This is a genomic window from Glutamicibacter sp. NPDC087831 (genome assembly GCF_044742845.1).
GTDB lineage: Bacteria > Actinomycetota > Actinomycetes > Actinomycetales > Micrococcaceae > Glutamicibacter.
On the sequence record NZ_JBIUVH010000002.1, the window covers coordinates 1 to 55,263 of the forward strand.

The 55,263-nt window shown below is 62.8% G+C and carries 57 protein-coding genes, 1 tRNA gene and 1 riboswitch (1 of these 59 only partly in view); of the genes, 24 read left to right on the top strand and 34 right to left on the bottom strand.

Annotated elements, in window-relative coordinates:
- Positions 1-353: 353 nt before the first annotated feature.
- Complete coding sequence (locus ACIOJF_RS06435; protein ID WP_105662165.1) at positions 354-1,307, top strand: nitronate monooxygenase family protein; 954 nt, start codon at positions 354-356, stop codon at positions 1,305-1,307.
- Here the strand turns inward: ACIOJF_RS06435 and panC are convergent.
- The 13 genes from panC to dacB all read right to left on the bottom strand — a co-directional run bounded on the left by panC (position 1,304) and on the right by dacB (position 13,562).
- Positions 1,304-2,170, bottom strand: a complete 867-nt coding sequence (gene panC / locus ACIOJF_RS06440; protein ID WP_402696970.1) for a pantoate--beta-alanine ligase — start codon at positions 2,168-2,170, stop codon at positions 1,304-1,306. The genes ACIOJF_RS06435 and panC overlap by 4 nt on opposite strands.
- 4 nt (positions 2,171-2,174) lie before the next feature.
- Positions 2,175-3,041: a DUF2520 domain-containing protein gene (locus ACIOJF_RS06445; RefSeq protein ID WP_332595340.1), complete on the bottom strand. Its 867-nt coding sequence runs from the start codon at positions 3,039-3,041 to the stop codon at positions 2,175-2,177.
- Between the two features lie 2 nt (positions 3,042-3,043).
- Positions 3,044-4,441 (bottom strand): PH domain-containing protein, encoded by a 1,398-nt coding sequence (locus ACIOJF_RS06450; RefSeq protein ID WP_402741380.1) that lies wholly within the window; start codon positions 4,439-4,441, stop codon positions 3,044-3,046.
- Positions 4,438-4,935, bottom strand: coding sequence for a PH domain-containing protein (locus tag ACIOJF_RS06455; RefSeq protein WP_105658624.1), 498 nt, complete (start codon positions 4,933-4,935; stop codon positions 4,438-4,440). Before ACIOJF_RS06455 ends, ACIOJF_RS06450 begins: the two co-directional genes overlap by 4 nt.
- On the bottom strand, positions 4,904-5,365 hold the full coding sequence (locus tag ACIOJF_RS06460; protein WP_105658625.1) for a DUF3180 domain-containing protein: 462 nt from the start codon (positions 5,363-5,365) through the stop codon (positions 4,904-4,906). Before ACIOJF_RS06460 ends, ACIOJF_RS06455 begins: the two co-directional genes overlap by 32 nt.
- A complete protein-coding gene (gene folK, locus ACIOJF_RS06465) occupies positions 5,353-6,195 on the bottom strand; it encodes a 2-amino-4-hydroxy-6-hydroxymethyldihydropteridine diphosphokinase (RefSeq protein WP_402741381.1) in 843 nt (280 codons plus the stop codon). The genes ACIOJF_RS06460 and folK overlap by 13 nt, the downstream gene beginning before the upstream one ends.
- Entirely contained in the window at positions 6,182-7,084 is a 903-nt protein-coding gene (folP, locus tag ACIOJF_RS06470) for a dihydropteroate synthase (RefSeq protein WP_105662168.1), read from the bottom strand. Before folP ends, folK begins: the two co-directional genes overlap by 14 nt.
- An 8-nt stretch (positions 7,085-7,092) precedes the next feature.
- Complete coding sequence (folE, locus tag ACIOJF_RS06475) at positions 7,093-7,671, bottom strand: GTP cyclohydrolase I FolE (RefSeq protein ID WP_286134348.1); 579 nt, start codon at positions 7,669-7,671, stop codon at positions 7,093-7,095.
- A 9-nt stretch (positions 7,672-7,680) separates the two neighbouring features.
- Positions 7,681-9,606 (bottom strand): ATP-dependent zinc metalloprotease FtsH, encoded by a 1,926-nt coding sequence (gene ftsH / locus ACIOJF_RS06480; RefSeq protein ID WP_105658628.1) that lies wholly within the window; start codon positions 9,604-9,606, stop codon positions 7,681-7,683.
- A 107-nt stretch (positions 9,607-9,713) separates the two neighbouring features.
- Entirely contained in the window at positions 9,714-10,265 is a 552-nt protein-coding gene (gene hpt / locus ACIOJF_RS06485; protein WP_105658629.1) for a hypoxanthine phosphoribosyltransferase, read from the bottom strand.
- A 64-nt stretch (positions 10,266-10,329) separates the two neighbouring features.
- Positions 10,330-11,256, bottom strand: a complete 927-nt coding sequence (gene tilS, locus ACIOJF_RS06490; protein WP_402741382.1) for a tRNA lysidine(34) synthetase TilS — start codon at positions 11,254-11,256, stop codon at positions 10,330-10,332.
- Entirely contained in the window at positions 11,253-12,179 is a 927-nt protein-coding gene (locus ACIOJF_RS06495; protein ID WP_105658630.1) for a zinc-dependent metalloprotease, read from the bottom strand. Before ACIOJF_RS06495 ends, tilS begins: the two co-directional genes overlap by 4 nt.
- An 18-nt stretch (positions 12,180-12,197) precedes the next feature.
- The gene (gene dacB / locus ACIOJF_RS06500; RefSeq protein WP_332498966.1) at positions 12,198-13,562 is read right to left on the bottom strand and encodes a D-alanyl-D-alanine carboxypeptidase/D-alanyl-D-alanine-endopeptidase; all 1,365 of its coding nucleotides are present in this window, start codon (positions 13,560-13,562) and stop codon (positions 12,198-12,200) included.
- 97 nt (positions 13,563-13,659) lie between these two features.
- Here dacB and ACIOJF_RS06505 point away from each other — a divergent pair, with 97 nt between their 5' ends.
- On the top strand, positions 13,660-14,139 hold the full coding sequence (locus ACIOJF_RS06505; protein WP_105658632.1) for an inorganic diphosphatase: 480 nt from the start codon (positions 13,660-13,662) through the stop codon (positions 14,137-14,139).
- A gap of 101 nt (positions 14,140-14,240) precedes the next feature.
- On the opposite strand, the gene ACIOJF_RS06510 is transcribed toward ACIOJF_RS06505, so the two are convergent.
- Positions 14,241-15,449 carry a DNA recombination protein RmuC gene (locus tag ACIOJF_RS06510; protein WP_402741383.1) on the bottom strand — a complete coding sequence of 403 codons (1,209 nt, stop codon included), beginning with the start codon at positions 15,447-15,449 and terminating at the stop codon, positions 14,241-14,243.
- Positions 15,450-15,532: 83 nt separating this feature from the next.
- Here ACIOJF_RS06510 and ACIOJF_RS06515 point away from each other — a divergent pair, with 83 nt between their 5' ends.
- From ACIOJF_RS06515 to ACIOJF_RS06530, 4 genes are all read left to right on the top strand, one after another.
- Positions 15,533-16,156, top strand: a complete 624-nt coding sequence (locus ACIOJF_RS06515) for a pyroglutamyl-peptidase I (protein ID WP_402741384.1) — start codon at positions 15,533-15,535, stop codon at positions 16,154-16,156.
- Positions 16,157-16,165: 9 nt separating this feature from the next.
- Positions 16,166-16,387 (top strand): hypothetical protein, encoded by a 222-nt coding sequence (locus ACIOJF_RS06520; RefSeq protein ID WP_133833724.1) that lies wholly within the window; start codon positions 16,166-16,168, stop codon positions 16,385-16,387.
- Positions 16,388-16,566: 179 nt separating this feature from the next.
- On the top strand, positions 16,567-17,226 hold the full coding sequence (locus ACIOJF_RS06525) for a YitT family protein (protein ID WP_105658636.1): 660 nt from the start codon (positions 16,567-16,569) through the stop codon (positions 17,224-17,226).
- 112 nt (positions 17,227-17,338) lie between these two features.
- Entirely contained in the window at positions 17,339-17,941 is a 603-nt protein-coding gene (locus tag ACIOJF_RS06530; protein WP_105658637.1) for a hypothetical protein, read from the top strand.
- 9 nt (positions 17,942-17,950) lie between these two features.
- Here the strand turns inward: ACIOJF_RS06530 and ACIOJF_RS06535 are convergent, their stop codons facing one another.
- Both ACIOJF_RS06535 and serS read right to left on the bottom strand, forming a co-directional pair.
- The gene (locus tag ACIOJF_RS06535; protein ID WP_105662175.1) at positions 17,951-18,781 is read right to left on the bottom strand and encodes an HAD family hydrolase; all 831 of its coding nucleotides are present in this window, start codon (positions 18,779-18,781) and stop codon (positions 17,951-17,953) included.
- A 124-nt stretch (positions 18,782-18,905) separates the two neighbouring features.
- A complete protein-coding gene (gene serS, locus ACIOJF_RS06540) occupies positions 18,906-20,183 on the bottom strand; it encodes a serine--tRNA ligase (protein ID WP_105658639.1) in 1,278 nt (425 codons plus the stop codon).
- 38 nt (positions 20,184-20,221) lie between these two features.
- Between serS and ACIOJF_RS06545 the strand changes: the two genes are divergently transcribed.
- Complete coding sequence (locus ACIOJF_RS06545; protein WP_105658640.1) at positions 20,222-21,268, top strand: diacylglycerol kinase family protein; 1,047 nt, start codon at positions 20,222-20,224, stop codon at positions 21,266-21,268.
- 65 nt (positions 21,269-21,333) lie between these two features.
- Here ACIOJF_RS06545 and pheA read toward each other — a convergent pair whose 3' ends face one another.
- On the bottom strand, positions 21,334-22,257 hold the full coding sequence (gene pheA / locus ACIOJF_RS06550) for a prephenate dehydratase (protein WP_133833728.1): 924 nt from the start codon (positions 22,255-22,257) through the stop codon (positions 21,334-21,336).
- Positions 22,254-22,580: a rhodanese-like domain-containing protein gene (locus ACIOJF_RS06555; RefSeq protein ID WP_105658642.1), complete on the bottom strand. Its 327-nt coding sequence runs from the start codon at positions 22,578-22,580 to the stop codon at positions 22,254-22,256. Before ACIOJF_RS06555 ends, pheA begins: the two co-directional genes overlap by 4 nt.
- 67 nt (positions 22,581-22,647) lie before the next feature.
- Here ACIOJF_RS06555 and ACIOJF_RS06560 point away from each other — a divergent pair, with 67 nt between their 5' ends.
- Both ACIOJF_RS06560 and ACIOJF_RS06565 read left to right on the top strand, forming a co-directional pair.
- Entirely contained in the window at positions 22,648-23,994 is a 1,347-nt protein-coding gene (locus tag ACIOJF_RS06560; protein WP_105658643.1) for an amidase, read from the top strand.
- A gap of 52 nt (positions 23,995-24,046) precedes the next feature.
- A complete protein-coding gene (locus ACIOJF_RS06565; protein WP_105658644.1) occupies positions 24,047-25,504 on the top strand; it encodes a peptide MFS transporter in 1,458 nt (485 codons plus the stop codon).
- A 63-nt stretch (positions 25,505-25,567) separates the two neighbouring features.
- Here the strand turns inward: ACIOJF_RS06565 and ACIOJF_RS06570 are convergent, their stop codons facing one another.
- Positions 25,568-25,906: a DUF4190 domain-containing protein gene (locus tag ACIOJF_RS06570; RefSeq protein ID WP_105658645.1), complete on the bottom strand. Its 339-nt coding sequence runs from the start codon at positions 25,904-25,906 to the stop codon at positions 25,568-25,570.
- 56 nt (positions 25,907-25,962) lie between these two features.
- On the opposite strand from ACIOJF_RS06570, the gene pgm reads away from it, so the two are divergent.
- Positions 25,963-27,561, top strand: coding sequence for a phosphoglucomutase (alpha-D-glucose-1,6-bisphosphate-dependent) (gene pgm / locus ACIOJF_RS06575; protein WP_400341876.1), 1,599 nt, complete (start codon positions 25,963-25,965; stop codon positions 27,559-27,561).
- Here the strand turns inward: pgm and ACIOJF_RS06580 are convergent.
- From ACIOJF_RS06580 to ACIOJF_RS06590, 3 genes are all read right to left on the bottom strand, one after another.
- Positions 27,558-29,006 carry an amino acid permease gene (locus ACIOJF_RS06580; protein ID WP_332487006.1) on the bottom strand — a complete coding sequence of 483 codons (1,449 nt, stop codon included), beginning with the start codon at positions 29,004-29,006 and terminating at the stop codon, positions 27,558-27,560. The genes pgm and ACIOJF_RS06580 overlap by 4 nt on opposite strands.
- A 79-nt stretch (positions 29,007-29,085) precedes the next feature.
- Positions 29,086-30,519: an aldehyde dehydrogenase family protein gene (locus tag ACIOJF_RS06585; protein ID WP_402741385.1), complete on the bottom strand. Its 1,434-nt coding sequence runs from the start codon at positions 30,517-30,519 to the stop codon at positions 29,086-29,088.
- Positions 30,520-30,583: 64 nt separating this feature from the next.
- On the bottom strand, positions 30,584-30,814 hold the full coding sequence (locus ACIOJF_RS06590; protein ID WP_041648259.1) for a hypothetical protein: 231 nt from the start codon (positions 30,812-30,814) through the stop codon (positions 30,584-30,586).
- Between ACIOJF_RS06590 and ACIOJF_RS06595 the strand changes: the two genes are divergently transcribed.
- The 7 genes from ACIOJF_RS06595 (at position 30,801) to ACIOJF_RS06625 (ending at position 38,404) form a co-directional block, all read left to right on the top strand.
- Complete coding sequence (locus tag ACIOJF_RS06595) at positions 30,801-32,138, top strand: hypothetical protein (protein WP_332486999.1); 1,338 nt, start codon at positions 30,801-30,803, stop codon at positions 32,136-32,138. The two genes, ACIOJF_RS06590 and ACIOJF_RS06595, sit on opposite strands and share 14 nt — an antisense overlap.
- On the top strand, positions 32,135-32,503 hold the full coding sequence (locus ACIOJF_RS06600; RefSeq protein ID WP_402741386.1) for a GntR family transcriptional regulator: 369 nt from the start codon (positions 32,135-32,137) through the stop codon (positions 32,501-32,503). The genes ACIOJF_RS06595 and ACIOJF_RS06600 overlap by 4 nt, the downstream gene beginning before the upstream one ends.
- A 34-nt stretch (positions 32,504-32,537) precedes the next feature.
- Positions 32,538-32,632, top strand: a riboswitch (TPP riboswitch).
- On the top strand, positions 32,622-33,416 hold the full coding sequence (thiM, locus tag ACIOJF_RS06605; protein ID WP_013347455.1) for a hydroxyethylthiazole kinase: 795 nt from the start codon (positions 32,622-32,624) through the stop codon (positions 33,414-33,416). Its footprint overlaps the riboswitch before it by 11 nt.
- Positions 33,409-34,050, top strand: coding sequence for a thiamine phosphate synthase (gene thiE / locus ACIOJF_RS06610; protein ID WP_105662183.1), 642 nt, complete (start codon positions 33,409-33,411; stop codon positions 34,048-34,050). Before thiM ends, thiE begins: the two co-directional genes overlap by 8 nt.
- Positions 34,047-35,471 (top strand): bifunctional hydroxymethylpyrimidine kinase/phosphomethylpyrimidine kinase, encoded by a 1,425-nt coding sequence (gene thiD / locus ACIOJF_RS06615; protein ID WP_105662184.1) that lies wholly within the window; start codon positions 34,047-34,049, stop codon positions 35,469-35,471. Before thiE ends, thiD begins: the two co-directional genes overlap by 4 nt.
- 27 nt (positions 35,472-35,498) lie before the next feature.
- Entirely contained in the window at positions 35,499-36,782 is a 1,284-nt protein-coding gene (locus ACIOJF_RS06620) for a uracil-xanthine permease family protein (protein WP_105658654.1), read from the top strand.
- 215 nt (positions 36,783-36,997) lie between these two features.
- A complete protein-coding gene (locus tag ACIOJF_RS06625) occupies positions 36,998-38,404 on the top strand; it encodes a sugar porter family MFS transporter (RefSeq protein WP_133833735.1) in 1,407 nt (468 codons plus the stop codon).
- 82 nt (positions 38,405-38,486) lie between these two features.
- Here the strand turns inward: ACIOJF_RS06625 and ACIOJF_RS06630 are convergent, their stop codons facing one another.
- Entirely contained in the window at positions 38,487-41,669 is a 3,183-nt protein-coding gene (locus ACIOJF_RS06630; protein WP_105658656.1) for an HAD-IA family hydrolase, read from the bottom strand.
- A gap of 92 nt (positions 41,670-41,761) precedes the next feature.
- On the opposite strand from ACIOJF_RS06630, the gene ACIOJF_RS06635 reads away from it, so the two are divergent.
- Positions 41,762-42,739, top strand: coding sequence for a hypothetical protein (locus ACIOJF_RS06635; RefSeq protein WP_105658657.1), 978 nt, complete (start codon positions 41,762-41,764; stop codon positions 42,737-42,739).
- A gap of 9 nt (positions 42,740-42,748) precedes the next feature.
- Here ACIOJF_RS06635 and ACIOJF_RS06640 read toward each other — a convergent pair whose 3' ends face one another.
- The 9 genes from ACIOJF_RS06640 to ACIOJF_RS06680 form a co-directional block, all read right to left on the bottom strand.
- Positions 42,749-43,468 carry a glycerophosphodiester phosphodiesterase family protein gene (locus tag ACIOJF_RS06640; protein ID WP_105658658.1) on the bottom strand — a complete coding sequence of 240 codons (720 nt, stop codon included), beginning with the start codon at positions 43,466-43,468 and terminating at the stop codon, positions 42,749-42,751.
- Positions 43,465-44,259, bottom strand: coding sequence for an HAD family hydrolase (locus ACIOJF_RS06645; RefSeq protein ID WP_105662188.1), 795 nt, complete (start codon positions 44,257-44,259; stop codon positions 43,465-43,467). The genes ACIOJF_RS06640 and ACIOJF_RS06645 overlap by 4 nt, the downstream gene beginning before the upstream one ends.
- The gene (locus ACIOJF_RS06650) at positions 44,260-45,159 is read right to left on the bottom strand and encodes a PfkB family carbohydrate kinase (protein ID WP_133833739.1); all 900 of its coding nucleotides are present in this window, start codon (positions 45,157-45,159) and stop codon (positions 44,260-44,262) included. It abuts the gene before it with no gap.
- A 9-nt stretch (positions 45,160-45,168) separates the two neighbouring features.
- Complete coding sequence (locus ACIOJF_RS06655) at positions 45,169-45,834, bottom strand: alpha/beta hydrolase (protein WP_332503170.1); 666 nt, start codon at positions 45,832-45,834, stop codon at positions 45,169-45,171.
- A gap of 14 nt (positions 45,835-45,848) precedes the next feature.
- Positions 45,849-46,637, bottom strand: a complete 789-nt coding sequence (locus ACIOJF_RS06660) for an enoyl-CoA hydratase/isomerase family protein (protein ID WP_105662190.1) — start codon at positions 46,635-46,637, stop codon at positions 45,849-45,851.
- 42 nt (positions 46,638-46,679) lie between these two features.
- Positions 46,680-47,396 carry a LysR family transcriptional regulator substrate-binding protein gene (locus ACIOJF_RS06665; RefSeq protein ID WP_359189300.1) on the bottom strand — a complete coding sequence of 239 codons (717 nt, stop codon included), beginning with the start codon at positions 47,394-47,396 and terminating at the stop codon, positions 46,680-46,682.
- Positions 47,397-47,484: 88 nt separating this feature from the next.
- A complete protein-coding gene (locus ACIOJF_RS06670; protein ID WP_038992696.1) occupies positions 47,485-47,916 on the bottom strand; it encodes a universal stress protein in 432 nt (143 codons plus the stop codon).
- Between the two features lie 54 nt (positions 47,917-47,970).
- Positions 47,971-48,669: a dienelactone hydrolase family protein gene (locus ACIOJF_RS06675; protein WP_400341862.1), complete on the bottom strand. Its 699-nt coding sequence runs from the start codon at positions 48,667-48,669 to the stop codon at positions 47,971-47,973.
- An 87-nt stretch (positions 48,670-48,756) separates the two neighbouring features.
- Positions 48,757-49,728 (bottom strand): nucleoside hydrolase, encoded by a 972-nt coding sequence (locus tag ACIOJF_RS06680; RefSeq protein WP_105658665.1) that lies wholly within the window; start codon positions 49,726-49,728, stop codon positions 48,757-48,759.
- Positions 49,729-49,878: 150 nt separating this feature from the next.
- On the opposite strand from ACIOJF_RS06680, the gene ACIOJF_RS06685 reads away from it, so the two are divergent.
- Positions 49,879-50,928 (top strand): LacI family DNA-binding transcriptional regulator, encoded by a 1,050-nt coding sequence (locus ACIOJF_RS06685; RefSeq protein WP_105662193.1) that lies wholly within the window; start codon positions 49,879-49,881, stop codon positions 50,926-50,928.
- A 3-nt stretch (positions 50,929-50,931) separates the two neighbouring features.
- The gene (locus tag ACIOJF_RS06690) at positions 50,932-51,099 is read left to right on the top strand and encodes a hypothetical protein (RefSeq protein ID WP_166650740.1); all 168 of its coding nucleotides are present in this window, start codon (positions 50,932-50,934) and stop codon (positions 51,097-51,099) included.
- Here the strand turns inward: ACIOJF_RS06690 and ACIOJF_RS06695 are convergent.
- Positions 51,088-51,624 carry a YdeI/OmpD-associated family protein gene (locus ACIOJF_RS06695; RefSeq protein ID WP_402735394.1) on the bottom strand — a complete coding sequence of 179 codons (537 nt, stop codon included), beginning with the start codon at positions 51,622-51,624 and terminating at the stop codon, positions 51,088-51,090. The genes ACIOJF_RS06690 and ACIOJF_RS06695 overlap by 12 nt on opposite strands.
- Positions 51,625-51,702: 78 nt before the next feature.
- On the opposite strand from ACIOJF_RS06695, the gene ACIOJF_RS06700 reads away from it, so the two are divergent.
- A complete protein-coding gene (locus tag ACIOJF_RS06700; protein WP_105658668.1) occupies positions 51,703-52,158 on the top strand; it encodes a DUF523 domain-containing protein in 456 nt (151 codons plus the stop codon).
- Positions 52,159-52,243: 85 nt separating this feature from the next.
- Here ACIOJF_RS06700 and ACIOJF_RS06705 read toward each other — a convergent pair.
- Positions 52,244-52,327: transfer RNA gene (locus ACIOJF_RS06705), tRNA-Leu, on the bottom strand.
- A gap of 283 nt (positions 52,328-52,610) precedes the next feature.
- On the opposite strand from ACIOJF_RS06705, the gene ACIOJF_RS06710 reads away from it, so the two are divergent.
- The 3 genes in view from ACIOJF_RS06710 to ACIOJF_RS06720 are tightly spaced (at most 3 nt apart) and all read left to right on the top strand, a layout consistent with a single transcriptional unit that may run on beyond the window.
- Complete coding sequence (locus tag ACIOJF_RS06710) at positions 52,611-53,426, top strand: DUF3662 and FHA domain-containing protein (protein ID WP_181148929.1); 816 nt, start codon at positions 52,611-52,613, stop codon at positions 53,424-53,426.
- Complete coding sequence (locus tag ACIOJF_RS06715) at positions 53,423-53,902, top strand: FHA domain-containing protein (RefSeq protein WP_105658670.1); 480 nt, start codon at positions 53,423-53,425, stop codon at positions 53,900-53,902. Before ACIOJF_RS06710 ends, ACIOJF_RS06715 begins: the two co-directional genes overlap by 4 nt.
- A 3-nt stretch (positions 53,903-53,905) precedes the next feature.
- A protein-coding gene (locus ACIOJF_RS06720) for a PP2C family serine/threonine-protein phosphatase (protein ID WP_105658671.1) crosses the window boundary here: on the top strand, positions 53,906-55,263 show its 5' portion. 37 nt of this gene lie beyond the right edge of the window; only the first 1,358 of its 1,395 coding nucleotides appear in the window; it begins with the start codon at positions 53,906-53,908; its stop codon lies beyond the right edge, outside the window.

Sequence of the window (55,263 nt, forward strand, 5' to 3'; positions counted from 1 at the left end):
TGCAATGCCTCAAGCAAATGTTATGTATTCACCAAATAAAAATATTCGGTATCAACAAACTTGGCACACTATTGAGTTCTCAAACAACAAACACTCTCGACACCACAACCACCAATCCTTCGATGACTGCTTCGCTCCGGAGCAACTTTTCCAACTTACCAGACTTCCTGATCCGATCAAAATCGGCGGAAAACCTTCAGTGAAAAGTGATTGGCTGCCGGGTAAACAATCGGTAGATTCCGTGTTGTTTCCGTTCCGGCAACAGATAAAAACTATACACAGGTTCTTGGGCACTTACAAATCGAGGGGCCGCGTTCTAGGTCACATTCATTTCGCTGTTCTAGTCTGGGCTCATGAGCGACCTGCAAAGACTCCTTGGATACCGTGAACCCATCTTCAATGCATCTATGGCTGGCGCGGCTGGCGGCGCCTTGGCTGCAGCTGTTTCCCACGCGGGAGGTGTAGGGATGATCGGTTCGCCTGCAACTCCCACAGCTGACTGGATTGAACAGCAAACGCAATTCGTTGAATCCCTGAGTACTCCATGGGGCGTCGGCTTCATGGCCTGGGCGTTGGAAACGGATCTCTCCCCGCTAGAGGCCTTCTTGGAGTTCGGGCCCTCGTTGGTGACCTTGAGCTTCGGCGATGTCACCCGGGCCGCGGCGGTAGCCCATGAGGCTGGAGTTCTGACCGCCATGCAGGTAGGCAATGCGGCAGATCTGGAACGCGCGATGGCTGATGACATCGACATCATCATTGCCCGTGGCGCAGAAGGTGGCGGACATGGCCGCAATGAAGCCGGAACTCTGCCGCTGCTGCAGCTGGCAACCGCCCAGCACCAGAAGCCTGTGGTGGCGGCCGGAGGCATCGGCACTGCGCGAGGTATCGCCGCGGTGCTGTCAGCTGGCGCGGAAGCTGCCTGGATCGGGACCCGTTTCCTCTCGGCAGCAGAGTCCAGCGGGCACGGGAACATGAAGAGCGCAGCACGCAATGCGGGCCTGGATGACACTATCTATACCCGCGCCTTCGATCTCGCCCAGCAATTGCCATGGGCGCCCGAGTTCGGCGGACGGGCGCTGCGCAATGAGTTCAGCGACAAGCACGCGGATCTTTCCAGCTGGGAGCCGAACGATGCGCTGCGCGAGCAGATGGATCAGGCCCGCTCCGAAGCGCTGACGGACATAGCCCCGGTCTATGCCGGTGAGGCAGTGCAGTTCGTTGGCGCCGAGCAGCCCGCCGCCGAAATCATGCAGGAGCTGTGCGGCTTCCGCCAGGTCCTCGGGCAGGCTGCTCGACGCTTTGCCTAGATCGGCTGGTTGTCGATCAGACGGACGTTGCCCACCTTCGCCGCGACAAGGATCAAGCCCTCGCCGGTGAAGGGGGTGTCCTGGCAGTTGAATGCCAGTTCCTGCAGGGTATCCGGGTCAACGACGGCGAAGTAGTCCAGCTCCACCAGCGGGGCCATCTGGTACATGCCGATGGCATCCTCGATGTACAGCGGTTCATTGTGTGCCGCACGGTCGGCAACCAGCTGGATCGAACGGTGCAGCACCAAGGCTGCTTCCTTCTCTTCCTCGCTGAGCAATGCATTGCGGCTGGAAAGCGCCAGGCCTTTCGGGCTGCGCACGATCGGCACCGCACGCAGTTCTACCGGATAGTCCAGGTCGGCAACCATGCGGCGGATCAGCATCAGCTGCTGGGCATCCTTCTGGCCGAAGTAGGCGCGGTATTCGCCCCGACGCGGGTCGGTCAAGTGCAGCAGCTTGGCGACTACGGCCAGCATGCCATCGAAGTGGCCTGGACGCGAGGCGCCTTCATACATTTCGCCCAGCGCGCCGGAGCTCAACTTCACCAGCGGAAGGCCGGCATGGTAGATCTCGGAAGCGTCCGGGGCAAAGACAAGATCGACGCCGGCGGCCGCGGCCAGCTGCACATCAGCGTCAAGCTGGCGCGGATAGTTGGCGTAGTCGCTGGCATCGTTGAACTGCAGCTCATTGACGAATACGGAGATGACTACCAGTTCGTTTTCTGCGCGGGCGGCCTTGAACAGCGAAGCATGTCCGCGGTGCAGGGCTCCCATAGTGGGCACGAAGCCCAGCGATCCCGGGTTAGCTGCGGCAATAGCAGCCTTCAGCTCGGCACGGGTCTTTACAATCTTCGGGGTTTTCACGCTTCTATTCTAGAACTCGCAGAAGCTCTTCCAGCGTGCCTTGGGAGATCAGTCCGCGTTCTGCGGCGCGCAGCGCGGTAGCGCGCGAGAGGCTCCGATAGGAATTGTTGGTTTCCGCCGGGGCGTCGGCCAGCGCCTGCAGGTGCGCGGTGACCGTTCCGCTATCGCCTCGTGCTACCGGGCCGGTCAGTGCGCCCGCGCCGGAACGCAGGGCATTATCCAGGCTCGCGTACATCAGGGCGCGCAGGGTATTGGATGGTTCTTCCACGCCGATCCGGCGCAGGATGTCCGCCGATTGCGCCGTGATGGTGTTCAGGTGGTTTGCCGCATGGGCCAGGGCCGCGTGGTAGCTGGCACGATCCTGCTCGGCGATCACCACCGGCTCCCCGCGCATTTCCACCACCAGCGCCTGGGCTACCGGGAGGATGGCCTCGTCCGCGGTGACCGCGAAGACGCAGTCGGTCAGGCGCTGGAGGTCCATGCTCATGCCGGTGAAGGTCATGGCCGGGTGGATTGCCAGTCCAAAGGCGCCAGCATCCAAGGCCGGTTGCAGGATCGAGGTGCCGTACCGCCCGGCGGTGTGCGCGATCAACTGCCCGGCGGCGATATGGCCGCCCGCTGCCAGTCCGGACACCAGTTCGCCGAGCACGTCGTCGGGTACCGCAAAGAGCACCAGTTCGCTGCGGCGCAGGATTTCTGCTGGGTCCAGCAGTTCCACGCCGGGCAGCAAGGCGTCGGCGCGATCGCGCGAATCCTCCGAGACGGCGTGGATTCCGGTGATCCGGTGTCCGCTGGCTGCCAGCGCCGCACCAAGCACGGTGCCTACCTTGCCGGCGGAGATGATGCCGATTCCCAAGCGTGGTGCGTCCACTTCTACCTTTCAACCAGGCGCCGGGTTTGCGCCCGAATAAATTCTGCTGCGGTGTCCGCATCAATTTGATGCAGGTATCCGATGATATTTCCGCCGGCACAGTGCAAGCGGACACCGGCCAGTTTACGTCCTTGCTCCCATGGTCCCTGGCCCCAGCTCATGCCCTGCACCCGGTTATGCGGCACGAAGCTGGCCTGCCGGGCCAGCCAGCCATACCGGGAAATCACCGTGGTGCCGGTGGCCAGGAACGCCTGGTGCTTCCATGCCCCGGGCGATAGCGGCTTGGCGCGTTCCGGGGAGCCGGTGAAACCGTGTTCGCATCCGGTGCTCACCGCGGTGGCCAGCACCTCGCGCTGGTTGGCGACGCCAAGATCCGGCAGCAGGATCCCCATGATCCGGGCGACCGACTCGAAGTCGCCCACCGGGAGCACCTGCAGGTTATCCGCGTCATCGCTCTTGGTGCCCAGCACGTTGACTTCCACCTTGTACCAGCCCAGCATCCGCCAGAAGAAGGGTGCCGTCACCGAAATGGCCTGGACGCGGCCGGCAGGAATGGAGTGCTGGCGGGTGTCAGCCAGCCCGTAGCTGATGCGCATGCCGGTGTCCGAGGCGCTGGCGGTGAAGTTCCAGCCCTGGTTCAGCTGCTTGTAGTAGAAGCTGCCGAAGGCCAAGGCCGCGGGGACCAGGGCCGCGATGATTCCGTCGACCCCGGCAAGCCAAAGCACCAGCATCGCCAGGCATGCGAGCACCCCGAACATCACCGGCAATTGCAGGAACATGGAGCCAATCAGGCGCCCAATGGGCACGTTGGCCATCAGCGGCAATGCGTCCGCGGCGGCCTGCGGCTGGGCTGCCGCGCGATCCGCCGCGTCGTGGGAGCCGCTTTCTTGGGCAGCGGCAGGTTCTTCGCCGCGGGCCCGCTCCAGGATGACCACGCGCAGCGCGTGGGCATCGGCCTTGCGCAGGAAGGAAAGGCGCAGCACCGACTCGGAGGAATCGGCCACGTCAAAGCGCAGTTCGGCGAGGCCCAGCAGCCGGGCTACCAGTGGCTGGGCAATGTCTATGCCTTGCACCTTGTCGATGCGCGCCTGCTTCTGGCTGCGGAATAGCATCCCGGAATTCACGTACACGTGGGTGCTGGTGAGCTTGTAGCGGGTGAAGTACCAGGAAAGGAAGTAGAAGATGAGCACCACGGCCAGTGCGATGCCGGCGCCCGCGACGGTCCACATCAGCCTGGTGCCGGAGAAGCGCTCCGCCCAGGACAGGTCGTCGGTGTTCTGCCAGTAGATGTAGCCCAGGCCGATGATGGCCAGCCAGCCGTGGACGAACGGGCTGGCTGGATGCACCCGCTGCCATGGCTCGGCACTGTCTCCGATGGCCAGTTCTTCGGCCTGGCTCATAGCATTTTCTCTTCGCCGGCGGCCACAAGCCGTTCGCGCAGGGCCTGCCCTTCGCGCTCGGGCAACCCGTAGACGTGCGCGGTGGCAGCGCTGCCGGCGGTGTTCAGCGTTAGCTGGCATAGCCCATAGCGGCGCTCCAGCGGCCCGCTGTTGACCTCGACGTATTGCATGCGGCCGTAGGGAATGACCACCTGCTTGCGCCACATCACCCCGGAGCGGACGATGAAGTCTTCTTCGCGTTCGAGATAGCCCAGTGCGGCGACCTGGCGGCGGATGATGCGCAATGCCGGCAACGCGATCGCCAGCACCAGCAGGACCGGGGAAAGCACCAGCCACAGCGGGATGCCGACGCCGGTGACTGCCAGCACGGCAGGGACCAGTGCCGCCAGCAGGAACAGGCCCCAGGTGATTGCCCAGGTGGTGAACTTGACCTTGGCGTAGTCCCGGTGGGCTGGGGTGAAGTTATTCGGTGACCACGGAGTCGCTGTTGCCATCGGTATCCTCTGGAGGTAGTTTGCACAGTTGCTGAACAATATACCCAATAATCACCATGAGGACACCAGCACCAGTCAGCACCAGGCCGCGGGTCAGGGTGGGGGTGATCCCAGTGGCCGCCCAGAGGGTGATGATGGCCGGAACATGCCAACCGGCAATCACCGCACCAGCATACGCCGAGGCCTGGGCCAGAACCAGGGTACGAGCTGCGGCGATCGGCTCGAAGTCCGATTTGCCCAGGGTGGAGCGCTTCACGCGGATCCCCAGGAACAGGATCACCGCGCAGACCGCGCCCAGCGAGTACAGGGCGGAGTAGTCCAGCACCGGCGCGTACCTGCCTGCCGCGGTGAGCAGGCGCAACGCGATCCAGCCGGCCACGGCCCCGAGCCCGGCGCACCAGAGCAGCCAGCGCAGCTTCAGCTTGGCCATAGCCGGATGATGTCCTTCGTATCGGCAGCTTCGGCGGCCAAACGGGAAACCAGTTGCCCGTTCAGCACCGCGTCCGGATCCATCCAGCTCCACGGGGCCAGCACGAAGCCGCGGATCGCGGCGCGCGGATGAGGCAGGGTCAGCCGCTCATCATCCAGGTTCAGCTGGTCGTAGGAGATCAGGTCCAGATCCAGCGTGCGCGCTTCCCAGCGCACTTCGCGGGTGCGGTGGTGCTTGGCTTCTATCCACTGGCACAGATCCAGCAGCTCATGCGGGGCCAGCCGGGTACGCACTTGGACGACCTGGTTGGTGTAATCGGGCTGTTCCGGCGGACCGCCTACCGGCTTGGTGATGGCCAGCGGGGAAACCTTGAGCAGCTCGACTTCTGCGCCGAGGTCCTGCACCGCGGCGGCCAGGGTAGCCTGCGGATCACCCAGGTTGGCGCCCAACGCGATGATCGCGGTGTGCTGCTTCTGGTGCCGCGTCAGCGAGATGGTGACATCGGTGAACGGTACCGGGATTGGAGCCTGCGGCTTGTGCACCACCACGTCGATGGTGAACACGCCCGGGTAGGCGGCGAGGATCGCCTCGGCGATTTCGCTGCCCAGCTTCTCGATCAGGTCCCACGGGCCGGCCTGGATCTGCTGGACTACCAGCTCGCTGACTTCGCCGTAGTGCACCGTGTCAAGAACATTGTCGCTGGCTGCCGCACGTGAGATATCCACGTGCAGCACCACGTCAATGATGAATTCCTGGCCGTCGCGCTTCTCATGGTCGAAAACGCCATGGTAGCCGGTGGCCGAAATTCCGTAGATGCTAATGCGATCCATAGGCCTGCACGACTTCAATGGCGTCGCGGTTGCCGGTGACATCGTGCACGCGCACTGCCCAGACCTTGTCGCGGGCGCCCAGCACGGTGGTCGCGGCGGTCGCGGAATCGCGTTCCATCGGCGCGCGGCTCTTGGAGCCTTCGGCCAGCAGTTCGCCCAGGAAGCGCTTGCGGCTGGTGCCGATCAGCACACGGTGGCCCAGCTCCTCGATGGCAGGGACGTTGGCCAGCAGCGCCCAGTTGTGCTGCGCATCCTTGGCGAAGCCCAGTCCCGGATCGATGATGATCTGCTCCGGGGCCACGCCCTTGGCGACGAATTCATCGCGCAGCATGCGCAATTCTGCGATGACCTCGGTGACCACGTCCTGGTAGTTCGCCTCGGAAACCATGTCCTGCGCGGTGCCGCGGCGGTGCATCAATACGTAGGGGACGCCGGTTTCCGCGATCAGCTCCGGCATGCCCGGCTCATAGGTCAGGCCGGAAACGTCGTTGATGAGGTGCGCGCCGGCGGCGATGGCCGCGCGGGCGGTGGAGACATGCATGGTGTCCACGGAGATCACCGCGCCGGCCTTCACCAGGGCTTCGATGACCGGGATGATGCGCTCGCGCTCCAGGGCAGGATCCACGTTCGTGGCGCCCGGGCGGGTGGATTCGCCGCCCACGTCGATGATGTCGGCACCCGAGTACAGCAGCTTCAGGCCCTGGTCGATCGCGGCATCGCCGGACAGGTACTTCCCGCCATCCGAGAAGGAGTCCTCGGTGACGTTCAGGATGCCCATGACCAGGGTGCGGCCGGTTGGCAGGTCGGCCATGGTCTTCTTGCTGGACTTGCGGATCACCGGCAATGGGCTGGTGTTCGGGCCGGTGCCCGGGATCGCTCCAAGCGACATGGGGGTTCCTACTTTCCGAGGATCAGGCTCATGGCTTCGGCACGGGTGGCGGTTTCCCGCAGCTGCCCGCGCACCGCACTGGTCACGGTCTTCGCGCCGGGCTTCTGCACCCCGCGCATGGACATGCACATGTGCTCGCATTCAACGACGACGATCGCACCGGAGGGGTTCAGGTGCTCCACGAGGGCATCGACGATCTGGGTGGTCAGGCGCTCCTGGACCTGCGGGCGGCGGGCGTACACCTCGACCAGCCGGGCCAGCTTGGACAGGCCGGTGACCTTGCCGCCCTTGCCCGGGATGTAGCCGATATGCGCCGAACCGTAGAAGGGCACCAGGTGGTGCTCGCAGGTCGAGTAGAACGGGATGTCCTTGACCAGCACCATCTCATCGTGCTCGATGTCGAAGGTGGTGGACAAGTGGTCTGCCGCTTTCTGGTGCAAGCCGGCGAAGAACTCCGCATAGGCCTTGGCCACCCGCTTCGGGGTGTCTACCAGGCCGTCGCGGTCGGGATCCTCGCCAATGGCTTCCAGGATCTCGCGCACGGCTGCCGCGATCCGCGGCTGATCAATCTCTTGTAGTTCACTCACGCTTCGATCCTAGTCGGTCGAGGAAGCTGCGCGCTCCTTGGGGCTTAATATCGGGCCCTCTTGGTGCACCGGACGGGCCTCGTTGCTCAGCCAGACTTCGCGCTTGTCGCGCTTTACCAGGTCGGAGAAGATCTCGGCGATCTCCTTCTGGTTCAGCGTCTCGCGCTCCAGCAGCGCCAGGGCCAGGCGGTCGAGCACATGGCGGTTGGCCATCAGCGCCTGGTAGGCGTCGTTGTGCGCCTGCTCGATCAGCTCGCGCACTTCCTGGTCCACCAGGTGGGCCATTTCGTCGGAGAAGTCGCGGGAGGCGGTGCCCATGCCCTGCTCGGCAGCCGAGCCGGCCAGGCGCACGGCGCCCACCTTCTCGCTCATGCCGTATTCGGTGACCATCTTGCGCGCGGTGGCGGTGGCCTTCTCGATGTCGTTGCTGGCACCGGTGGACGGATCGTGGAAGACGATCTCCTCGGCGACGCGCCCGCCCATGGCGTAGGCCATCTGGTCCAGCAGCTCGTTGCGGGTGACCGAGTACTTGTCGGATTCGGGAACCACCATGGTGTAGCCCAGCGCGCGGCCGCGCGGCAGGATGGTGATCTTGGTGACGGGTGCGGTCTGGTTCATGGCCGCTGCCACCAGCGCGTGGCCGCCCTCGTGGTAGGCGGTGACCTTGCGCTCGTGCTCGTCCATCAGGCGGGTGCGCTTCTGCGGGCCGGCCATGACGCGGTCGATGGCCTCGTCCAGGGCGCGGTCGTCGATCAGGTTCGCGTTGGAGCGGGCGGTGAGCAGCGCGGCCTCGTTGAGCACGTTGGCCAAGTCGGCGCCGGTGTAGCCCGGGGTCTTCTTCGCGACGGCGTTCAGGTCCACGGTGGCATCCATCGGCTTGCCCTTCACGTGCACGGCCAGGATCTGCTCGCGGCCCTTCAGATCCGGTGCCTCCACCGGGATCTGGCGGTCGAAGCGGCCCGGGCGCAGCAGCGCCGGGTCCAGCACGTCGGGGCGGTTGGTCGCGGCAATCAGGATGACGTTGGTGGTGGCGTCGAACCCGTCCATCTCCACCAGCAGCTGGTTCAGGGTCTGCTCGCGCTCATCGTTGCCGCCGCCGATGCCGGCGCCGCGATGGCGGCCGACGGCGTCGATTTCGTCAACGAAGATGATCGCCGGGGAGTTGGTCTTTGCCTGCTCGAACAAGTCGCGCACGCGCGAGGCGCCCACGCCGACGAACATCTCCACGAAGTCCGAACCGGAGATCGAGTAGAACGGTACCGCCGCCTCGCCGGCTACGGCCTTGGCCAGCAGGGTCTTGCCGGTGCCCGGAGGGCCGTAGAGCAGCACGCCCTTGGGAATCTTCGCGCCCAGGGCCTGGAATTTGGCTGGTTCCTGCAGGAATTCCTTGATTTCGTGGAGTTCCTCCACGGCCTCGTCGGCGCCGGCGACATCCTTGAAGGTCACCTGCGGCATGTCCTTGGTGATCAGCTTCGCCTTGGACTTGCCGAACTGCATGACCTTGGAGCCGCCGCCTTGGGAGCGGGCGAGGATGAACCAGAAGATGCCGGCGATCAGCAGGAACGGGATGATGATCCCGAGCATCGACAGCAGCCAGTTGCTTTCCACCGGCTGGTCGGTGAACTTGCCCAGGTTGGCCTTGTTGATCTCATCGACCACCAGTTCGGCACGGGCGGTGGAGTAGTAGAAGCTCACCGAGGTGCCCTTGTCCACGCCATCGACCTTCAGCGAGTCGCGCAGCTTCAGATCCACGCGCTGGTCGCCGTCGAACATCTTCGCTTCGGTGACATTGCCGCTGGTGAGCTGGTGCAGGCCTACGGAAGTGTCCACCTTGGCCGAGTTATTGCCGAAGACCATCGGCAGGAACAACACCACGGCGACTACGCCGACCAGGACCCAAATGATCCAGCTGTTAAAAAGCTTCTTCGTTTTCATTGATCCGACAGGCCCCGCGCCTGGCGCATCCCCCTCACGCACTGCTCTGGCGTCCGGGTCACGCCACCTTCGATATTTCTCAACGCCCCATTGGCGAGAAAAGTTCCCTACTGGTAAATATGCGGGGCCAAGGTGCCCACGCAATCAAGGTTGCGGTACTTTTCCGCGAAGTCCAGGCCGTAGCCCACCACGAATTCGTTCGGGATGTCCATGCCGACGTACTTGACGTCGATTTCCACCTTGGCTGCTTCCGGCTTGCGCAGCAGGGTGCAGATTTCCACCGAGGCCGGGCCGCGGGATTCCAGGTTGGACTTCAGCCAGGACAAGGTCAGGCCGGAATCGATGATGTCCTCGACGATCAGCACGTGCTTGCCCATGAGGTCGGAATCCAGGTCCTTGAGGATGCGCACCACACCGGAGGACTGGGTACCCGAACCGTAGGAGGACACTGCCATCCAGTCCATGGTCAGGTGGGAGTTCAGTGCGCGAACCAGGTCAGCCATGATCATCACGGCGCCCTTGAGCACACCTACCACGAGGATGTCGCGGCCTTCGTAATCCTTGTCGATCTGCGCGGCAAGTTCTTCCACGCGGGCCTGGATTTCTTCCTTGGTGTACAGAACGTGCGCAAGATCGGCTTTGACTGCATTGGAATCCACGAGAATTCTCCTGATTCTAGAGGTGTGGTACTTACCTAGAGTGCCACATTTAGCGGAAGGTTGTTTAGCCGGTTGTGGTGAAAACGATCACCGATTGCCGCCGGAAGGCGCTGATCCTGCCATCCAGCTGCACAGGACCAGCTGATTTGGACTTGGGGACGCCGAGCCCGGCCAGCGCGCACAGCGCCGCCGTTCGCTCATGGCCCACATTCCTGGCCCCGGCTTCCATGGCGGCCAGGCGTAATACTCGCGAGCTGATGGCCACCGGCAGCTTGGCCAGGTCCGGGATCGCCAACCCGTGCTCGTCCTTGGCCGCTTGGGCCCATCCGTCGAGGGCTTGGGCGTCGGCGGCGGCCAGGCTGGCGGTGCGCGCCAGTGCTTCGGGAACATGCTCGCCAAGTTCCTCGCGCAAGAAGGGCAGGATCCTATGGCGGATGAGGTTGCGCTTGTACCCGGTGTCCGCGTTGCTCGGATCTTCCCAGTAGCCAAGCCCCGCCTGCCGGCAGATTTCCTCGGTTTGCGCCCGGGACAGTTCCAGCAGGGGGCGCCGGTAGGCTCCGCGCCGGGCAGGGATGCCGGCCAGCGAGCGGGTTCCCGATCCGCGCAGCAGCCCCAGCAGCACCTGCTCGGCCTGGTCGTCGCGGGTGTGGGCGAGCATCAATGCCTGCGCGTTGAACTGCTGCAGGGCTGCTTCAAAGGCCTGGTACCTGGCCGTGCGGGCCGAAGCCTCGTCATCCGAGGTCTCGACCTGGACCACCGCCACCGGGTCCAATCCCAGCTCGCGGCATTGCCCGGCGGCGCGTTCGGCCGCCTGGGCGCTGCCGGGCTGCAGGCCGTGATCGATGACCACGGCGCCGAAGGAAGCGGGCAGCATCGCGGCGGCAATGGCCAGGGCTAGCGAGTCGGCACCGCCGGAAACCCCGATCAGGTTCAGCCCGGGCGCGCTGCTGGCACTGATGGCGGCGCGGGCAAGGTGAAGGGCGCGGCTCATCGGGTGCGGGCCAGCCAGCGTTCCGGGTCATCGAGTTCCCCGGCGCTCGGGAACATCTCGCGGGCGGTGAAGATTTCGTTGAAGCCCTCGTAGCCAATCGCGTCGACGATATGCCGCACGAATTTTGCCCCGCGTTTGTACTGCAGCGCCTTGGCATCCAATCCCAGCAGCTTGCCCAGCAGGATCGCCAGGGCCGAACGGTTCTCGCCACGGGCTTCGAAGCGGCGGCGGATGGTCTTGATGCTGCGGATCGAGGTGACATCGTTCATCACGACCATGGCGTGGCCTTCGAGCACCGACATGATGCTGGTCAGTTCGCTGACCTCGGACTTCATGGATTTCAGGCGTTCACCCAGTTCGCCCATGGAGTGGGTGGTGCCGGCCAGCGGCTCGAAGGCCTCGGCCAGGGTCTGCTTCATGACCCCGGGGATCCAGGCAGCGTGCTCGAATTGCAGGCGGTGGGTCTGCTCGTGGGTGGCGATCCACAGGTAGAAGTCGCGGGCGTTCACATTCAGCTCGCCGCGGATCTGGGTGATGGTCTGGGCGTTGAGCAGCAGGCGCGGGCCGACGAACGGGTCGAACTGGCCCAGCACCCGGGTGCCCAGCACCGAGAGCACCGCGCCAAGTTCTGCGCCGGCAATCAAGGGGACCACACCGGGGACGTCCTGACGCGCTGCCGGGAGCAGGGCCGCGAAATTCTGGCTGACGGCCTTGGCCCAGCCGGACCGGTCCACCACCAGGGTCTGCGAGGGCGCGGAAGCAGCCAGCTTGGAAACCTTCTCGGCCTCCACCAGGCCTTCGCCGGCGGCGATGCGCAGTTCCTCGATGATCCGCGCGGCATCCTGGGCCTGGATCCCCGGCCCGGCGGGCATCAGGGTTTTCGCGGCCTTGGCCGCCAGCTTCCAATCGACGAACTGGTTCATTTGCTGCTCCTGCGGCGTTCAGCTCCGGCAGCCACAGCCACGGATGGCGGTGACAGCAGAGTCAATGGTTGGCTTGTGGGGTGCGAGTGTTCCGTTGGGCTGATCGGCATAGATCGAGAAGGCGAGCAGGCGCCCGTCTTCGGTCATGGCCATGCCGGTCAGCGTGGCCACGCCGGTCAGCGAGCCGGTCTTGGCGCGGACCAGGCCAAGTGTTCCGGCACCGCCCAGGCGGTTCATCAAGGTGCCGTTGTAGCCGGCGACCGGCAGCGAGTAGACGACCTCGCGCAATTCCGGCTTCTTGCTGGTGGCGGCCGAGCGCAGTACCGCGGTCAGCGCCGCGGGCGAAATCCGGTTCCTGGCAGCCAGGCCGCTGGTGTCCACGAGCGTGTGGCCAGCAGCCCCATGGGCCTGGGCCACAGCAGCGACGGCGGCCCCTGCCTGCTCCCCGGGCATCTGGCGGTCCAGCGCCACCAGGCGGCCCATGGATTCGGCAATGTAGTTATCCGAAACCAGCAGCATGTGCTTGATGACATCGCGCAGCGGTGCCGACTTCACCTCGGTGATCTGCTCGCCCCCCGCATAGGGGCCGCGGCCACCCTCATCCACCTTGACCTGCTCGCCCAGGGCTTGGGCGAAGACCTTGCGGACCTGCGCGGCCGGGTCGGACTGGTAGGCGGTGCTGGTGCTTTCCCCGGCACGCCCGGCGTAGTGCGCAATCGGGTAGACCTGGCCAATGTTATTGGAGGTGAACAGCGACTTGTCCCAGGCGGGGTTGCTGTGCGCATCGCCGAACAGCGAGTCGTCCAGCCACAGCTTGACCTCGCTGATGCCGCGCTTTTCAAGTTCTTCGGCGGTCTGCTTGGCCAGGGTTGCCAGTCCTGCATAGCCCTTGGGGTGCGCCGGGTCCGATTCCCCGTCGCCCAGCAGCACATCTCCCCCGCCGCGCAGGATCAATGTGCCGCCATCGAGCAGCACGCTGGTGGACAGCTGGGTGTCGCCGCCGAGGGCATCGAGGGCCGCGATGGCGGTGACTACCTTCAGGCTGGAGGCCGGGGTGCCATTTATTTCGGAGTTCCTGTCATACAGGACTGTGCCCGTGGCCACGTCGACCACCTGGGCGTTGAAGGACGTCCGGTCGGGCTTGTCCGCCAGGATGCCATCCAGCTTCGCGGCGAGGATCCCGGGGTCCGGTTGCGCGGCGTTGGGGTCCAGGTCCCGCACGGCGACTGGGGATTTATCGGCCAGCTGCGCGCTGGCCGGGGTGTAGAAAGCCTCGGGCTCTCCGGTGAAGAATCGCGGGGCCAGCAGCATCGCGGCAATCACTGCAACCATGGCAACAATCGCCACCCCCAGCGTAATAGCGCGTCGGGCGGCAGTGTTCATATGGTTACATTCCTCTCGCAGTTTTATCCATCAGGCGCAATGGGGCGATACCCTTATTAGCGGATATCCCTAAGACTAGTTTAGGAGTGTGCTTTTCATGAGCCACGACGTGACCATCGAGATCCCCACCGGATCGCGCGTCAAGTACGAGATCGACCACGAGACCCACCGCCTGCGCCTGGATCGCGTGCTGTTCACCTCGATGCAGTACCCAACCCACTACGGCTACTTCGACGATACTCTGGGCGAAGATGGCGATCCATTGGACGCCATGGTCTTCATCCCGGGTGTTGACCTGATCCCAGGTGTTGTTGTCGAAGCACGCCCAATTGGCGTATTCAACATGACCGACGATGGCGGTGGCGATGCCAAGCTGCTGTGCGTTCCTGCCGACAAGCGCTTTGACCACATCAAGGAACTTGAAGACATCGACGAATGGCTGATCAAGGAGATCGAGCACTTCTTCACCCGCTACAAGGACCTGGAACCAGGCAAGTGGGTCAAGGCCGAGGGTTGGGAAGGCCGCGAGGCTGCCGAAGCCGAGCTGGCTCGCTCCATCGAGCGTTTCAAGGCCTAGCCACTAGGCTCAAGCCGAACATGGCGGCGACCCCCGAATCGGGGGTCGCCGCCATTGCTTTTGCTGCCGGTTCACTGCCGGAGACCCGGACCTGCCCGGCGCTAGGCTTCAGGCAGCATTCCGCTGAGCACATCTTCCTGCGCGGAAACTTCCAGGGTCTGCACGTCCTTGAGTTTCCGCTCCACCGCACGGGTCCGGGTACCGGCATCGCGCACCGTGTTCTGCGCTGTGGCCAGCTGCTTACCCAGCTTGTCCCAGACATCTCCGTACTTGCGGAACTCTTCCTTGGCCGCCGAGAGCACCTGCCATACCTCGCTGCTGCGCTTCTCAATGGCCAGTGTCCGGAAACCCATTTGCAAGGAGTTCAGCAGGCTCATCAGGGTGGTCGGCCCCGTGACCAGCACCCGGTGCTCGGCCTGCAGCTTGCTGGCCAGCCCCGGGCTGCGCACAACCTCGGCGAACAGCCCCTCGGTGGGCAGGTACATGATGGCGAAGTCGGTGTTGTAAGGCGGGGCGATGTACTTGCTGGAGATCAGCTTGGCCTGCTCAAGGATCGCCCGGTCCAGCGCCTTGCCCGCAGCGGCGATGACGGCCTTGTCTCCGTGCTCCTGGGCATCGAGCAGGCGCTCGTAGTCCTCTTGCGGCAGCTTGGAGTCGATTGGCAGATAGATCGTTCCGGCATCCCGCCCGGGCAGGATCACCGCGAACTCCACGACCTCGCGGCTGCCGGGCACGACCGCCACGTTCTGCTCGTACTGCTCTGCGGTGAGGATGTCTTCCAGCTGGCGCGAAAGCTGCACTTCGCCCCATGCACCACGGCTCTTCACGTTGGTGAGCACGCGTTTCAGCCCGCCGACATCCTGGGCCAGGCTCTGCATTTCCCCCAGCCCCTTCTGCACCATTTCCAGCCGCTTGCTGACCAGTTCAAAGGATTCGCCCAGCCGCTTCTCCAAGGTCCCCTGGAGCTTCTCGTCCACCGTCTCGCGCATCTTCTCGAGTTTGGCTTCATTGCCCGAGCGCAGTTTCTCCATTTCCTGCTGGAGCAGCCCCTGGACCTGCAGATGGCGGTTCGCATTGGCTTCTGCCATCGCGGTCAGCTTGGCGTCGATCTCGGTACGCACTTCGCCCATCCCCTGGCGCAGTTCGGTGCGCTGGGTCCCCAGTTCCTGCCGGAGCTCCGCATTAGCAGCACGTACCGAGTCCTGGATCTGGGTGCCATCAGAGCCGGATGTCCTGCGCACCAGCAGCAAGGCAATACATGCCGTTGCCAGAATATTCAGGATGACGAGTACAAAAACCGCGATTACCATGAGCACCTAACCAAGAACTGTCGAGCGGACCATTGCCTCAGTCCTATCAGCGGACACCGACAGTTTGGGTCCATAATGGGTCCATGCATATTTTGGTCACCGGTTTCGAGCCGTTCGGCAACGACGAATTCAATGCCAGCCAGGAAGCCGTTTCCAGCCTTCCCAGGCAGCTGGGCGAGCATCAGGTCCTCACCGCCATGCTTCCGGTGTCCTTCGCGGCCTCCGGCAAAGCACTCGAATCGCTCTTGGCGAAGCACCAGCCCGATGCGCTGATTTGCGTCGGCGAAGCCGGCGGCCGGAATGCAATCACGCCGGAGCGATGGGCTTTTAACGAAGATGATGCCCGCATCCCCGACAATGATGGCGCCCAGCCACGGTCAGCGGCCATCAAGGCGAATGCGCCGGGACGCTTGGATGCCACACTTGATCCAGCAGCGGCCGTCCGCGCCCTGCTCGCCGCAGGCCATGAGGCAAGGGTCTCCGAGAATGCCGGGCGTTTCGTGTGCAACCACATTGCGTATTTGGCGTATTCCCAACCGGTCCCGGCATTGTTCATCCATGTTCCCGCACTGCGCCCGCCAGGGGTTCAAGCCACGGTTGGTGCTGAAACCGACGCATCGGCCAGCCAACCTCGGCCCGGGGACCTGAGCCAGCTATCGCCGGCCCTGGGCATTGCGATACTGGGAAGCCTCGCCCCCGGTGGATAGACTGCTTTCATGGAAGCGGTAATGGCACTGGACGGCCTGGAAGTTGGCATTCTGGTGCTGTGGGCGCTGGGCACGCTCTTTGTGCTGGTGCAGTTCCTCCGCGAACGCTGTGTGCGCACCGCCATACCGCTGGCTCTAGCCATGCCTATTCCCCTGTTTGGCGCCGTCTACTCGGTGGCCCGCTTGACCGGGATCATGATGAAACGAAAGCCTGGATCCGATAATGAATAGCAGTCCCACCCGCTGGATGGTTCTTTTTTCGCTTGCCATCGGCTTTCTTTTCATCGGAGCTTTCGCCCTGGTTGTCTCGGGGCTCGCTGCACCATGGCTGGACTGGGACTAGGAATGTGACCATCTGATACTTGCGGAATTACTGCCGGGGTTCAGCGCAGGGCTAGCCTTGAAGCATCATGACCCTGCATAATCTCACTCCGCTCGATCAGCTGCGTGCCGGAAAGCTCCCCCTGCGTCTTGCAAATCTGTTCATCGGCCTCATGCTTTTTGCGCTGGCCATGGCACTGCTGATCCGCGCCCAGCTCGGCGTGGATCCGTGGGATGTGCTTCACCTGGGCCTGGCCAACTACATTCCGCTGTCGCTGGGAACGATAGTGATCATCGTCGGCGTCGTGGTGCTGCTGGCCTGGATTCCGCTCAAGCAGTGGCCAGGATTGGGCACCGTCGCCAATGTGCTGCTCATCGGGCTTGGCCTGGACTTCTTTCTCTGGCTCATCCCTGATGTCCACGGGTTGGGCTGGCAGATCCTGACCCTGGTTGGCGCCATCGCCGTCAATGGCCTTGGCGGCGCCCTGTACATCGGCTGCCATTTCGGCCCCGGCCCGCGCGACGGCCTGATGACCGGGCTGCATTTGCGCACCGGCAAATCGATCCGCCTGCTGCGCACCATTATCGAGGTGTGCGTGCTGGGGATCGGCTGGTTGCTCGGCGGTCCGGTGGGCGTGGGCACGGTGGCTTATGCGCTGCTGATTGGCCCCGCTACGCAGTTCTTCTTCAAGTACACGACCGTTGCGCTGCCCGCCCAGCAGGGCGCGCCCAGCAGCACCCTGTCCTAGTTCCTCCTGATCCCGCCAGCCGGCGGACCAGCATCAGGCTGGAGCAGCACCGTTAGCCGCCAAGTGCCGCACAGTGCGCGACAAACCCGGTTGCACACGCAATACTTGAATCATGTTTGTCGTTGCGCTCAGCCCCCGGCCCCGCTCGGTCACCGATGTTGCCGCCGCCAGCGAGCAGCTCTGGCACCAGCTGGAACAAGTCGACACCCACGCGCCGTTCACCGCGCTCAGCGGGCAGCTGCTGCTCGGAGTGCCCAGTGACCCCGATGCCGCCGTCGACGCGCTGCTGCGCGTGGCACGGCTGAACTTCTGCAATATCGGGCTGGGCATCGGCAGCCTGTACGAGCCGGTGCCCGCAGAGGCCGACCTGGTCGAGGGCAGGGCGGCGCGGCGCGCGCTCGGCGCGCTGGAGGCGGCCAGCCACCGCGGCGAAAGGGTCCCGATCTGCGTTTCCTCGGGCAATGACGAGATGGACGGCGAGCTCGAGGGCCTGCTGCGCATGCTCGGACAGTGGATCCGCACCCGCACCGAGGCCGAATGGTCCGTCGTTGACCTGTTGACTCCCGGTGTGCGCGGGCAGCAAAAAGCGGTCGCCGGGATCCTGGGAATCACTCCCCAGGCAGTATCTGCGGCGATCGTGCGTTCGGGCTACAACGACGAGCTGGGCGCGCGGGCAGCGATCGCCCGGCTGCTGGAATACACCGACCAGCTCTAGACCCTGGTGCTAGCTGCCCAGCAGCCCTTCCAGGACGATGGCCAGGCCATCCTGGTCAACGCCTTCAGTCACGGCGTCGGCCGCTGCCTTGACCTCATCCGGCGCTTGGCCCATGGCCACGCCATGTCCGGCCCACTGCAGCATTTCGACGTCATTGCGGCCATCGCCTACTGCCAGCGAGTCCTTCGAATCGAACTTCAGGATCGCCCGCAGCCGCTCCAGGCCGCTGGCCTTGGTGGTACCCTCGGCGGCAATATCCAGCCAAGCGGTCCAGCCCACCGAGTAGGTCACCCCGGAGAGCCCCAGGCTCTGCACGGCATGCCCGAATTCCTCGGCGGTGTTGTCGGTGGAGAAAACCACCACGCGCACGGCCTTGCTGTTGACCAGCTCGCCGAAATCAACGACCTTGCTCTCGGCGCCAAAGCTCATGTCGCCGAAGGTTTCGCTGGAAAGGAATTCGCCGCGCTCGTTTTCCAAGGCGTACTTGGCTTTGGGAAGCTGGTCGCGCAGCGCCTTGAGCGCTGTCGACGGGTCGAAGATCTCGCGGTGCAGGATCTCGACTTCATCCTGGCACACCTTTGCGAGCACGCCGCCGTTGCTGACCACGACATAGCCATGGTCGATGCCCAGTTCCGCCATGATGGGCAGGGCCGCACCCAAGGAGCGGCCGGTGGAGATGATTACCTCATGGCCCTGGGCCACTACAGCCCGCGCGGCATCGCGCACGCGCTGGCTCATTTCCCCCTGGTGGTTGACGATGGTGCCATCCACGTCAAGGCAAATCATCAATTTTTGCTTGGTCAGCCGGTCATCGTTGCCGAGCTTAGTCATAACAGTCATGGCTCAAGTTAACCACCACCGCGGGTTTTTGGCGATGACCCAAGGCACAGCGCCAAGTGAACAACCGGTTAAAAGCATTTGCCGGCTGCCCGCGAGGGGCAGCCGGCAAATGGCCGGTCATTGGCTACTTGAGTACTTCGAGTCCGCCAAGGTAAGGCTGCAGCGCCTTGGGCACGTTGACCGAACCGTCCGGGTTCTGGTGGTTTTCCAGAATCGCCACGAGCCAGCGGGTGGTCGCCAGGGTGCCGTTCAGCGTCGCCACCGAACGGGTCTTGCCGGCCTTGCCGTCGATAATCTCGCGTTCGCGGATATTCAGGCGGCGGGCCTGGAAGGTGGTGCAGTTCGAGGTCGAGGTCAGTTCGCGGAAGGTGCCCTGGGTAGGAACCCAGGCTTCGCAGTCGAACTTGCGCGCGGCGCTCATGCCCAAATCCCCGGCGGCGGTGTCGATCACGCGGTAGGGAAGTTCCATGCGCCCGAGCATGTCCTCTTCCATGGCCAGCAGCTTCTGGTGCTCTGCTTCGGCGTCCTCGACGCTGGCGTAGACGAACATCTCCAGCTTGTTGAACTGGTGCACGCGGATGATGCCGCGGGTGTCCTTGCCAGCCGAACCAGCCTCGCGGCGGTAGCAGGAGGACCAGCCGGCGTAGCGGATCGGGCCGTCGGCCAGATCCATGATCTCGTCCGCGTGGTAGCCGGCCAGGGCCACCTCCGAGGTGCCGACCAGGTACATGTTGTCGCGCTCGAGCTTGTAGATCTCGTCGTCGTGCTCGACATCGAAGCCGGTGCCCTGCATGGTTTCGGGGCGGACCAGGGTCGGGGTGATCATCGGGATGAAGTCGTGCGCCATGGCCACATCCAGGGCCATGTTCATCATCGCGATTTCCAGCCGGGCGCCGATGCCCTTGAGGAAGTAGAAGCGCGAGCCGGAAACCTTGGCGCCGCGTTCCATGTCGATGGCGTCCAGCTTCTCGGCGATCTGCAGGTGGTCCAGCGGCTCGAAGCCCTCGGCCTTGAAGTCGCGGGCGGTGCCCACGTGCTTGACGACGGTGAAGTCATCCTCGCCGCCGGCCGGGATGCCGTCGATGATCAGGTTGGGGATGGAACGCTGCAGTGCGGTGCACTTGGCGGAGGCCGCGTCGGACTCGGCCTGGGCGGACTTCACCGCGGCAGCGAGCTCCTTGACCTCGGCAAGCAGGGCGGCGCGCTCGTCGCCCTTGGCCTTGCCGACCTTCTTGGAGAACGCATTCTGCTCGGCACGCAGGCGCTCGTAGGTGGCGATGGTTTCACGACGTGCCGTGTCAGCTGCCAGCAGCTGGTCAATTAACGACTCGTCGGCACCGCGCGCGCGTTGCGAGGCACGGTACAAATCCGGATTTTCGGTGAGCATTTTCAGGTCGATCACATGTTAAGGGTAGCAATCATGAGTACGATGAGAGCATTATGCAGACAAATCGTGTGATCGTTTTCTCTGCCGTGGCTGCTGCAGCTGCCGCCGCGGCGACCAGTTGGTATTCGGTGCGCAAGCTTTCGAACTACAGCAAACCGCTGATCAAGCAGCCCGAAGCGGCTGAACAGGCAGCGGCTACCAAGGTGGCCCTGGTCATCAATCCTTCCAAGTCAGGTGCTGACGAAGCAAGGGAAGCCGTGGTCCGCGTCTGCGCTGAAGCGGGCCTGGAAGCACCGCTGGTCCTTGAAACGACCAAGGACAACGCCGGCCAGGATGCAGCCCGTGAAGCACTCGATGCGCAATGCGACACAATTATTGCCGCAGGTGGCGACGGAACCATCCGCGCCGTCGCGGAAGTGCTCGAAGGCACCGGCGCATCCCTGGGAATCCTGCCGCTGGGCACTGGCAACCTGCTGGCCCGCAACGTGGATATTCCGCTCGATGACCTGCACACCGCGGCGCTGGTGGCAGTGCGCGGGATGGTTCGCCGGATCGACGTCGGGCACATGAAGCTGCAGCTGCTGGACGGCAAGGAGGCGGATCATGCTTTCCTGGTCATCGCCGGCGTGGGCACCGACGCCGACCTGTTTGACGACACCAACGAAGAGCTGAAATCCAAGGTTGGCTGGCTGGCCTACTCGGAAGCCGGCCTGCGCCAGTTGCCGGGCCAGCGCAAGAAGGTCAGCTTCAAGCTCTCGGGCGACGAGAGCTGGCAGACCCGCAAGGTCCGTTCGGTGCTCTTCGCCAACTGCGGAAAGCTGCAGGGCCTGGATTTCGTGCCCGACGCCAAGATCGACGACGGCGTGCTCGACGCAGTGATCCTTTCTCCCCGCTCGGCCGCCGGCTGGACCTGGATCCTGCTCAAGACCGCATTCCGCGCCAAGAACAAGATTCCGGTGATGAGCTTCTACCAGACCTCTGGCGTATCGCTGCGTTGCGATGAGCCGATGAATACCCAGATCGACGGGGACCCCACCGGCCAGGTCAACGAACTGCAGGTGTCCGTGAACCCGAGCGCCCTGCGCCTGCGCACCCCGTAGCGCATGCCGAAGGCCCGGCCGATTTCCCCTTGCGGGGAGCTAGGCCGGGCCTTCGCGCTGCCTGCTTAAAGCCGGTCGCGCAGCGACTGCACCCAGGCACGGGCTTCACTGAAGGCCGCATCTGAATTATGCGTATCCACGGCCGGCTCCAGGCCTTGGGCGGCTGGGTAGGAACCGAGGAAGCGCAGCTGCGGGGACAGCCGGTGCAGCCCCGACAAGGCGGCGGCAACGCGTTCCTCGGCCACGTGGCCTTCGATATCGACGGAGAAGAAGTACTCGCCCAGGCTCTTGCCGGTAGGACGCGATTCGATGCGCGAGAGGTTCACGCCGCGGGCGGTGAATTGCTCGAGGATTTCCATCAGCGCACCGGGACGGTCCTCGGGCAGCGGCAGGATCAGCGTTGACTTGTCCACGCCGGTAGGCTGCGGAATCCTTCCCGGACGAGTCACGAGGATGAAGCGGGTCACCGCGCCGATATTGTCCTCGACCCCGCTGGCCAGCACCTTCAGGCCGCGCTCCTGGGCTACCAGCGGAGAGCAGATCGCCGCATCATGCGGCGGTTCGTCCTCTTCGAGAGCCAGGGCGCCGGCTGCCGTGGAAGAAGCCGGGGTGAATGCGGCCCCGGGAATATTCGCTTCGGCCCATAAGCGGCACTGCGCCCAGGCATGCCCGTGGGTGGAGATCTGCCTGATCTGCTCCAGCGAGTCGATGCCGGGGCGTACCGCCAGCACGAAAGTGATCGGAACCAGGATTTCGGAAACAATCTGTAGGGCTTCGCCCTGCGCAATGGCGTCCAAGGTGGCCGAAACGCCGCCTTCTACCGAGTTCTCGATCGGGACCATCGCCGCGTCCGCGGTCCCCTCGCGCACCATGGTCAGCGCCACGTTGACGTTGGAGGCCGCGATCCGCTGCGCCTCGGCAGCCCCGGGAACCTGCAGCAGGGCCGACTCGGTGAAAGTGCCAGCAGGTCCCAGATAGGCATAGTTCATCGTACGGTTGGCTCCTGGCCGTTATCCGCTTCCATTGGCAAGCCCGCTTCGATCCACGCATCGGAACCGCCGGCGACGTTGAAGGCGGTGTAGCCCATCACGGTGAGCCACGATGCGGCCTGGGCCGAACGGCCACCGGTACGGCAGATGACGTAGGTGTCTACATCCGGGTCAAGCTCGGAAATCTTCTCTGGCAAGGAGCCAAGGGGAATATGGGTTGCTCCGGCAGCACGGCCGGCTTCCCATTCGAAGTCTTCGCGCACGTCAAGGATGAAGGCATCCTTCGGGACATCATTGACCGAAACAGTCTCAAAATCGCTCACGGCTAGCATTCCTCTCACATAGGGTGTTTGCTTATAAGACTAGTCATTTCCTGCGTCGAAAGCCGACATGTTTCCCTCAAGCGCCCTGAAATTGCGAGACGAGCTGGCCCGCGGCGAGCGTTCAAGCCGCGAGGTCACCGAGCACTACCTCAAGCGCATCGAAGAGCAGGCGGACCTAGGTGCTTTCGTCCACGTGGCAGAAAATGCGATGGAGGCCGCGGCAGCGGCGGACCAGGCGCATGCCCGTGGCGACATTGGCCGCTTGCATGGGCTCCCCACCGCGTTCAAGGACCTCAATGACGTGGCCGGGATGCCTACCACCTATGGCACTGCGGCGATGCCTGCGATGGTCGCTGAACGTGATCACTCCTTGGTGGCCAGGCTGCGCGCCGAGGGCGTGGTGGTCCTGGGCAAGACGCAGGTTCCGGAATTCGGGCTGAGCAGCTATTCAGAGAACCTCGTGGCGCCCCCATCACGCAATCCCTTTGATCCCACGCGCTCGTCGGGCGGTTCCTCTGGCGGGCAGGCCGCGGCGATTGCCGCCGGCATGATTCCGCTGGGTCCGGGCTCTGATGGCGGCGGTTCGGTTCGCATCCCCGCGGCCGCCTGCGGGCTGGTAGGCCTGAAGCCTTCTTTGGGCCGCGTTCCCAGCGACATCCTTGATGGCTACACCGATCCCATGGGCGCACCGAAGCTAGCGGTTAGCGGACCGTTGGCCCATGATGCCTTGGATGCGGCTTTGCTGCTTGACGCCATGCGCGGCAAGGACCACTATCTGCCGTTGCTGCAGGGAAGCTACCCCCAGCGCCTGGACGGGCTGAAGATTGGGTACAGCATCCATTCCCCGTTTGAACCGGTCTATGAAATTACCCTGGCGCAAGAAGCCCGGGCTTCATTTGCCCAGGGCCTTGAACGCCTTGGAGAACGGCATCGCGTCCAGCCGGCCAACCTGCACTACGCCACGGACTATCCGGAAACCTTCGCGGCGGTGTGGACCAATGGGCTGAAGGACGTTCCGGTCGCGGATGATTCGCTGCTCGGCGATTTGGCAAGGGATTTCCGCCGACGTGCCGCCGACCGCTCGCTGGAACAGAGCCTGCAGGCAGGTTCGAGGTTGAAGCAGATTGCGGCCGACTTCGTGCGCCAATGGTCCGCCTACGATGTCGTGGCCACCCCTGCCATGGCCTCGATCCCGCCGAAGATCGGGCACTATACACAATCCACAGCCGATGTGGATTATATGTTGCAGTGCCAGTACACCCCCTACACTTCCATGGTGAACGTCGCCTCAGTAGCGGCCATCACCGTTCCGGTAGGCCACTCCAACGAGGGGTTACCAATGAGTATTCAGCTGATTTCCCCGCGCTCGGACGAAGGACTGCTGCTCGCGCTGGCAGCCCAGATGCAGGTGTGACCTTTCCCATATAAGTAGGTACTCGGGTGGGCAAGGGCGAAAAATATTACGTATGTCTACTGCAACAACGAGCACCAAAGCTTCCGGAAAGACCTTCTTCGGTCACCCCGGTGCGCTCGCAAGCCTCTTCAGCGTGGAAATGTGGGAACGATTCTCCTTCTACGGCATGCAGGGCTTGCTGGCTTACTACATGTACTACTCGGTCACCGACGGCGGCCTGGGCATGGACCAGGGTCTGGCTCTGTCGCTGGTCGGCGCCTACGGCGGCGCTGTCTACCTGTCCACCATCCTGGGCGCGTGGCTCTCCGACCGCCTGTTCGGCTCGGAACGCGTCCTGTTCTTCTCGGCTATCGCGATCATGATCGGCCATATTGGCCTGGCGCTCCTGCCCGGCTATGCCGGACTGGTTATCGGCCTGATCTTCGTTGCCGTCGGTTCCGGCGGCCTGAAGGCCAACGCTGTAGCCCTGGTGGGCTCCCTGTACTCCAAGGAAGATCCGCGCATCGATGCCGGCTTCTCCCTGTTCTACATGGGCGTGAACATCGGCGGGCTGCTCGGCCCACTGCTCACCGGTTGGCTGCAGGTCCAGTACGGCTTCCACATCGGCTTCGCCGCTGCCGCGGTCGGCATGGCTATCGGCCTGGGGATCTATGCCCTTGGACGCAAGAAGCTGCCGGACTCCGGCCGCATCCCAAGCAACCCGCTGCCTGCCTCTGAGCGCAACCGCTATGTGGTCATCTTCGCTGCCGTGATCGTTCTGATCATTGCCGCTTTCGCATCCAAGATCGTGACTCCGGAGAATTTGGCAAGCACCATCGCCTACGTGGTGATCGCCGCTTCGATCATCTACTTCGCGTTGATCCTGCGCAGCAAGAAGGTTGACGCCACCGAGCGCAAGCAAGTCTGGGCATTCATTCCGTTCTACATCGGTTCGGCTGCCTTCTGGGCCCTGTTCCAGCAGCAGTTCACCTTCATTGCCGCTTACTCGGATCAGCGCCTGGACCGCCACCTGGGCAGCTGGGAAATGCCACCGAGCTGGGTTACCTCGATCAACCCGGTCTTCATCATCATCTTCGCCGGTATCTTCGCCGCATTGTGGACCAAACTGGGCAAGCGCCAGCCACGCACTTCAATGAAGTTCGGCCTGGCACTGGTGGTTGTGGGTGCGGCCTTCTTGCTGTTCATCCCGCTGGAATCCTTCGTGAAGACCCCGCTGCTGGCGCTGGTCGGCATCCTGCTGCTGTGCACCTTTGCCGAGCTGCTGCTCTCGCCAGTGGGCCAGGCAATTGCCACCAAGCTGGCTCCGGCCGCCTTCGGCACCCAGATGATCGCCTTGTTCTTCCTGTCGGTTTCGCTGGGCACCACCCTGTCGGGTGTGCTGGCCGGCTACTACACCGAGGGCAACGAGATCCCGTACTTCATCGCCATGGGCGGCACCGCTGTTGTCCTGGGTATTGCCATGATGGCAGCTACCCCGGCCTTGAAGAAGCTGATGGGCCCGATCCTCTAGGCGTTCGAGCATGCGAAAAGCGGTTGGTTCATTTGAACCAACCGCTTTTTTCATGCCCGGGGATTATCGAAGAAGCCCTTGTGAGAAGGTCACGTTGTCGTAATACGAGTCGTAGCCGAACCCGGTTGACAATGCCCAGAAGAACCAGATGGCTACCGCATAAATGACTATGGCTAGTGCCAATCCAATCCATGAGGTAATTAGCCCGGCCAGGCTCAGGCCCCGGGAGCTGGGTTCACGCCGGTAGGCCAGGTGCCCGGTAATGACTCCGGCCAGCGGAACAAGGATAATGACAGTGAAGCCTAGCAACGACAAGATGCCAAGCACCAGGGAAGCCACCGAGAGGCCGGCGGATTCAGGCGGTCGTTGGTAGGGGTTCTGCGGATACTGGTAGTAGCTCATTTGCCTACCATTCTTCTACGAAACTGCGATAAGCGCATCAATCTGAAAGGCAATCTGTGGCACACCTCCGAGCTGGCCAGCCAGCCCAAGAATCAGACCTGATCAATTTGCAGGAGGTACTCGATGCCTACAGCACCCTGGTTCCTTCCAGCGGCAACCCCGACCAGGCCGTCGTTTTCGGCACCTCGGGACATCGCGGAAGCTCCCTGAACACCACTTTCAATGAAACGCATATCGCTGCGATCACCCAGGCCGTGGTCGACTACCGCAACGGTGCGGGGATCACCGGCCCGATGTACGTGGGCAAGGACAGCCACGCACTCTCCGCGCCCGCATACCGCACCGCCCTTGAAGTTTTGGCAGGCAACGGCGTCACCGTGCTCGCCGATGACGGACTGACTCCCACTCCAGCGGTCAGCCACGCAATCCTGGTACATAACGCTAGCGGCGGCGAACAGGCCGATGGCCTGATCATCACCCCATCGCACAACCCGCCAACCGACGGCGGCATCAAGTACAACCCGCCGCATGGCGGACCGGCAGAATCCGGAATCACCGGACCCATCGCTGCACGGGCCAACGAATTGCTGGCCAGCGGAGCGGTCAAGCGCGGCGAGCCGAATGCCCGGCCCTTCGACTTCCGCGAACTGTACATCGCCAATTTGGCTGAAGTCATCGACTTCAAGGCCATCGCCGAGTCCGGCATTTCCATTGGCGCAGATCCGCTGGGCGGGGCTTCGGTGCACTACTGGGGCGAAATCGGCCGCCGATACGGCCTGAACCTCGAAGTGGTCAACGAGTCCGTGGATCCGCGCTTCGGCTTCATGACCTTGGACAAGGACGGGAAGATCCGCATGGATTGCTCCTCCGCCCATGCGATGGCCTCCCTCGTGGCCAATCGCGAGAAGTACGACATCGCGACCGGCAACGATGCCGATGCTGACCGCCACGGCATTGTCACCCCGGATGCCGGCCTGATGAATCCGAACCATTTCCTGGCCGTGGCCATCGACTACCTGCTCACCCACCGTCCGCAGTGGCCGGCTGATGCCCAGATCGGCAAGACCCTGGTCTCCTCGGTGCTCATCGACAAGGTGGTGGCTTCCCACGGCCGGACCCTGCGCGAGGTACCGGTGGGCTTCAAGTACTTCGTTGAACCGCTGGCTTCCGGCAGGGTCGCTTTTTGCGGCGAGGAATCGGCCGGCGCGAGCTTCTTGGACTTCTCCGGCAAGGCGTTCAGCACCGACAAGGACGGCCTGATGCTGGCCCTGCTGGCCAGCGAGATCCGCGCAGTAACCGGCAAGAGCCCCAGCCAGCTGCATGCCGAACTGGTAGAGCGCCACGGCCCCAGCTTCTACGACCGCTTTGACGCGCCCGCAAATCGCGAGCAGAAGGCCGTACTGGGCAAGCTGGACCCATCGATGGTCACCGCTACCGAACTGGCATCGGATCCGATTACCGCCAAGGCCACGCAAGCGGCCGGCTTCCCCATTGGCGGCTTGAAGGTTTCCAGCGAGCACGCATGGTTTGCCGCGCGCCCATCGGGCACAGAAGACATCTACAAGATCTATGCAGAATCAACAAAATCACCCGAGCATCTGCAGCAGGTGCTGGCTGAAGCTCGGGTGATTGTTGATGCTGCGCTGGCTGGCTAGTTCAGCTTTGCAGTCCATGGGTCGATGGCCACGGCTGGCTGCTTGCGGGTGGCCAGCCAGTGGCCCAGCCACAGCAGCAGGAAGATTGGCAGGCCAATGTAGCTGGAAGCCATCTGCAGCAGGTTTCCATCCACGATCGCCTGGTAGTTCTGGCCTGCGATCACCACGATCAGGATCACGAAAGCCAGAATCGGGCCCAGCGGGAATAGCGGCGCCTTGTACGGCAGGTTCGCGAGATCCTGTCCGCTAGCAATGTATGCCTTGCGGAACTTGTAGTGGCACACCGCGATACCCACCCAGGCAATGAAGCCGGAGAGGCCCGAAACGTTCAGCAGCCAGGTATATGCCGAGCCTTGGCCGATGATGGCGGTCAGGAAGCCGAAAAGGCCTACCGAGGCGGTTAGCAGCATTGCCGGCATGGGCACGCCGCGCTTGTTCAAGCGGGCGAAAATCTTTGGCGCCTTGCCGTCCAACGCCATCGAATAAAGCATGCGTGCAGAGGCATATAGCCCGGAATTGCCTGCGGAGAGGATGGCCGAGAGGATCACCGCATTCATCAGGGCCGCGGCGAATGCTACGCCCGCACGCTCGAAGACCAGGGTGAATGGCGAGGTGGTGATATCCGATGCCTCCGAAGACAGCAGCGATGGATCCATATACGGGATCAGCATGCCAATGACGAAGATCGCGCCGATGTAGAAGAGCATGATGCGCCAGAAGATCGCCTTGATGGCGCGTGGGATATCGCGCTGGGGGTTCTCGGCTTCGCCGGCGGCCACGCCGATCAGTTCGGTTCCTTGGAAGGAGAAGCCGGCAATCATGAAGACCGAGACGATGGACAGCCAGCCGCCAACAAATGGCGCTTCGCCATCGGTCCAATTGCTGAAGCCCGGGGTGGAATCACCCAGGATGCCGAAGATCATCGCGACACCGCAGATCAAGAAGACCACCACGGTGATGACCTTGATCGCGGCCAACCAGTATTCGCCCTCGCCAAAGGCCTTGGCGGACAGCGCGTTCAAGCCGGTGAGCAGCACCAGGAAGATGGCCGCCCAGATCCACCCCGGGGCATCAGGGAACCAGTAGGACATGATGATGCCGGCGGCTACCAGCTCGGCAGCCACGGTGATGGCCCAGTTGAACCAGTAGTTCCAGCCGATTGCGAAGCCGAAGTGGCGGTTCACGAAGACCGTTGCGTAGGTCTGGAAGGAACCAGCGACCGGAAGGCGGGCGCTCATTTCTCCCAACGACTGCATCAGGAGCAGCACCATCATGCCGATCAGCGCGTAGGCCACCAGCGAACCGCCTGGGCCAGCTTGGGCAATGGTGCCGCCGGACGCGACGAATAGTCCGGTACCAATCGAGCCGCCAATGGCAATCATCTGCATATGGCGAGCTTTGAGGCCACGCTTCAGACCGTCCTGGGACGGTGCGGGCTCAGTCATGCGTTACATCTCCTGATGCTTGAAAATTTCCAACCTATCCATCCAAGCACCCTGACAAGCCATAACGCTATGAACCGCGCTACAGTAAGCGATCAATAATCTTTCGCTTAGCCCATGAATACGGAGGATATATTGCGCTCAAGGTGTCAACTACGGTCGTTTTGTTGAGTTCTGAACGCATCTGCGAAAGCCGTTCGAATCCATGTTTGCCGTGGTAAGCCCCCATTCCACTCGGTCCGACGCCACCAAAAGGCAGGGTTGGAACGATCATCTGGGCCAACGGAGCATTGTGCACTATGGAGCCGGCTCGCACCCGATCAGAGAAAATCGACTGCAGGCGCGGACTTTCGCTCATCAGGTAAGCGGCCAGCGGTGATGGCCGCCGGGCAATGAATTCGAGGGCTTCCTCGAAGGTTTCCACCTCGATCACCGGCAGGATAGGACCGAAAATCTCTTCGGTCATCAAACTTCCCTCGAGGTCCACATTGCGCATGATGCTCGGAGCGATGCGCAAGGTATCCTCGTCGTATTCGCCGCCGAAAACCACCTCGCCCTGCTCGAACATCGACAACAGCCGGTCAAAGTGCTTGCGGCTGACGATGCGGCCAAAGTCCGGATGGGTCAGCGGCTCCTTGCCGTAGAAGCTGGTGATGGCCTGGCCCAGGCGCTTGATGAGCTCAGACGAGTCGCCCACGCTCAATACGTAATCCGGGGCCACGCAGGTCTGGCCGGCATTCATGAATTTGGCGTAGGCCAAGCGCTTTGCGGAAGCCAACGAATCGTTTTCCACCACGGCCGGCGACTTTCCGCCCAGTTCCAAGGTGGTTGGTGTCAGATGCTTCGCAGCCGCTGCAGCCACGATCTTGGCCACGCGTTCACCGCCGGTGTAGAAAATATGATCCCAGCGGGCGCCGAGCAACTCCGTGGAGGTATCCACCCCGCCTTCAACTACCGCGTAGACACGTTCGTCGAGGTAGACCGGGAGGAACTTGGCCAAGGCGCCTGAGGTCGCAGGAGCCAGTTCCGATGGCTTGATCACCGCCGCGTTGCCGGCAGCAATGGCCGCGACCAGCGGTGCGAGCACCAGCTGAACCGGGTAGTTCCAGGCGCCGATAATCAGCACGACCCCCAGCGGGCGCGGCTCAACCTTGGCAATGGCTGGTTGCAAAGCCAGCGGTACCTTGACGCTGGTGGAATCCATCCATTCAACGAGGTGGCGCTGGGCGAAATCTATTTCTGCCCGCACCACGTCGATTTCGGAGAATTTGGCTTCGGTGGCACTCTTGCCCAAGTCCTCGGCCAGGGCCTGGACGAAGTCTTCCAGATGCTCTTCGAGCATCTTCTCCAGGGCCTTGAGCTGCTGCAGGCGGAAGCGTCGCGGATGCGTGATCCGCGTGTCCGCAGAACGCCGCAAATGGCTCAGCACTGTTGCTATGCGCGATGGATGCTCGTCCACCGGAGGTGCGGAATCACCGACCGGTTCGGGCAACGGAGTGGAAGTAAACAGACCCATGATTTGAGCGTACGTCACTGGGACTATTTTTCATCGTTTAATTCGCCGGAGGATTCAATATGTATCAAATAGTTGATACATTGATTTCCATGAACCAGTTCTCGGCGAGCGCCATATCCATCGCTTTCGTTGCCGCAATCATCTGCGTTTGGTTGCGTTCGGTGGCGCACAGGCGTGGAACACCAGCTATCGACCGGGCCCGATCCCACTCGTTCTGGTGCGCATTGATCGCATTCTTTGCTTCAACCTCATGGGATTTGTCCGAGACCTGGCGCGTTTCAATGACCGAGCCCAATTCAGGTTCGGCTCTCGCTGAAGCACTCACTCCGGGGATCTGGGTTCTTCTGGTTTACCTCATCGGCTTGTTCACTTGGCCCAAGGAACTCCAGCCAGTGCGCACCGCTTCATTAGAGGCCCGCAGCCTGACAACTCCATTTCCCAAGGCCCTAGGGGCTTTCGTTGGGCTTTTGCTGCTGATCGCGGTCGGCTCCCTGTGGCCGGCGTCCAAAGTCGAAGGGCTCGTTGGCGTTCCGGCCTCGGAATTCACGACCTTTGATTTTGACGGCATCTATTCATACGCGTCGGAGGGTCCGTATGATGGGCGGTTGCCGGGCACACAGATGCTCCCGGTATTCATCGTGGCCCTGGCAGGGATCATCGTGGCCGCGGCTGTGATTACCGTAGTTATCCTGAAAAGACCTGCCTTGGCCGGCATCTCGGCCGAAGACAACCAAGCGTTGCGCACGGTCTGGCTCAACCGCTTGATGCGCAATATCGGCATCGTCTTGCTGGCCTTCACCGTGTCGGTGGTCAATTACTCGCAGGCTAATTCGCCGGATGGACAGTACGAGTTCGTTAGCTATGGCGCCCTTGCGGTCGCCCTCACGTTGCTCTTCTGGGGACCGCGCTCTACATTCTCAGCTCAATCCACCACCAGGGAACGGACCGCCTTCTCGCGTTTGCGTGATCAACTATTCACCTTGCAATACGTAACTGCAGCACTCACCTTGCTCAGCGTTGCAATCGGCTGGTCATTCTTGCCACTGGATGACGAGCTCCAGATGCCTACCAATGAGCGAACTACGTGGATCTTAATGATCTTTGCCGGTGCGGCTTTGAGCTATGCCGTTCTCAATGCGCTTTATCTCAGCTACGTCAGCACGGTGGCCCGGCAGGCGTCTGCAGCACCCAAGTACCACGCGCCCCTGCCCTTGTGGTCCTACATCGCCGCTGGCTTGCTGTTTGCCACCAGCACCTATTTTCTGCTCGATCCGCCGCTGGACTATTTGTGGGGCTTCGTGCCTCCAGGCAAGACAATGGTTGCAGGCTTGATCCTGCTGTTGCTGGCAACCCATCTTGGATTCGTCTGGTTCTCCCGCCGGGCAATTATTCCCTGGGCTGTCTCGTCGGCCGAAGAAATCTGGTACCGCAAGGTCCTGGAACTGCGTTCAATGCGTGTTAACACCAGTGCAGTGGTAGCCATGCTGCTCATTGGCTACGGATTCCCGGCCGGGCTGGGACTCTTTGCATTGCTCATCTTCGTTGTCCCAGCAGTCATTTTCCTAGAGCGCCCCGGTAGCGCCTTCGTGCGGGAACATCAGCCGGCAGCTACTTCATGAGCACGCAGATCAGTGTTGACCTCCAAGCAGCTACCCCGCCCTATGAGCAGATCCGCTCGCAGATTGCTTCACTGATCTCCTTGGGAGATCTGCCCTCGGGGAGCAAGCTGCCTACTGTGCGTGCGCTGGCCACGGACCTCGGCGTCGCTGCCGGTACAGTGGCGCGCGCCTACAAGGAGCTGGAAGCCGAAGAGCTGATCACCTCCCGGCGCCGTGCCGGCACAGTGGTCAACGAGCGGCCGCAGCCGGTGGATACCAGTGAAGATCTCCTGGCCGCCGTGGATCACCTCTGGGCGTTGGCGGTCGCGCAGAAGGTGGATGCGGCCACGCTCAAGGCCTTGGTGGCGCGGCGCGAGCGTAAGTAACTTGTCCTCGGAACCGGTTGTGCGTACGCTCTATGGCAGTGACACGGGGTGTCGGATCAACCGACTGAGATAAGACCCGTAGAACCTGATCTAGTTCACGCTAGCGGAGGGATGTCGCATGGCTTTGCATGCAGTTGCCCAAAAATACCGGCAACAATCACCTTTGGTTTTTTGCCTGACCAATACCGTCGTATCCAATTTCACCGCCAATGTCTTGCTGGCATCCGGGGCTTCCCCGGCCATGACGGATCTGCCCGGAGAGGCCGGCCCATTCGCGCAGGCAGCTTCAGCCGTATTGGTGAATTTGGGAACTCCAAGCACTGAACAGCTGACCGCCATGGAAGAAGCTGTGCAGTCGGCGAGCGCTGCAGGCACCCCCTGGGTCCTGGATCCAGTGGCAGTGGGAGCGCTTCCGGTGCGCACGGAGTTTGCCCGGCGCATTGTCCGGCAACGCCCGACCCTGATTCGCGGCAACGCCTCGGAAATCCTGGCCCTGGCCGGCCGGCAATCTGCTTCGCGCGGTGTCGATGCCTTGGATGAGGTTTCTGCCGCCTTGGCGGCGGGACGCGAACTGGCCACGGAACACGACTGCGTAGTGGCCATTTCCGGCCAGGCTGACGCCATCATCGACGCCACGCGTACCGTCTTGGTGCATACCAACGGAATTGGCTTGACCCGGATGACAGGTGGCGGCTGCGCCTTGGGCGCGGTCTGCGCCGGGATGGTTGCGGTCCACGATGACCCGTTCGAGGCCACCATCGCAGCCCACGGTTTCTATGGCCTGGCCGCGGAAAAGGCCCTGGCTGGCAGCTCCGGTCCGGGCAGCTTCGCAGTTGCCTTCCTTGATGCGCTGTCGGCTGCCGATCCCGGGGAACTGAAGACTTTGAAGTACGAGGAATTGAACCATGCATAATTACGGCGCTTATCTAGTAGCCAACACTGCCAGCTGCACCCCACGCAGCACCCTGGAAGTTATCGAGGGCGCCGTCGCCGGAGGGATCGGGTGGATCCAGCTGCGCGCCAAGGATGAAAGCGCCCGGGAATTCTTCGAGCTGGCCTGCGCGGCTGCCAAGCTCACCGAGGGCAAAGCCCAGTTGCTGATCAATGACCGCATTGACGTCTACCTCGCGTCACGGGCTGCTGGCGCAGCAGTTAACGGCATCCATATCGGGCAAAAAGATGTGCCGGTACAGTTGGCTCGCCAGATCATCGGCGAGGGCATCATCGGCTTGAGTGCTTCCAGCGATGAGCAATTGGCCCAGGCGAACAAGGACGCCTCGGTGATCGACTACCTCGGTGTAGGAGCCATCCGCGCCACTCCGACGAAAAAAGACCATCCTGCTCCCCTGGGGCTGGACGGCTTTGCGCGAGCCGCGGCCTTGGCCAAGCTGCCCTGCGTAGCGATCGGCGCAATTACCCAAGACGATGCCGCCGCGATCCGCACCGGCGGCGGCGCAGGCCTGGCCGTGGTCCGCGCCATCTGCAACGCCGAAGATCCGCAACTTGCCAGCGCGCAGCTGGTCGCAGCCTGGGAGGCCTCGAAATGAACATCCTATCCATCGCAGGCTCCGATCCTTCCGGCGGCGCCGGAATCCAAGCGGATCTGAAGGCCATTGCCGCCAACGGCGGCTACGGAATGTGCGTGATCACCGCTTTGACTGCGCAAAACACCCATGGGGTATCCGGAGTTCAGGCGATCAGCGGCGATTTCGTCCTCGCGCAGCTCGAAGCCGTGAGTACAGATATCCGCATCGATGCGATCAAGATCGGGATGCTGGCCAACGCCGAGGTGATCCGCGCAGTCACCAGCTGGCTGGAAACTGTTGACGCCCCCGTCGTGCTGGACCCGGTCATGGTGGCGACCAGCGGGGATCGCCTGCTCGACGACGAATCGGCCCTTGATTCACTGCTGGATCGCGCCACGGTGATTACCCCGAACCTGCTGGAGCTGGCCAGCTTGCTGCGCGAGCCTGTGGCCCCTTCCTGGGACGAAGCCCTGCGCCAGGCCCAGCGGCTGGCTGCCAAGCACGGCACGCTGGTGCTGGCCAAGGGCGGGCACCTGGCCGGGGCGGATTGCCCCGATGCCCTGGTGTCGGCGGGCGGGGTGCAGCTGGAGCTGCACGGACCGCGCCATGCCACCAGGAACACCCACGGCACCGGCTGCACCCTTTCCAGCACTCTGGCTACCCGCTTCGCTGCCACTGGAGATTGGATCGCCGCGTTGGAGCAGTCCAAGTCCTACCTCTCCAAGGCCATCGCAGCGGCCGACCAATTGCAGGTGGGCAGCGGCCACGGCCCGGTCAACCACTTCATCGACTTCTTCGGCACGGCAGATCCCATGGGCGACTGGTGGCAGAAGATCCAGCCGATCCGCGAGGAAATCGACCAGCTGGATTTCATCACCCGGCTATCCGAGGGCACCTTGGACCGGGATGACTTCCACTACTACATCGCCCAGGATGCGCTGTATCTGCTGCGTTACGCCAAGGTGCTTTCGCTGGCCAGCTCGATGGCGCCGGATCTCGGTGCCCAGCGTTTCTGGTCGCGTGGCGCCAACGGCATCCTCGATGGCGAGCTGCAGCTGCACGGCAGCTACCTGGATGAGTTCGCTGATACGCCCAGCGCCACCACGCTGAACTACACCAACCACCTGGCCGCCAGCCAGGAGAGCTACGGGGAGCTGATTGCCGCGATCCTGCCTTGCTACTGGCTGTACCAGGACATCGGCAAGCGGCTGGCGGCAGCCAACCATGCCGAGCATCCTTATCGGCAATGGCTGGAAACCTATGCATCCGAGGAATTCGATTCCGCCACCGAGCAGGCCATCGAAATGGTCCGCCAGGCGTTCGAGCAGGCAGATCCGCAGCTGCGGGCCCGCATGGAGGCCGCTTTCATCCGCTCCGCGGAACATGAGCGCTCTTTCTTCGCGCAGGCGCACGAGAACCGAGTAGACTTCTCTACGGCCTAAAACCCGCAGGGCCCGGGAAGAGGAATCATGAGTTGGAGCATTCACGGCAACGGCAGGACCATCACCCCAGGTGAGGTAGTTGCCCCGGATGAGCGGCTGCATTGGCCGCAGACCGTTTCCATCGGAGCCCAGCACATCCTGGCGATGTTCGGCGCCAGCATCCTGGTGCCAACCATCACCGGCTTCCCGGTCACCACGACCTTGCTGTTCACCGGCCTGGCCACCGTCATCTTCTTGCTGATGACCAGGAACAAGGTGCCCAGCTACCTCGGCTCGTCCTTTGCGATGATTGCCCCGGTCCTCTCGACCACCCAGTCGCACAGCATGTCCGGCGCGCTGGGCGGCATCGTGATGACCGGGGCCTTGCTGTTCGTTGTCGGGCTGATCGTGCAGAAGACCGGCACCGGCTGGATCCACGCCCTGATGCCGCCGGTGGTCATGGGCACCATCGTGGCGCTGATCGGCCTGAATCTGGCGAGCGCAACGCTGGTTCCCATGACCGAGTTCCCGCTGACCACTTTCCTCACGGTGATCTTTACCGTGGTCGCGACCGTTGCGTTCAAGGGCCTGCTGGGCCGGTTGTCGATCCTCATGGGACTTCTTTGCGGCTACCTTGTTGCGCTGGCCCAGGGGCAGGTGAGCTTCAAGGCGGTTGCTGCCGCGGAGTGGATCGGACTGCCAGAATTCCACACCCCGACCTTCCACTTCGACACTGCGCTGATGTTCCTGCCTGCGGTGTTCGTGCTGATCGCCGAGAACATCGGCCATGTGCGCACCGTGGGCGTGATGACCAATCGCGACCTGTCGAAGTTCAACGGCCGTGCGCTGATGGCCGATGGCGCTGCCAGCGTGCTCGCCGGTTTCGGCGGCGGTTCGGCCACGACCACCTATGCCGAGAACATCGGCGTGATGGCCGCTTCGCGCGTGTACTCGACCGCGGCCTATTGGATCGCTGCGATTGTGGCCGTGGCCCTGGCCTTCCTGCCGAAGTTCGGCGCATTGATCGGCACCATTCCAGAAGGCGTGATCGGCGGCTTGGGCATCGTGCTCTACGGCATGATCGGCATCGTCGGCGCGCGCCTGTGGATCGAGGCGAAGGTGGATTTCGGCAACCCGATCAACTTGATGACCGCCGGCACCGGCCTGATTATCGCCATTGCGGTGACCAAGGAAATCGCTTTCGGCCAGCTCCAGCTGGGCGGCATCGCCCTGGGCTCGATCGCCACCTTGGTGGTCTTCCACCTGATGAGTATCGTCGCCAAGATGCGCGGCAACGATTTGGCGGACTCGCAGAAGCCTGCGGATAGCTAGCAAATAAATTCCCCGCAGGCCGGCATCGCGATAACTCGCAATGCCGGCCTGCTTTTTTGCCAAGAATTCGGGAGCTGGCCAGTCATGAAGCGGCGACGCGCACTGGGCCTCCCCCGGTCTTGAAGTAAGGACTCCTTCCAATTTGTGATCGATCTCCCATAAAAAATCGAGAAATCGGGATTCTGCGGCTCTCGAATCCGATAGCATGGCTCATTGTGACTGCGACTACATCAGACGGAAAACTCTCCGCGCGGCTCATCTTCATCGCCCTCGGGGCGGCATTGGGTGGGTTCGTTTTCGGATATGACTCATCAATCGTTAACGGCACCGTGGACGCTGTCGAGCACGAATTCGGGCTCAACGCGGTAACCATCGGATTCACCGTTTCCTGCGCCCTGCTCGGCGCAGCACTGGGAGCCTGGATAGCGGGTGTGGTCTCCGAACGCGTGGGACGCGTGCGCACCATGCTCTTCGCCTCCATCCTCCTGGCAGCATCAGCCATCGGCTGCGGCCTGTGCTTCGGCGTAGCCGACCTGATCATCTGGCGCATTGTCGGCGGCATCGGCGTGGGCTTCGCCTCGGTGATCGCCCCTGCCTACATTGCCGAAGTCTCCCCGGCCGCGCATCGCGGACGCCTGGGCACCATGCAGCAGATGGCCATCGTGCTGGGCATCTTCGTGGCCTTCCTGGTCAGCGCGCTGCTGGTCTTCGTCATGGGCTCGGCGGATGCCGTCGGCTTGTTCGGCCTGGCGGCCTGGCGCTGGATGTACCTGTCGCTGCTGGTTCCAGCAGTGCTCTACGGCCTGCTCTCGCTGCGCCTGCCCGAATCTCCCCGCTACCTGGTCGAGCGCGGCCGCTTCGTTGAAGCAGCTACCGTGCTGACCCGCGATATGGGCATGAACGCCGGCACGGATACCGAAAAGAAGATCGAAGAGATCCGCTCCACCGTGCACATCGAGCGCCGCCAGGTCTTCAAGGACCTGCTGGGCCGCTTCGGTTTCCACCCGCTGGTGTGGGTCGGCATCCTGCTCTCGGTCTTCCAGCAGTTCGTCGGCATCAACGTGATCTTCTACTACTCCACGACGCTGTGGAAGTCCGTCGGCTTTGCCGAATCGGATTCCTTCACGATTTCGCTGATCACCTCGGCGACCAACGTGCTGGCAACGATCGTGGCGGTGCTGCTGATCGACGTGCTGGGACGCAAGCTGCTGCTCACCATCGGCTCGGCCATCATGACCTTGTCGCTGGGCATGATGGCGGTAGCGTTCGCGCAGTCGGTAACCATCGACGGCGCCGTGTCGCTGCCGGGCAGCTGGGGCATCGTCGCCCTGGTCTCGGCCAACCTGTTCGTGGTCGGCTTCGGCGCCACCTGGGGTCCGGCCGTATGGGTATTGCTCGGCGAGATCTTCCCGAACTCGATCCGCGCCATGGCACTCGGAGTGGCAGCCTCGGCGCAGTGGATCGCCAACTTCGCCGTTTCCACCACCTTCCCGGCCCTCGCCGAGGCAGGCTTGGCATTGGCCTACGGCATCTACGCATTCTTCGCGCTGCTTTCCCTGATCTTCGTGATCTTCCTGGTCAAGGAAACCAAGGGGCGCCAACTCGAGGAGATGACCCTCTAGGCACCACCCGCAGGGCATTGCGGATTGCGCAAAGGAGGCAGGAACCAAGATGGTTCCTGCCTCCTTTTGCGTGCCCGGATGCTTACCAGGCCTTGTTGGGCACATCCACGCCGACGTCGCTTTGCAGCGAGAGCACATGCTCCAAGCTTGGCCGCCCTTCCAGCGTCGGGCCCTGGCCGGCGAGCGCCACGCTGACTGTCTGCCCCGGCTGCAGGTCCACCTGCTGGCCGCGCACCCAGATCGGACGGGAGAAGGCTCCGTGCAGGGTGAAATCAATGGCTTCAGCCCGCAAGCCCACGGAAATCCTCATGCCCCGCCACCCGAGGTTGAAGCGCAGGGCCCGCCATTTCTCCGGGAGCCGCGGATCAAAGCGCAGCTGGTCGTCATCGTCGCGCAGTCCCGCGAAGCCGTAGATCAGCGCCGACCAGACGCCACCGGTCGATGCCACATGCACGCCGTCAGCGGTATTGCCATGCAGGTTTTCCAGATCCACGTTCAGCGCGTGCTCGAAATACTCCCAGGCAAGATCGCGGTAGCCCACCTCGGCGGCGAGAATCGATTGCACTGTCGCCGACAGTGTCGAGTCGCCCGTAGTCAGCGGGTCATAGTAGTTGAAATCCGCAAGTTTCTGCTCGGCGGTGAAATCGCTGGAACGCAGCCACAAAGCCAGCACCGCGTCGGCTTGCTTGATGACCTGGAAGCGGTAGATCACCAGCGGATGGTAGTGCAGCAGCAACGGCCGCTTATCCGCACCGGTATTGGCCAGGTCCCAGACTTCGCGGTTCAAGAAATGCTCGTCCTGGGGGTGGATTCCGACCGTTTCGGAATACGGGATGTGCATGCAATCAGCGGCCTTGAGCCACAGGGCGATCTCCTCGTTTTCCAATGAGTGCCTGCTGGCCAGTTGCGCGAACTCGCGCGGATGCTCTTGGGCCATTTCGGCCAGCAGCTGGGCGCTGCGGCGCAAATTGAAGCGCGCCATGACATTGGTGTAGAGGTTGTCGTTGACTACCGCGGTGTACTCATCGGGCCCGGTGACCCCATGGATATGGAAACGCTCATTGCCCTGCTCGCCACGCCAGAACCCCAGCGAGGCCCACATGCGCGCAGTTCCCACGAGGATTTCGGCGCCGCCGGCCAGCAGGAACTCGTCATCCTCCATGACCCCGAGGTACCGGTTGAGCGAATACACCACGTCGGCATTGATATGGTACTGCGCAGTGCCAGCCGGATAATAGGCGCTGGCTTCCTCGCCGTTAATCGTGCGCCACGGGAAGAGCAGGCCTTCCTCGTTCATGATCAGCGCCCGCCGGGTCGCTGCAGGAATCATCGAGACCCGGGCGCGTAGCGTGTTGCGCGCCCACTGCTGGTTCGTATAGGTCAAGAACGGCATCACATAGATTTCGGTATCCCAGAAATAGTGCCCGGAATAGCCGTTGCCGCTCACGCCCTTGGCGCTGATGCCCAGGCCGTCGGCACGTCCGGCAGCTTGGGCGAGCTGGAACAGGTTCCAGCGGATCTTGCGCTGCAGCTCGGGCTCATCGCTCTCCACCACCACATCGCTGCGGTCCCAGTAGTCGGCCATGAAACGGCGCTGGGTGCGGAAGTGCTCGTCAATCCCCAACGGCACCAGGTGCTCCAAGGCCCGCTCAGAACGCAAGAGCATCTCCTGGGCCGGATGGCGCCGCGAGGAGTGGTAGACCGCGTACTTGGAGACGCGCACGCCTTGCCCGGCTTCCAGCCTGGTGCTGATCACTTCATCGGCGCGGTCATCGTCCACCTTGCGGACCACGGACAGCTCCGCCTGCGCTCCGCCAGTGGTGGCCACCTCGTGCTCCACCATTGCTGCTACCGACATCCCGGATCCGAAGACCTGGTACGAGATGCCCAGCCGGGCGCCATCGCGGTGGGTGCCCGCCGGATGCAGCGGGTTGGCCCTGGCTTCCTCGCTCTTGCGCGGATCGGCAGGAACCCCGGCATCGGTTTCCTCCGGGGAAGCCACCTTCCGGCTGGAGCGGTACCCGATGACCGAAGACTGGATCAGCACCTGCGCCGGAGCATCGAGCAGGCGCACGTGCACGTCCTGCAGCGCCACGTGGCGATCCGTGAAGGAAATCATTGAGCGGGCAGTGACGGCTACCCGGTGCCCCTCGGCAGTTCGCCACAGGGTGTGCGCGGTCAGCGTCCCGTCAAGGAAATCCAGGCGCAGCTCATCACGCAGCATCTCCGTGCGGCCGACTTCCAGGGCTTCGTCATTGATGAACACGCGCATGGTCCGGAAATCCGGGGCGCTGATCATGGTCTGTCCGGTTTCGGCCAGCCCGAAGGCGCTCTCGGCATGGCGGATTTCCCAGGTCTCATGCAGCCCGTTGATGAATGTGCCACCTCCTTGGTCCCCCAGACCCAGTTGCGCAGCCCGTGCACCCAGAAAACCGTTGCCCAGAGAGAAAACGGTGTCTTCGGCGCCATCGCTGTCTCGCTGGTTCCCGCGCCACAGCGACCAGGAGTCCTCTTCCCAGGCCTTGGCTGCTTGCTCGGAGACCAGTTCGGAAAGGTCATGAACCACAAAATGGGCCCCTGCATCCAGCAAGGCGGCCTCATTGCCTTCGCGGGCCACGCCGATGACGCCGAAGCCCCCGGCACGCGCTGCCCTCACCCCGCTGGTGGCATCCTCGATGACGGCGCATTCTTCCGGACGCCAACCCAGATCGGCGGCGGCAGCCAGGAACGTGTCCGGGGCTGGTTTGCCCGCCAGCCGGCGCGCAGCAGCTTCCTGGCCGCTCATCACCAATGGGAAGTGCTCGGCCAGTCCTGCGGCAGCCAGTACCACGCGGGCATTGCGCGAGGAGGACACCACCGCGACGTCCAGCCCGGCATCCAGCACCTGTTGCAGGTAGGCCACGGAGCCGGCATAGGGGTCGATCCCGTCGCGCTGCAGCACTTGGGTGAACTTTTCGTTCTTCATATTGCCCAGCGCGCAGATGCTGCCCTCCCCCGGCAGATCGCTTTCATCCCCGCGGGGCAAGCTGATGCCGCGGGATTCGAGGGTGGCCGCCACCGCGTCATAACGCGGACGGCCGTCAAGCAGGTTGAAATAGTCCTCGGAAGTGTATGGGGCCACGCCCGGGTGCTTGTCGAAAAAGGTGGTGAAAAGTTCTTCCCACGCCTTGCGATGCAGCAACGCGGTAGGAGTGATCACGCCATCCAGATCAAAGAGGACGGCCTTGTAATCACGATGTCGGTACTCAGGACGAAAAGCGTTCACAATCGAAATCCTTCGAAAGAGGAGCGAATTACTGGCCGTAGTCCTTACCGTAGCAACTGAACGCGCTTGCTTCGACATACTACGATAAGAATGTGGCTCAGTGGATAGATGTATGGAATAGCGAAGACTGGCGTGAGGCAACCGCCGAGTGGATCGATGCTGCGTGCGAGGCATATGGCATTCAACGCACCGCAGGACCGGATTTTTGGCCCGCAGATTTGCACCAGATCCAGGCGGCGGTTCAGACCGGTGCCGCAGATCTGATCTTCAGCGCCAACGCTCCGGGGCTGGCTTCGGAACCAGCGACCACGGTCGCTGCCGGCCAGCTGCTGCCCGATCGCGTGGTGATGCCACTGGCTATCGACCGGATCGCCGGCTACATGCTCAGCCCGGATTTCGGGCACACCCTGGCGGATCTGGGCGATTCGGTGGAGAACTGGGAGCTGGCCATGGCCTCGCTCGGTTCCTTCCAGGTCGCGCTGATGGGCCACGAGGAAGAATTCTTTGATTCCGGGGTCACCGTGGTGGACCCGCAGTTCCTGCCCGAGCAGTACGAGCAGGCGCTGATGATGCATGTGTCCCTGGACCCGGCACACCCGCTGTACCTGGATGGATCCATGGCGGACAAGATGGTTTCGCATCTCGATGAGTTGAGGAGGGCCACCGCTGCCCTTCATGCCGGTGCGGTGCCGTTGAGCATCGAGCACGGCAACTTCGATCTGTCGCAGGTGGTGGTTCCTGCCGAGGCCGGAGACCACGGCCGCATCCTGAATCTGTCCTCCGCGCACTGGGCTCACCCCTTCTCATCCCTGAACACGCCGCTGGCCGCCATGTGCGAAGCGTGGGATTGCGATACCGGTGATGAGCGAGTGATGAAGGTGCTTTTCGCGTACCTGGACCAGTTCTCTGCCTACGGCTCAGCAGATGAGCTGTACGACCTGATTAATCCAGCCTGCCTGGTTGCGCCGCTGTCGCAGCACGAGACCTGGTTGCGCCTGCTCCTGGATGCCAGCGACGAGCAACTGCAGGAGCACGCCGAGACCGTTTTGGGAACCCTGGATATCTCCTAGGGCCGCAGTTCAAGAGCCCAGAACCCTGGCCAGCAAGGCCGCGTCATCGCTCATGATGGCGTCGGCCTTGCGCTCCATCAGCAGCCGCATGGTCGGCTCGTCGTTGATGACCCAGACATGCACCTGGGCGCCGGCTCGGTGGACCGCCTTGATGAATCGACGGGTCGCTACCGGCAGCATGCCCTGGTTCAGCGGCACCTGGACCGCCCAGAAGCCTGCCAGCAGCCGCTTGGGAACCCAGCCCAGCAGGTGGGCGCACAGCCAGATGGCGACAATTTCCCGTTGACCCGGCGAGCGCCGTATCGGAGCGGAAAGCAGGTGGCCGACCGCGGCGCTGCGTGCCGTGGAGAAGGACGCGAGGGCAATTTGCCGATGGGCTTTCCTGCGCTCGATGAGCTCGGCCAGCGGGCCGATCACGTGCTCGTCCTTGACGTCCAGGTTCAGTGTGGCGTGCGGGAACGCATCGAGCAGTGCATCAAGCGTGCACAGCGGTTCCCCTCCGGCCCGCACCATTGCCAGCTGCTCGTCGGTGAAGTCGTTGAAATTCCCGCTCGCGTCGGTCACCCGGTCCAGGCTCTGGTCATGGAACAGGTAGACCGTGCCGTTGGCTGAGGCGTGCACATCCGATTCCAGATGGGTGATGCCCAGGTCTGCGGCGCGCTGGAAGGCTGCCAGCGTGTTTTCCTCGTTGCCCGTGCGTACGCCGCGGTGCGAAAAGGCGTAGGTCATTTCAGCAGGCCTTCAATGACCTGGGCTACCCCGTCATCGGCCAGCGAGGGTGCACGGAAGCGGGCGGAGGCCAGCGCCATGGGGTGTCCGGAGGACATCGCGTAGCCGTGGCCGGCGTATTCGAGCATTTCGATGTCGTTGGGCATGTCGCCGAAGGCCATCACTTCAGCTGCGGCAATTCCCAGGCGCTGGCAGTATTCATGCAGCGTGGTGGCCTTGTGGATATCCACATGCGCCATTTCCAATAGGGAAACGTCGAAGGCGGAGTGGGTCACCGATACCAGTTCTGCCAGCTGCGGCTCAACCGAGGAATAGAACTTGTCTATCGGCAGGTGCTGGGAGCGGGCAAGGAATTTCACGATGCCCTCGGAATCAATTGACTCGCTAGTCAGATCCAGGACTGCCTGCACCCCGAAGTTGTGGTGGCGGTCGGCAAAGCCTTCACCCAGGTGCAGCCCCTTGGTGGTCTCGGCAGCGAAGGACGCGCGCGGTTCCAGCTCCAGGATGATTTCGCTCGCCCGCCGCGCGGTAGCCGCGCTGAGCGTGCGCGACCAGATCACTTCGTCTTGTTCCAGGTCGTAGAGCACCGCGCCATTGGAGCAGATGACCGTGCCCATCCCGCCGAAGGCTTCAATGATCGGGCTCAGCCAGCGGAAGGGGCGTCCGGTGACAAAGACGATCTGGATGCCAGCGTCGCGAGCTTGGATGAAGGCACGTTGGGTGCGTTCGGAGATGGTGCCGTCCTTGGCGACAATGGTGCCGTCGAGGTCCGAGGCGATCAGCTTGATCATCTACAGCTCCTGGCGGCGTGGCGGGTTCGCCCCGGCACGCTGCACGGTCACCGCGGCGGCCAGGGCCGCGAATTCCAGGGCTCGCGAAAGCTCCGCAATCTGCAGCTGGTTCAGCTTTTCGCGGTTGGCCGCGCCAATCAGTCCATGTTCGGCCAGCCAGCACAGCAGCGCGGCGGTGAAGGTATCGCCGGCACCCACGGTATCGGTGACTTCCACCGACGGCGCAGTGAATTCGGCGTCGCCGGCGCGAACGACGCCCCAGGACCCGCGCGAGCCTGCGGTGGACACCACGATCGCCGGACCCATGTCCAGCCAGGCACGGGCCGAGTCCTGGACCGAGCGCATCGGGTACAGCCACTTCAGGTCGATGCCGGAGACCCGCACCACGTCGGCCTGGCCGACGAATCGCTCGACCTCGGCCACGGTCTGCGAATGGTTGGTGACCAGCGACGGGCGCAGGTTCGGGTCGTAGCTGATGGTGGCATGGGTGCGCGCGGCCGAAAGCAGCGGCAGCAGTTCTCCGGGGCTGAACAGGGTGGCGATGGAGCCGGTGTGCACCAGCTCGGCATCCTGGGCCAGCTCCGGCCCGATGGTCGGCATCTGCCAGTAGGCGTTGAACGCGAAGGCCGCGCCGCCGGCCGGGTCGAGGATGCCATGGGCAATGACGGTGGCCTGGTCATCGGCTCCGCCCAGGTATGCCACGTTGTTGTCCTTGAGGTAATCCTCGATCTTGCGGCCCTTGTCATCGGCGCCCCAGCGGGAAATCAAGGTTCCCGGGTACCCCAGGCGGGAGAGCGCAACCGCGACGTTCAACGGGCTGCCGCCAACGAACTCCTGGGCTGGGGCAATGCCGGAGGCCAGGACGTCAACGAGGGCCTCGCCGATCACGGTCGGGTTCATGCTGCTCCTTCAGTAGTGCAGTGGGGACAGGGCACGCACGCAGGCAGCCCATTGGCTGCTGTGCGGATCGATCCAGGTGTAGTGGTCGCCCGCGAACAGCGAGAAGCTGTGCTCCTGTCCGAGCGCAGCCGCTTTCTGGGCTGCGATACGGGCAATTCTTACCGGAACATCGCCATCGTCCCGTCCATGAAAGATTACGACACGGGCATGCATTGGCCATAATTCCACCGGATTGCAGGCGCCCAATGGCGCGCCTGCGAGCATCTCGTCCACTGCGCTGCCGCTGAGCTTCAGGCGCTGCGCCGTTTCAAGGTCCAGGACCCCGGCCTGGCTGATCACCTGGGAGACCCGTGCATCATGGGCGGCCAGCACGCAGGCCAATTGCGCTCCGGCTGAATGGCCGATCAGCGTGATCGGCCCTTCTTCCTTGACCAGGCCCAGCGCGAGCCGGGCATCGGCCAGCATTTTCGCCGCGCTGCCCGGCCCACGCCGGTATTCGAGGTTGTAGGCAGGGATCCCGCGGGCGGCGAGATCCTCTGCCAGGGGCACGCCGAGGCTAGCGGTGTACTTTTCACGCCAGTATCCGCCGTGGATGATCATCACCGCTCCGCGAGCGGTGGTGCGTTCCGGCTCGTAGAACTGGACCTGCTGGTCCGGGTGCGCCCCGTAGTGCATGGTCGGCGCCCCGGCTAGTTGCCCGGGAAGACCGCGGCGCGCTTTTCGACGAAGGCGGCACGGCCTTCCACCGAGTCGGCGGTTCCGAAGGCCTGCTGGAAGGACTGTGCTTCAACCAGCAGGGCGTCATGGGTGTTCAGCGCGTCCATGTCCACCATCGCGGCCTTGGCATTGCCAACGGCCGTCGGTGCCACCTTCGCGATCTCCTCGATGGTGGCCACGGCCTGGTCAATCAGTTCCCCGGCCGGGACAACGCGGTTGGCCAGGCCAATGCGCAATGCTTCCTCGGACTTGATGCGGCGGCCGGTGAAAACCAATTCACGGGCCATCGCGTTGCCGACACGTCGCGGCAGGCGCACCATGCCGCCAAAGCCGGGCACCAGCCCGAGGTTGACCTCCGGCTGCCCAAAGCTGGCCGTCTCGGAAGCGTAGATGAAATCGCAAGCCAGGGCGAGTTCGCAGCCGCCGCCCAGGGCGAAGCCGTTGACTGCGGCGATCACTGGAACCTGCAGCTTCTCCAGGCGTTCGGTGACCGCGTGCATCTGGCGCCCGTAGGCCAGCGCCGCCGCCGGGTCCATTTCGCGCAGCTGCACGATATTGGCGCCGGCGACAAAGGACTTCTCGCCGGCACCGGTGAGGATCACGCCGCGGTATTCATAGCCGGTGGCCTCGAACCAGTCCAGGAAGGCTTCAAGGTCGTTGACGACCTCTTTTGCCAACGCGTTCAGCGACTTCGGCTGGTTGACGGTCAGGATGAGGGCCGAGCCCTGGGTGCTCAGGCTGAGGGTATCGAATTGCTTCATACCCCTAACTCTCTCACGTAACGCGCGTCACGTATTGGATTGTCAGCGGTGCTTGCGTGGCTTTGCCTTGGCACCCTGCGGCTTCTTGGATGAGCTCTTGGCCTGCTGTTTTGCCTTGGCTTGGGCTTTCGCCTTGGCCTTCTTCTGCTCATTGACGCGCTTGGCCTTCTGCTCCTGCTTGCGCACCGAAGTCTGGCGCGATGAGCTGGCGGTACGTCCGCGCACAATGCCGATGAATTCTTCGAGCAAGGCGGTGTCTTCGGTGGCGGTAGGCCAGGCGATGCCCACCTGGGTTGGCGAACCGTCTTCAATGAAGCGCACCACCACGTCCTTGCGGGCGAAGAGCCGGGCAATGGACTGCGTGGTGCGCAGCACCTGGGCGCCGGAAGCGACAACTTCCATCGCTACCGGAATGCCGCCCACGGATTCCGGGTAGTCGGCCAAGTCGAGTTGCGGGAAGGACTCTACGGTCTCCAGCGGAACGGATTCTTCGAAGTACTCCACGTCGTGGTCTTTGCCCGCGCAGACCACTTCGAGTTCCTCGTAAAGCGGGATGACGTGGCGCGTTGCGTCCTTGGGCGAGTCGCCGCGATAGCGCACGAATACTGCGTCAGCCTCGCCATTGGCCAGCAGATCCAGGATTTCCCCCTCATCCAGGCGCCAGGCTTTCAGCTCGATGGCAGGATAGCGTTCCTGGAAGCGGTCCATCCATTTGCCGGGGGTGACGCCGGTTGCGTAGGCGATTCGAAGTTTCTGCACGGGTTAAGCCTACGCTCTGCCGGGTTAAATGGCGCAGGCGGGCACCGGTGAACCGGTGCCCGCCTGCGTCCGCGCAAGCCGGGGAGGCCTACTTGTCGGTCTTGACGACCAGAACGTCGCATGGTGCCGAGTGGGCCACCGAGGAAGCTACCGAACCGAGCACGCGGCCCAGGCCCTTCATGCCCACGTTGCCGACAACGATCATCGAAGCCTTGCGGTCCTCGGCGTCGGAGATCAGCACGTCACCTGGCTTGCCGTGGCCGGCAGCAGCGGTGATCTTGACGCCTGGCACAGCGTTCTTCACGTCGTTGGCTACGCGCTGGGCCAGCTTGCGGGCCTGCTCTGCGTCGTCCAGGATCCAGGTATCGGAACCGATGGAAACGACCTCGGTGTTATCCGAAGCGTGAGCGGTGATGACCACCAGGTCAGCGTCGAGCTTGACGGCGAGTTCTGCAGCGCGGCGGGCTGCGCGCTGTGCGGTTTCGGAACCGTCTACGCCTACGATGATGGTTTCAGACATATTGTTCTCCTTATATGAGTGATGCATTAAGTGATGGGTAACACTTTATGGCCTTTAGGCCACTTTAGCCTGCAAAAAGTCCACGGCGCGCTGCCATGCGATGGCAGCCTGTTCGGGATCGTAGTTGCCGGCAGGGTTCTCGTCGTTGTGGAATGCGTGATCGGCGTCGTAGTAGAAGTACTGGACTTCCGCGCCTGATTCCTGGCGAATCTGCTCTTCCTGAGCCTTCGCCTGAGCCGGCGAGTACATCTGGTCCAGGTTCGCGTAGTGGCCCTGGATGGCCGCGCGGACTCCGGAAAAATCGTTGGGCACACCCTGGCCGACGCCATAGAAAGGCACGGCCGCGGCAATTTTCCCGCCTTGCTGGGCAGCCATCTGCAGCACGAAACCGCCACCCATGCAGAAGCCGATGACGCCCAGCTTCTCGCTGGTGACGTGCTCATTGGCCAGCAGGTAGTCCACGGCACCGCTCAATAGCTGGGCCCCGGCGGCTTCCGGGAGCTGGGACATCATCTGCCCGGCTTCTTCACCGTCGTGGGTGATCCAGCCTCCATAGAGGTCCGGAGCCAGAGCCACGAAGCCCTGCGCGGCCAGCCGGTCGGCAACGTCGCGGATATGGTCGGTCAGACCCCACCATTCCTGGATCACGATGACCCCAGGGCCCTTGCCGAACTCCGGCAAGGCGAGATAGCCATGCGCTTGCGCGCCTGAAGAAGGGAAAGTCACGTTCTGGTGCGGGGTTTTGTCCGCCATGGTGCCTCCTGCTCTGCGTGTGCCTCCAGTTTATGCAGGTCTGGACGCCATTGGCATTGACCTGCCCCACATTGCGCCAAAGTTGTTCTATTTTCCGAGCGTGACCTCGCCGATACGTTCCAGCGCATCGACCACCAGATTCCAGAAGCCTTCGTGATCCAGGTCCACCGCCACGGAAGTATTGCAGTCGGCGGAAGCCGGCGCGCGGAAGTCCGTGACGGTCATCCCCAAGGTCAGCTCGCCACGCAGCTCAACGCTGACCGGGGCCTTGACAGTGCGCACGATATCCGGGTCGATCACGTAGGCCACGGCGCATGGGTCATGCACCGGCGGTGCATCGAAGCCCTGGTGGTCTCGGTAGGCCCGGGCGAAGAAGTCCATCAGCTCGCGCACGAAGGTCGATGGGCCGGTGCCGATCTTCTCGATGCGTTCAACCACCTCGGAGGTGGCCAACGCCTGGTGGGTCAGGTCCAATCCGACCATCACCACCGGCCAGGCCTCGTTGAAGACGATGTGCGCAGCTTCAGGATCGATCTTGATATTGAATTCTGCCACCGCCGACCAGTTGCCGGTGTGGTAGCCGCCGCCCATCAGCACCACTTCGCGCACGCGTTCAACGATGCGCGGTTCCTTCCGGGCCGCCAAGGCGATATTGGTCAATGCGCCGGTGGGCACCAAGGTGATTTCGCCGGGTTCATGGCTCATCACCAGGTCGATGAGGACGTCCACGGCGTGGCGCCCATCGAGTTCGATACCCGGCTCCGGCTGGGCCGGCCCGTCCATCCCGGAATCCCCGTGGACGTCTCCCGCGGTTTCCACTTCGCGCACCAGCGGACGGGCGCAGCCGGCCGCGAAGGGAATGCCGGTAATGCCGGCGATGGTACCCACGGCCAGCGCGTTGGCAGTGACCTTATCCAGGGTCTGGTTGCCGGCCACGGTGGTCACGGCCAGCAGGTCGATCTTGGGATTGCCATGGGCAAGAATCATTGCCACGGCGTCATCATGACCCGGGTCGCAGTCCAAAATGATCTTGCGCGGGGCATTGCTGTCCTGGGTCATGGCTTCTTCCTTCGCTCTGCCAGCTGGCGGCCGGTAGCTAAGTCGTGGGGGCGGATAGGCATCCTTTGATAATTCTTTCGCGTCCCCATGCTATCGTCAAGCGCTTAACGCAAAGCTGTCGCGTGTCACAACTCCGACTACGATGGAGCCATGAAGAATGGTGAGAAGTCCGGCAACTCGCGCGCTCCACGCCGCGTGACCGCAGCGATGGTAGCCGAACACGCCGGCGTTTCCACCGCAACGGTCTCTCTTGTTGCCAACGGGAAGTCGGCGGGCCGGGTCTCGGCCGCGAATGAGCAGCGCGTGCGTGAATCAATTCGCGAACTGGGCTACTTCGTCGACAGCATCGGCAGCTCGCTGGCCAAGGGCGTCAGTTCGCTGGTGGTCCTGGTGGCCCCGGATATCTCCAACCCCTTCTTTGCCAAGGTGATCGCTGGCGTGCGCTCGGTATTGGCTAGCGACTACCAGCTCCTGCTCTCGGTCACGGATGCCGGCGTCTCCCCCAGCGCCAGCGAAACGAGGAAGATCATGGGCCTCCGTCCGGCCGGGCTGCTGGTCCATGCCCCAAGCCAGGATTTCCTCGAGGAAATTTCGAGCAACCTCCCGCTGGTGGCCCTGGATGCCCCGGGCATCGATCCATCGATTCCTGCCGTGAATATGGACGTCGCCCAGGGAGCGCGGGAAGTCGTAGCCCATTTCGCTGCACAGGGACACACCAAGGCCGCCTACCTGGATGCCAGCACCGGCACCGAGACCCTGGCAGTGCGCCGCGAGGCCTTCCTGGCGGCGGCAAGGGAGTACGGCATCGAAGTGCTGCCATCTTCTGTTGCCAGCTCGATGATCGACGTCACTGAGGCTTCAGCAGCCTTTGGCCAGCATTGGCCCAAGTGGCATGAATCGGGCGTGACCGCACTGGGCTGCGCAACCGATAACCACGCTTTCGGCGTGCTGCATGCTTCGCGCCTGCTTGGTATCCGCATTCCGCAGCAGCTTGCGGTGGCCGGATTCGACGACCTTCCCTACTCGGCGACGTCCAGCCCTTCCATCACTTCCGTGCAGCTCAACGCCCAGGAAGGCGGGCGCCAGGCCGCATTGAAGCTGCGCGCGCTGCTCGATGGAAAAACCCCTGACCCACTGCAGACAATGCTGCCCAGTTCGTTGATTGTCCGCGGATCGACGCTGGGCAACAAAGGAGACTAGCCGGTGAACATGCATAAATGGCCTGCCAAGGTCACTGCCGCTATCGCCCTGCTGATTGCTTTGGGCCTGATCGTCATGTCCAGCGGAGTGCTGGGCCTCATTACCGGCCCGGCAACCCCACCGGGCACCGGCATCGAATCCGCCGCGCGCAGCTGGGTGCTACTGGATTAGCTTTCCGCTCTTCGAAACTTCGGGATCGGTGCATGAGGACAAATCGAAGCAGCACGGCCGGCGCTTGCCATCACGCAGCTTGGAAATACTGGCCTCCACTCGGCGTTCGCGCGTGGAAGGGTTCTTGGTCGCACCGATCCAGCGTACCCATTCCCAGCGGGCCATGGCAGTGAGCCCTGCCCACATCTCATCCAGATCCCCAGCCTCGCCCAGGGCACTGGCCAGGTCCTGCGGAATGCCTGTTTCCGGCCAAGTTCGGGCGACCCGGGCGGTCAATTCCACTTGATCCCCCGCCTCGGCCAACAGCTGGGGCGCGCCCTGTCCATCGAGGGCCAACCAGTGGCCTCGGCGCCCGTCGGGATCTATCACGACCACGTGGCCTTCATGCGCCTGGAGAAGTTCCACCGCAACCTGTCCGCGGCTTGGCAATTTGTCGCTGGATTCCTGGTCGAGCCTGATTATCTTCCGATCGTTGACCAGATCTGCAGTTCCATTCAGTTCGAATATCTCATTGGATGCCGCCATGGGAATTCCCCTTCTCCGTTGTCCAAGGGCAGTCTATGGCACGGCGGCATTGCGCTTCCACGTGGCTAGACTGCTGTTATGACCCAACCTCCGCTGCTCGTTAGTTCCTGCCTGGCCGGCATCCCTTGCCGCTACAACGGCAAGGCGAAGGCAAACCCTGCCATCGTCGAGGCCGTGGCACGAGGAGAAGCCGTTGCGGCCTGCGCTGAGGAATTGGGCGAGCTCCCTACTCCGCGTCCGCCAGCGGAGATTGTCGGTGGCGATGGCCACGACGTGCTGGAAGGCCGGGCCTGCGTGATCGACATCAACGGCGAGGACATCAGCGGGCAGTTCATAGCTGGTGCCCAGAAGGTTTCGGATCTAGTCCAGCACCAGAGAATCACCGAGGCGATCCTGCAGGATCGCAGCCCCTCGTGCGGCTGCGGCACCATCTACGATGGCTCGCACACCGGAAAACTCGTTGCAGGCGATGGCGTACTGGCCGCCCTGCTCAAGCGCCGGGGCGTCAATGTCAGCGCGCCACCGGCAAACTGACACACCCTGCAAGATAACGATTCAGTTGCTCTTTTAAACAAAAAAATAACCCTCGATCCGAAGATCAAGGGTTATTTTCCATTTGTGCGCGAGGGGGGACTTGAACCCCCACGACCTTGCGATCACTGGCACCTGAAGCCAGCGCGTCTACCAATTCCGCCACTCGCGCATATTCTGTTTTCGTTGCCATCGTTCTTTGCAACAAGAAATAGCTTACACACTCATTTTCCGTTCACCTAATCGAAACCCTGATTTGTGGTTAGGGACACATGGGAAACCTTTTTGGGGCATTTATCGTTGATATTGACGCACTTGAGCCGCTCAAGGATTTTTCGGCATTTGCACAGCTGAAAACAGTAAGATCGAATATGAAGTTCTGTGTTCACAGCTTGGACGGCGTGAATGCAGGCTCGCAATAACCAGCCATGGACCCTAAGGAAGGAGCACGAATAATGGGCTTTCTCGACAATGTCGAACGCGGCTTAGAGAAGGTCGTCACTAGCTTCTTTCGTGGCACCAGCACCGCAGATCTCAAGCCAGTCGAACTGACTACCGCGCTACGCAATGACATGGACCGCGGAATCATGCCAATCAGCGAGGGCCGCAGCCTTGCAGCCAATGACTTCGTTGTCTCGCTGAGCACCAAGGACTACAACACCGCGCAGGGTTGGGGGCGGGGCGTCGTCAACGAAATGGCAAAGGTCACCGCTGAGCATGCGGCAGCCCAGGACTACTCGGTCCACGGCGACATCACGATCCATTTTGTTTCCAAGGACGATTTCAAGCCCGGAGAAATGGAGATTGCCAGCTCGGTCAAGGAGTCCAGCTCGCGCCCAGCAGCCTCGGCTCCGGTAAAAGAGCGAGCAGCAGCGCCCGCAGCGCCATCCGCCACCCCGCCGACAACCGCACAGCCACGTCCATCGGTCCGTCCGATTGCAGAGATCCCCAAGAAGCCCATGCAGAAGCAGGCAATTCTTGAGGTCGCTGGACAGCGCTACGCCCTGCATCACCACTCCATCGTGCTGGGCCGTTCGGCCAGCACCGATATTCCCGTGGATGATTCCGGCGTTTCCCGCCAGCATGTGCGCGTCGAAACCCGTGGCAAAACCAGTTTCGTCGTCACCGATCTGGGTTCAACCAATGGAACCTACGTGGACGGCAAGAAGATTTCGGAAGAAACCCGTATATTTGACGGTTCGATCATTACTATCGGACAGACAAAAATCGTCTTTCGGCTGATTACCTCGAACAACGGAGGCCGCGCGTGAACGACCTGGTTCTAAGCTTGTTCCGATTGGGCTTTTTGGTCCTCATATGGCTGCTCGTATTAAGCGTTGTCGGATCGATGCGCCGCGACTTGGCCATCGGATCGCGGGCACGCACCGGCAAGCCCAGCGCTCGGGAACTGAAGAAGAATCCAGAGCTGGCGGAACCAGAAGTGCCTGCGCGCAAGGCCGCCACGTCATTGGAAGTTGTTGAGGGCCCACTGGCCGGCAGCAGCATTCCCCTCCGCGGCCAACCGATCATGTTCGGGCGAGCTCAGGATGCCACCGTCGTTCTCGATGATGACTACGCTTCGGGACGCCATGCCCGCCTGTTCCCGCAGGGATCGCGCTGGTTCATTGAAGATCTCGGCTCAACTAACGGCACCTTCGTGGGTGACAACCAGCTCTCACGCGCCCAGGCAGTGGAGCCCGGCCAGCGAATCCGCATCGGAAAGACTGTCCTGGAATTGAAGCCCTAGCCTATGGCCCTCAAACTAAAATTTGCTGCGAAATCCGACGTGGGGCGGGTTCGCAAGAAGAATGACGACTCCGCCTACGCCGGCGCGTACCTCGCGGTGCTTGCCGATGGCATGGGCGGACACGTCGGCGGTGACGTGGCGTCAGCCTCCACCGTGCTTGATTTGGTGCATCTGGACCACGATGGCACCGCAGATCCGCAAAATGCCCTGCCGGATGAGATCCAGGCCGCCAATTTGGTGCTGAATGAACTCGTCGGCGCCAACCCGAAGCTTTCGGGGATGGGTACCACCGTCACTTCCCTGCTGCTCTCGGGAAGTACCCTGCACATGGCGCACATCGGCGACTCCCGCGCCTACCGCTTGAAGCACGGGGTCTTCGAGCAGATCAGCAAGGACCATACCTTCGTGCAGCGGCTGGTCGACGAAGGCCGCATCAAGCCGGCCGAGGCCGAGGTCCACCCGCATAAGAACGTGCTCTTGCGCGTGCTGGGCGACTCGGATGCCTCCCCGGAACTCGATGTCGACCAATTCGAGGCAGAACCCGGCGAACGCTGGATGCTGTGCTCTGACGGACTCACCGACGCGGTGCCGGTTCCGGTAATCGAGCAGATCATCCGCACTACCGCCGATATGGATGAAGCGGTCAACGACCTGGTTGCCATCACCTTGAAGAATGGTGCGCCGGATAACGTCACCGTGGTGATGTTCGAGGTTGTCGAAAACGCTGTCGTCGAAGGCGAAGCGCCCGCCGAACCAGAACCCGCACCGGATACCGGCCAGCTCACCATTGCCGCCGAAGGCGATGTCGAAGCCAGCGCTTCGCTGCTCCGCCATGAGATTTCCCAGCGTCCCCACCTGCTGGTGGGCGCCGCCCAGCTTGCGACGCAAACCGGCCAGATCCCGGTGGTGACCCAGCACACCGGCGAACGCCGTGCAGCTGCCTTGCTGACCCACCGTTCCCCGGCGGCCGGCGAGGTGCTGGATCCACTGGATGCTCCGGTGCAGCAGCGCCGTTGGATGATGCCGATCCTGCTGACCTTGACGGCTTTCTTCGTCATTGCCCTGGGCGTCTGGGGCTACATGTGGACCCAGACCCAGTACTTTGTTGGCACTGTCGATGGAAAGGTCGCAATCTACAAGGGCGTTCCCCAGGAGCTCGGACCGATTTCGCTCTCCGAGGTCGACACAGTCAGCAAGGTGCCGCTCGAAGCCCTGCCGGAGTATTCACGCCACCGCGTTGAATCGACCATCTCGGCAGAGAACCAGCAGCATGCCCAGATGATCATCCAGGAACTCCTGGTCACCGCGAAGCAGAACTGCCCGGTCACCGTTCCCGGATCCTCGGATTCCGCCAACCAGCT

Bases quoted from the DNA above. Each gene is read 5' to 3' on its own strand.
- ACIOJF_RS06435 (WP_105662165.1), top strand. From the start codon at position 354: ATGAGCGACCTGCAAAGACTCCTTGGATACCGTGAACCCATCTTCAAT.
- ACIOJF_RS06450 (WP_402741380.1), bottom strand. From the start codon at position 4,441: ATGAGCCAGGCCGAAGAACTGGCCATCGGAGACAGTGCCGAGCCATGG.
- ACIOJF_RS06455 (WP_105658624.1), bottom strand. From the start codon at position 4,935: ATGGCAACAGCGACTCCGTGGTCACCGAATAACTTCACCCCAGCCCAC.
- ACIOJF_RS06460 (WP_105658625.1), bottom strand. From the start codon at position 5,365: ATGGCCAAGCTGAAGCTGCGCTGGCTGCTCTGGTGCGCCGGGCTCGGG.
- folK (WP_402741381.1), bottom strand. From the start codon at position 6,195: ATGGATCGCATTAGCATCTACGGAATTTCGGCCACCGGCTACCATGGC.
- folP (WP_105662168.1), bottom strand. From the start codon at position 7,084: ATGTCGCTTGGAGCGATCCCGGGCACCGGCCCGAACACCAGCCCATTG.
- ftsH (WP_105658628.1), bottom strand. From the start codon at position 9,606: ATGAAAACGAAGAAGCTTTTTAACAGCTGGATCATTTGGGTCCTGGTC.
- tilS (WP_402741382.1), bottom strand. From the start codon at position 11,256: ATGAGCCGCGCCCTTCACCTTGCCCGCGCCGCCATCAGTGCCAGCAGC.
- ACIOJF_RS06495 (WP_105658630.1), bottom strand. From the start codon at position 12,179: ATGAACCAGTTCGTCGATTGGAAGCTGGCGGCCAAGGCCGCGAAAACC.
- dacB (WP_332498966.1), bottom strand. From the start codon at position 13,562: ATGAACACTGCCGCCCGACGCGCTATTACGCTGGGGGTGGCGATTGTT.
- ACIOJF_RS06505 (WP_105658632.1), top strand. From the start codon at position 13,660: ATGAGCCACGACGTGACCATCGAGATCCCCACCGGATCGCGCGTCAAG.
- ACIOJF_RS06510 (WP_402741383.1), bottom strand. From the start codon at position 15,449: ATGGTAATCGCGGTTTTTGTACTCGTCATCCTGAATATTCTGGCAACG.
- ACIOJF_RS06515 (WP_402741384.1), top strand. From the start codon at position 15,533: ATGCATATTTTGGTCACCGGTTTCGAGCCGTTCGGCAACGACGAATTC.
- ACIOJF_RS06520 (WP_133833724.1), top strand. From the start codon at position 16,166: ATGGAAGCGGTAATGGCACTGGACGGCCTGGAAGTTGGCATTCTGGTG.
- ACIOJF_RS06525 (WP_105658636.1), top strand. From the start codon at position 16,567: ATGACCCTGCATAATCTCACTCCGCTCGATCAGCTGCGTGCCGGAAAG.
- ACIOJF_RS06530 (WP_105658637.1), top strand. From the start codon at position 17,339: ATGTTTGTCGTTGCGCTCAGCCCCCGGCCCCGCTCGGTCACCGATGTT.
- ACIOJF_RS06535 (WP_105662175.1), bottom strand. From the start codon at position 18,781: ATGACTGTTATGACTAAGCTCGGCAACGATGACCGGCTGACCAAGCAA.
- ACIOJF_RS06545 (WP_105658640.1), top strand. From the start codon at position 20,222: ATGCAGACAAATCGTGTGATCGTTTTCTCTGCCGTGGCTGCTGCAGCT.
- pheA (WP_133833728.1), bottom strand. From the start codon at position 22,257: ATGAACTATGCCTATCTGGGACCTGCTGGCACTTTCACCGAGTCGGCC.
- ACIOJF_RS06560 (WP_105658643.1), top strand. From the start codon at position 22,648: ATGTTTCCCTCAAGCGCCCTGAAATTGCGAGACGAGCTGGCCCGCGGC.
- ACIOJF_RS06565 (WP_105658644.1), top strand. From the start codon at position 24,047: ATGTCTACTGCAACAACGAGCACCAAAGCTTCCGGAAAGACCTTCTTC.
- ACIOJF_RS06570 (WP_105658645.1), bottom strand. From the start codon at position 25,906: ATGAGCTACTACCAGTATCCGCAGAACCCCTACCAACGACCGCCTGAA.
- ACIOJF_RS06580 (WP_332487006.1), bottom strand. From the start codon at position 29,006: ATGACTGAGCCCGCACCGTCCCAGGACGGTCTGAAGCGTGGCCTCAAA.
- ACIOJF_RS06585 (WP_402741385.1), bottom strand. From the start codon at position 30,519: ATGGGTCTGTTTACTTCCACTCCGTTGCCCGAACCGGTCGGTGATTCC.
- ACIOJF_RS06595 (WP_332486999.1), top strand. From the start codon at position 30,801: ATGACCGAGCCCAATTCAGGTTCGGCTCTCGCTGAAGCACTCACTCCG.
- ACIOJF_RS06600 (WP_402741386.1), top strand. From the start codon at position 32,135: ATGAGCACGCAGATCAGTGTTGACCTCCAAGCAGCTACCCCGCCCTAT.
- thiM (WP_013347455.1), top strand. From the start codon at position 32,622: ATGGCTTTGCATGCAGTTGCCCAAAAATACCGGCAACAATCACCTTTG.
- thiE (WP_105662183.1), top strand. From the start codon at position 33,409: ATGCATAATTACGGCGCTTATCTAGTAGCCAACACTGCCAGCTGCACC.
- thiD (WP_105662184.1), top strand. From the start codon at position 34,047: ATGAACATCCTATCCATCGCAGGCTCCGATCCTTCCGGCGGCGCCGGA.
- ACIOJF_RS06620 (WP_105658654.1), top strand. From the start codon at position 35,499: ATGAGTTGGAGCATTCACGGCAACGGCAGGACCATCACCCCAGGTGAG.
- ACIOJF_RS06640 (WP_105658658.1), bottom strand. From the start codon at position 43,468: ATGACCTACGCCTTTTCGCACCGCGGCGTACGCACGGGCAACGAGGAA.
- ACIOJF_RS06645 (WP_105662188.1), bottom strand. From the start codon at position 44,259: ATGATCAAGCTGATCGCCTCGGACCTCGACGGCACCATTGTCGCCAAG.
- ACIOJF_RS06650 (WP_133833739.1), bottom strand. From the start codon at position 45,159: ATGAACCCGACCGTGATCGGCGAGGCCCTCGTTGACGTCCTGGCCTCC.
- ACIOJF_RS06655 (WP_332503170.1), bottom strand. From the start codon at position 45,834: ATGCACTACGGGGCGCACCCGGACCAGCAGGTCCAGTTCTACGAGCCG.
- ACIOJF_RS06660 (WP_105662190.1), bottom strand. From the start codon at position 46,637: ATGAAGCAATTCGATACCCTCAGCCTGAGCACCCAGGGCTCGGCCCTC.
- ACIOJF_RS06670 (WP_038992696.1), bottom strand. From the start codon at position 47,916: ATGTCTGAAACCATCATCGTAGGCGTAGACGGTTCCGAAACCGCACAG.
- ACIOJF_RS06675 (WP_400341862.1), bottom strand. From the start codon at position 48,669: ATGGCGGACAAAACCCCGCACCAGAACGTGACTTTCCCTTCTTCAGGC.
- ACIOJF_RS06680 (WP_105658665.1), bottom strand. From the start codon at position 49,728: ATGACCCAGGACAGCAATGCCCCGCGCAAGATCATTTTGGACTGCGAC.
- ACIOJF_RS06685 (WP_105662193.1), top strand. From the start codon at position 49,879: ATGAAGAATGGTGAGAAGTCCGGCAACTCGCGCGCTCCACGCCGCGTG.
- ACIOJF_RS06695 (WP_402735394.1), bottom strand. From the start codon at position 51,624: ATGGCGGCATCCAATGAGATATTCGAACTGAATGGAACTGCAGATCTG.
- ACIOJF_RS06700 (WP_105658668.1), top strand. From the start codon at position 51,703: ATGACCCAACCTCCGCTGCTCGTTAGTTCCTGCCTGGCCGGCATCCCT.
- ACIOJF_RS06710 (WP_181148929.1), top strand. From the start codon at position 52,611: ATGGGCTTTCTCGACAATGTCGAACGCGGCTTAGAGAAGGTCGTCACT.